Below are 43,049 nucleotides of genomic sequence, written 5' to 3' on the forward strand. Positions count from 1 at the left end.
GGCTGAGCCTGACCGTGGGCGCGGATGTGATACAGGCCGAAATCGGCTATGGACGCAGTCTCGTCAGCCTCATGGCCGAGGACCTAGATGCCATTCTGTCCGCCGATGGCGTGATTGCCCGGCGTCAAAGCGCCCTTGAGAACGGAATCTTGAACGACCAGAGCGGGCTGAGCGATCTTGAGGACCGCGCAACGACGCTTGAGGCGCGCTATCTCAAGCAGTTCACCGCAATGGAACAGATCGTATCCGAAATGAACTCGACCGCTGAATACCTCGACAACCTGGTGGCGGCATGGAATGCGGATAGCTGACGCGCACCGCGCGCATTCACGACATCGAAAGGTGCCGTCAGCCCTGCCGACAGCCCGTCGCTAGGCGGTGAGGCTCGCCGCCACCCCGCGCGCCATTTCCTCCATCAGCGTCTCGACCGGTTCAATCCCGACCGAGACGCGGAAAAACCCCTCTCCGATTCCCATCGCCGCCCGCCCCTCGGCCCCAAGCGCCCGGTGCGAGGACGAGGCCGGATGTGACAGCGTCGTGGAAATGTCCCCCAATGTCGGGGCAAAGGCGATATTCGGACAGGCGCGGGTAAAGGCGTTGGCCGCCGCGCGCCCTCCCTTAATCTCGAAACTCAGCATGTTGCCGAACCGGCACCCGAACAGCTCCCCCGCCCGCGCGTGATCGGGGTGGTCGGCCCGTCCGGGATAGAGAACCCGCGCCACACCGGCCTGCCCCGCCAGGTGATCGGCCAGCCGCGCGGCATTTTCAGAGGCCCGGTCGTGGCGTAATTCAAACGATAACAGGCCGCGCTCGGCCAGCCAGCAATCGAAGGGGCTGGGCGTCAGGCCCCAGGTCGTCGCGGCGGTACGCATCGCCGCCCCCAACAGCGGATCGCGTGCCACGACATAACCCAGCGTGGCATCCGCGTGACCCGCCAGAAGCTTTGTAACCGACTGGATCACGATATCCGCGCCATGCGCAAGCGGACGGATCGCCCGCGGCGTGGTAAAGGTATTGTCGACCGCCAGCAGGATGCCGCGTTCTTTCGCCAGCTCCGCAATGCCCGCGATATCGGCAACGCGCAGCGTCGGATTAGAGACCGTCTCGACAAGGATCATACGCGTTTCAGGACGCAGCGCGGCGGCAAAGCGTTCGGCATCGGTCGGATCGGCAAGGCTCGAGGCGATACCCAGCCGCGGCAAATCCTCGGCCAGCATCCGCAGGCTGCGCCCGTAAAGCTGATCTCCCCCGAGAACGTGATCCCCAGCCCGCAACGAGGCCAGAACCGCCGCCCCCAGCGCGGCCATGCCAGAGCCGGTCAAGACCCCGCCAGTGCCGCCCTCCAACCGGTCAAGCATCTGTGCAAGAACATCGGCATTCGGATGCCCCTCGCGAGCATAGGAATAGCCCGGGCTGCGGCCCTCGTACTGCGCATCCAGCGCGTCGGGATCGGGCGTGGCATAGACCACCGAGGGATTCAGCGGCGTGGCAACCGGGCGCGAACCGCCCTCGGGCCAGCGGCGCCGCCGGGCGGGGATATGGGGATCGTTGCTCATGCTGTCAAAGCGCTTTGAGGCCGTCGCGATAGCGGCGCATGTTGTCGCGATAGTTGCGTGCAGACCGGCGCAATCCCTCGATAGCTGCAGCATCAAGATCGCGCACGACGCGACCCGGTGCGCCCATCACGAGACTGCCATCGGGGATTTCCTTGCCCTCGGTGACCAGCGCCCCCGCCCCGATGAGGCAATTCTTGCCGATCTTGGCACCATTCAAGACTGTGGCCCCCATGCCGATCAAACTGTTCTCACCGATCACGCAGCCATGCAACATGGCCTTGTGCCCGATGGTGCAGCCTGCCCCGATCACCAGCGGAAAGCCCATATCGGTATGACAGACCACGTTTTCCTGCACGTTGCTGCCCGCGCCGACCGTGATCGGTTCATTGTCGCCGCGCAGAGTGCAGCCGAACCAGACCGAGGCACCGGGCTCCAGGATCACGTTGCCGATCAGGTTGGCGTCCGGCGCGACCCAGAAATCCCCGTCCACGGGAAGTGTCGGGGCGACACCGTCAAGCAGGTAAAGCGGCATGTCATTGTCCCTCGAATTCGGCCTGAAGCGCGCGCACATGGGCCGTCAGGCCGGGCTGCTGGCTGCGCCGCAGGCGGGTTGCGGTCAGGATGGTCTTCAGCTTTTCCTCGGTCGCGTCCAGATCGTCATTGACCAGTACGAAATCGTAGCCATCCCAGTGGCTGATCTCGTCCCAGCTTTTCTGCATCCGCCTTGCGATGGTGTCCTCGGCATCCTGCCCGCGCGAGACCAGCCGCCGGTGCAACTCGGCGATCGAGGGCGGCAGCAGAAAGATCGACAGCGTGTGCTGCCCAAGCGAGGAGTTGCGGATCTGCTGAGCACCCTGCCAATCAATGTCGAACAGCACGTCGCGTCCGGCCTCGATCGCGGCGCGCACCGGCCCCTCGGGCGAGCCGTAGAAATTGCCGAAGACATGGGCATGTTCCAGCATTGCGCCGCGGGCCACCTCGGCCTTGAAACCGGCCTCGGTCAGGAAATGATAATCCTGCCCGTCCACCTCGCCCGCGCGCGGCGCGCGCGTCGTGGCAGAAACGGAAAAGACGATGTCGTGATCCCAGTCGCGCAGACGCCGGGCCAGCGTGGATTTTCCAGCGCCCGAGGGCGAAGAGAGGATAATAAGAAGCCCCCGACGGTCGTCCATGCCCTACTCCACGTTCTGAACCTGTTCGCGCATCTGGTCGATGACGTGTTTGAGGTCAAGCCCGATCCGGGTAAGGGCGTTGGACTGTGCCTTGGAACACAGCGTGTTGGCCTCGCGGTTGAATTCCTGCATCAGAAAATCCAGCTTGCGGCCGACCGGCCCCTCGGCATTCAGCAACTGGCTCGCGGCTTCGACATGGGCGTGCAGCCGGTCGATTTCCTCTCGCACGTCCGACTTGACCGCGATCAGCGCCAGTTCCTGCGCCACCCGGTCGGGATCGGCGCCCTCGGAATTGTCCAGCACGCGGACGAGGTTGGCGCGCATGGCATCGGCCATCTGGTCGCGGCGGGCCTCGGCCTCGGCGGCGGCCAGTTCGGTCAGTTCGGAAATCGTGGCCAACTGGTCCGACAACGCCGCGCGCAGCGCCGCGCCCTCGCCCGCCCGCATGGCAACAAAAGCGTCAAGAAGCGGCGCCAGATCTGCCGTCAGAGCCGCAACCAGGGCCACGGTATCGGCCTCGGGCCCAGCCGCACCCGCAACCCCCGGCCGCGACAGGATGTCAAGCGCGCTCGGCCGGGTCAATTCAAGACCCTGCTCTTTTGCCGCCTTCTCGACATGCGCGATCTGGATCAGAACCGCCTCCAGCGCGTTTTCGTCCAGTTGCACACCAGCCGCCGAGGTCCCCGCCCGCGCGATCTTTAGGCCAAGTGTCAGGTTCCCGCGCGCCACGCGCGTCTGAACCACGGCACGCGCAGCCTGTTCCAGCCCTCCGCCGATCCAGTCGGGCAGGCGCAGCCGCAGGTCCAGCCCCTTGCCGTTGACCCCGCGCAGATCCCAGGTCCAGGCAAAGCCATGTGCCTCACCGCTTTGTGCCGCGAAGGCGGTCATCGAGTTAGTCATCGTGAACGTTAACCATTGGTAAATATTTCTCCCGTCCCACGCGACCGGTCATGGCATTCTGGTTCGGGCGCGGTTCGGACCCGCCTAGCACAGCGCGTTCCGGCGTCAAAGCCCGCCGGAGCACGGAGAAAAACCGGGAAAGACCATCATGAAACAGCACAGGAACCGCCCGAGGGCGGCGGTGATCTCTCTCGCGGCTGCCGATCAAAGCGGCGGCGGCGACGTGTTGACAGTCGTGGAACGTTATTGGGCCGGGCTGAAGGACCACACCACGAACAGGGGGGACAATCTGGACCCTGGCGGTTTCGTGCGGGCCCTATCGGACAGTTTCATTGCCGAACCAATGGCATCACAAGACCTGCGTCTGCGCGTGGCCGGACAGAATATCGAGGCGCTGGCGGGCGTGGCACTGCGGGGCTTGCCGCTATCGGTTCTGTTCCAGCCCGAGGCACGGACAGAACTGGGCGGCATGGTGGCGCGGGTGCGGGCCGGGATGCCCCTGCGGATCGCGCTGAGCGCACCGCGCGGTGCGTTCCGAACCGAGCTATGCGCCGCAATGGTATTGCTGCCGCTCGCTGGCGACGAGGGGCCAGCCAGCCGCGTACTGGGCGCGATCGCGTTCTGCGAACCGCCCGGCCGCCGGTTCTGCCGCTTTCGCATCGTCAAGCCGGCAGAGACGAGGCGCCCGGACGGGCGGCTCGCCTTGCGGATAATCGAGGGCGGCCGATCAGCGCGCGTTTAGGCCGGCGTCAGGCGGTTGCCGCGACCGCATCGACATGGCGGGCCGAAAGCTCCTCGGCGACGAGGAAGGCAAGTTCCAGCGCCTGGGAGGCATTGAGACGGGGATCGCAGGCGGTGTGATAGCGCGAACTCAGATCCTCGTCGGTCACCGCGCGCACGCCGCCGGTGCATTCGGTCACATCCTTGCCGGTCATCTCGAAATGCACGCCGGCGGGGATGGTTCCCTCGGCCTTGTGGACGGCAAAGAACTCTTGCACCTCGCGCAGCACCGATTCGAACGGGCGCGTCTTGAACCCGCTGGCCGACTTGATCGTGTTGCCATGCATCGGATCGCAGGACCAGACCACGTTCGCCCCCATCTCGCGCACCACCTTGACCAGGCGCGGCAGATGGTCCCCCACGGTCCCCGCACCGAAGCGCGCGATGAGGGTCAGGCGGCCCGGAACATTGCCGGGGTTCAAAGTTTCGATCAGGGTCTTGAGATCGTCATCGGTGATGGTCGGCCCGCATTTCAGTCCGATCGGGTTCATCACGCCGCGGCAGAATTCGACATGCGCCCCGCCGACCTGTCGGGTGCGATCACCGATCCACAGCATGTGTCCAGAGCCCGCCACCCAGTTACCCGAGGTCGAGTCGACCCGGCACAGCGCCTCTTCGTATTCCAGAAGCAGCGCCTCGTGCGATGTGAAGAAATCCACCACCGACAAGGAATTCATGGTGTCGCCATTGACCCCAGCCGCGGTCATGAAGGCCAGCGTGTCGCTGATGCGGCCCGCCATCTCTCGGTACTTCTCGGCCTCGTCGCGATCGGTGAACCCCAGCGTCCAGCTGTGCACGCGGTGGATATCGGCAAAACCGCCCTTTGAAAATGCACGTAGCAGGTTCAAAGAGGCCGCGGCCTGGGTGTAGGCCTGCAACATGCGCTGGGGATCGGGGATGCGGGCCTCGGGCGTGAAATCGAACCCGTTGATGATGTCACCGCGATAGCTGGGCAATTCCACCCCGCCAATCACCTCCGTCGGTGCCGAGCGTGGCTTGGCGAACTGACCTGCCATGCGACCGACCTTGATCACGGGCAGTTTCGCACCGAAGGTCAGAACCACGGCCATCTGCAACAACACCTTGAACGTGTCGCGAATGGAATCGGCGTTGAACTCGGCAAAGCTTTCGGCGCAATCCCCTCCCTGGAGCAGGAACGCCTCGCCACGCGCGGCCTGTCCAAGCTTGGCCGTCAGGTTGCGCGCCTCACCGGCAAAGACGAGCGGCGGGTACTTGGCAAGCTGGGCCTCGACACCGTTCAACGCCTCCTGGTCCGTATAATCGGGCATCTGAACTCGGGGCTTGCTGCGCCAGTCGGATTTTCGCCACTCGTTCATCGTTTCTGCTCCAGCACAATCGGTGTTGGCGGGGTTATAAGGACTGGGTGCCGCCACTGCCACCGTGAAATCCCGAAATCGCGCGGCCGGATGGCCTGGGCACTTGATCCCGGTCACCAAACCTGTTTCGGCTTGGCCGATAAACTCGCGGAGAAGCGCATGGCAGACCGGCTGCAAGATCAGTCCGTCATCGGGGTAGCCGGAACCGGGGCCCGGCCCCAGACACTTGTTTTCGTTTTGCTCGATCGTTTCACGATGATGAGTTTCGCCGGCGCGATCGAGCCGTTCCGGATCGCCAACCGCATCGCCGAGCGCACCCTTTACCGCTGGCGCCTGGTTGGCGAGGGTGCCACGCACGCCACCTGTTCCAACGGCGTCGAACTCAGGCTGGACAGCGCGCTTGATCCGGTGGATCGCGACGATATCGTGCTGGTCTGCGGCGGGATCGCGGTTCAGGCCGCGACCACGCGCAACCTGGTCAACTGGTTGCGACGTGAGGCGCGCAAGGGCTGCACCATGGGCGGGCTTTGCACCGGGTCTCATGCGCTGGCACGCGCAGGGCTGCTGGAAGGGCGGCGCGCCACGATCCACTGGGAAAACCAGGACGGTTTTGCCGAGGACTTTCCGGATGTGAACCTGTCGAAATCGGTCTTCGTGGTTGACGGAAACCGGATCAGCGCCGCGGGCGGCACCGCATCGATAGACCTGGCGCTGAACCTTATCGCACAGGCGCATGGGGCGGACTTGGCAAATGCGGTGGCCGACCAGATGATCTATTCATCGATCCGCACCGACCAGGATACGCAGCGACTGTCCATCCCGACCCGAATCGGGGTGCGCCATCCCAAGCTGAGCCAGGTCATCAAGGTAATGGAGCACAACCTGGAGGAACCGATCAGCCCCTCCGTCCTGGCGCGGGACGTGGGACTTTCGACGCGGCAGCTGGAACGCCTGTTCCGCCGCTATCTCAACCGAAGCCCCAAGCGCTATTACATGGAACTGCGCCTGCAAAAGGCGCGCAACCTGCTCATGCAGACCGACATGAGCGTGATCAACGTGGCCTTGGCCTGCGGATTTGCCTCGCCCAGCCATTTCTCGAAATGCTACCGGGCGCATTACAATACCACCCCCTACCGCGAGCGCGGCAGCCAGGGCGCGCGCGCCAAAAACTGATCAGGCGGGGGCCGGCATCCCGGCGGAGAACCGCCCCGCCGCCACAGCGCGCGCGCCCCGTCCTGCCGATGCGTGCGCCCTTTTCTTTTGCCATTGCCGCGCATAATCTTCGGCCCGGAAAACAATCCAACACGGGAGTTAGAGAATGAAAAAGCTTCTGATGGCAAGTGCCGCGCTGAGCCTCGTTGCCGGCGCCGCCGCGGCCGAAGAGGTCAAGATCGGGGTCGTCGCGGCCTTTACCGGCCCTCTTGAATCACTCGCACCGCCGATTGCCGACGGCCATGAACTGGCCCTCAAGGAAGCCAGCGACTCGGGCCTGTTCCTGGGCGGGAGCACGATCACGACCATTCGCGGCGATTCCACCTGCGTGGATGCCGCCGCCGCTACGGCAGTGGTCGAGCGCCTTGTCACCTCGGATCGTGTCTCGGGCGTGCTGGGCCCGATGTGCTCGGGCGCCACGGGTGCCGTCGTGACCAATGTCGCCGTGCCCAACGGCGTGGTGGCGATCTCTGCCTCGGCGACCTCGCCCGCGCTGTCGGACATCGCGGATAATGGACTGTTCTTCCGCACCGCGCCCTCGGACGCCCGCCAGGGCGACGTGATGGCCGACATCATCCTTGAAAAAGGCATCCAGAGCGTCGCGGTCACCTATACCAACAACGATTACGGCAAGGGCCTGAGCGATGCCTTCGTCTCGGCCTACTCGGCCAAGGGGGGCAAGGTCACGCTGACCGCCGCGCATGAGGACGGCAAGGCCGACTATTCTGCCGAAGTCGGTGCGCTGGCCTCTGCGGGGGGCGATGCGCTGGTCGTTGTGGGCTATGTCGACCAGGGCGGTGCAGGCGTGATCCAGGCCTCGCTGGATACCGGCGCCTTTGACACGTTCGTATTCCCTGACGGCATGGTCAGCGACACCCTGACGGAGCGGTTCGGCAGCGATATCGACGGATCGTTCGGGCAAAACCCCGCCTCGGCCGGCGAGGGCCGCGAAATATTCACCGCCATGGCCGAAGCAGCCGGTTTCGACGGCACCTCGGCCTTTTCGGCCGAGGCCTATGACGCTGGCGCACTGATGGTCCTGGCGATGCAGGCGGCCGGCTCGTCCGATCCGCAGGTCTACAAGACCAAGATGATGGAGGTGGCGAACGCCCCCGGCGAGCCCATCCTGCCCGGTGAACTGGCCAAAGCGCTGGAAATCCTCGCCGCGGGTGGCGATGTGGATTACGTAGGCGCCTCTTCGATTGAACTGATTGGCCCCGGCGAAAGCGCCGGTTCTTACCGCGAAGTCGCCTTTGAAGGCGGCGAAATGAAGGTCGTCGGCTACCGCTGAGGCCCTCGGCGCGGCCGATGTGAAAAAAATGACGGCCCGGGGCTTTTCCGGGCCGTTCGTTTAAGCTAAGCACGCCCGCCATGACGCAGGGGGCAGACGCGTGATCAGGGTAGACAGCCTTCACAAGCATTTCGGCGGCTTTCGCGCGGTCGACGGGGCCTCGATCGAGATCGAGACCGGGTCGATCACCGGGCTCATCGGTCCGAACGGCGCGGGAAAATCGACACTGTTCAACGTGATCGCGGGCGTCCTGCCGCCGACCAGCGGTACGGTCACCATGGATGGCGAGGACATCACCGGCCTGCCGCCGCATGAATTGTTCCACAAGGGGTTGCTCAGGACGTTCCAGATCGCCCACGAATTCTCGTCTATGACAGTGCGCGAGAATCTGATGATGGTACCCGCGCGCCAGACCGGCGAAAGGTTGTGGAATGCCTGGTTCAAGCGCGGGCGCGTGGCCGAGGAGGAACGCGCGCTGGCGCAGAAGGCCGACGAGGTTCTGGACTTTCTGACCATCGACCACCTGGCCGAGGAGAAGGCCGGCAACCTTTCGGGCGGGCAGAAAAAGCTGTTGGAGCTTGGCCGTACCATGATGGTCGATGCCAAGATCGTCTTTCTCGACGAGGTAGGTGCGGGCGTCAACCGTACGTTGCTGAACACCATAGGCGACGCGATCGTGCGGCTCAACCGCGAGCGTGGCTATACATTTTGCCTGATCGAGCATGACATGGATTTCATCGCGCGGCTATGTGATCCGGTCATCGTGATGGCCGAGGGCAAGGTGCTTGCCCAGGGGCCTGCCGATCACATCATGGAAAACGAGGCCGTAATCGAGGCCTACCTGGGCACCGGGCTGAAAAACAAGATCAAGGACGGCACCCAATGAGGGCGAATGAATTGGCGACGCTCTTTCCGAGAAACGCCCGGTCCGGTTTTTCTACGAAAAACCGCGCCTTCGGCGGGGGTATTTCGACCAAGAAGAAGCAGGAGATGCGCTGGCATGGCTGAGCCCTTCCTGATCGGGGACGGGATGACCGGGGGCTATGGTGCCGCCGATATCCTGCATGGTTGTAGCGTTGCCGTGGAACGGGGCGAGATCGCGGTGATCGTGGGCCCCAACGGGGCGGGCAAGTCTACAGCGATGAAGGCCGTATTCGGCATGCTGAACCTGCGTGGCGGCGCGGTTCGGCTGAATGGCGAGAATATTACCGCGCTGAGCCCGCAGGCACGTGTGGCCAAGGGGATGGCATTCGTGCCGCAAACCAACAACATCTTCACCTCTATGACGGTAGAGGAGAACCTGGAGATGGGGGCATTCTTGCGCCGCGACGATATCGCGGGCACGATCGAGGAGGTCTATCGTCTGTTCCCCATCCTGCGCGAGAAGCGCCGACAGGCGGCGGGCGAACTGTCGGGCGGCCAGCGCCAGCAGGTTGCCGTGGGCCGCGCGCTGATGACGCGTCCAAGCGTTCTGATGCTGGACGAGCCGACCGCAGGCGTCAGCCCGATCGTGATGGACGAGTTGTTCGACCGGATCATCGAGGTCGCGCGCACCGGGATCTCGATCCTCATGGTGGAACAGAACGCCCGGCAGGCGCTGGAAATCGCCGACAAGGGCTATGTCCTGGTGCAGGGGCGAAATGCCTACACCGATACCGGCAGGGCGCTGCTGGCCGATGCGGAGGTGCGTCGCACCTTCCTGGGGGGATGATATGCGCGTGGTATTGATGCTCTCGGTCTTGTGTGCCGGACCTGCCCAGGCAATGGAGCTGGATTGCGTGGCAAGGCTGGCTTGCGTAAGCAACCTGGAGGTCGGTGAGACCGAGTGCCAGAAGACGTCGATCGCCCATGGCCTGACAGTCGGGCGCGACACCGGTGACAAGGTCATCGTGAGTACGCCGGAGGGCGCGCAGTTTTACGAATTCCGCCGCCTGCCCGAGCGCGAAGGCCTGCGCGTGCAGGCCACTGGCGGCGGGCTTGAGGACGGTCAGGGTGCCGGAGCGCTGACAGTTTTCGACAGTCTCGATTTCATCGTGACGCGGCATAGCCAGGTAAGGCTGGACCCGGCTGACGACGCGGTGCGCACCATCGCCATCTCGATCCATGGCACCTGCGAGGAGACCCCCTGATGGAGCTGCTCAACGCTCTTGTGACACTCGCCAATTTCGTTCTGATCCCGGCCACGGCCTATGGCGCACAGCTCGCGCTCGGGGCGCTGGGCGTCACGCTGATCTATGGCATCCTGCGGTTTTCCAACTTCGCCCATGGCGACACGATGGCCTTTGGAACGATGGTGACCGTGCTGGGCACATGGTGGTTGCAGGCGCGCGGCATCGGGCTGGGCCCGTTGCCGACCGCGCTGTTGGCGCTGCCCCTCGGAATTGCGCTGACTGCCCTGTTGCTTTTGGGCACGGATCGGCTTGTCTACCGCTTCTACCGCGAACAGAGGGTCAAGCCGGTGATCCTGGTGATCGTGTCGATGGGGGTCATGTTCATTCTCAACGGCCTTGTCCGGTTCATCATCGGACCGGATGACCAGAGATTTGCCGATGGTGAGCGCTTCATCATCAGCGCGCGCGAGTTCAAGGCGATGACCGGGCTCGACGAGGGGCTTGCGATCCGTACCACGCAAGGATTGACGATCGTGACGGCGGTGATCGTGGTCGGGCTTTTATTCTGGTTCCTGTCACATACGCGCACCGGGAAATCCATGCGCGCCTTTTCCGACAACGAGGACCTCGCGCTGCTCTCGGGCATCAATCCAGAGAGGGTCGTCGCCATCACCTGGATCATCGTGGCCGCGCTTGCCACGATTGCGGGCGTTCTTTACGGGCTGGACAAGTCGTTCAAACCGTTCACGTATTTCCAACTTCTCTTGCCGATTTTTGCCGCTGCGATCGTGGGGGGCCTGGGCAATCCGCTGGGGGCGATCGCGGGCGGTTTCATCGTGGCCTATTCCGAGGTCACGATCACCTATGCCTGGAAGAAGGTTCTTGGCTATCTCGCGCCAGAAGGGCTTGCCCCCGACGGTCTGGTGCAACTGTTGTCGACCGATTACAAGTTCGCGGTCAGCTTCGTGATCCTTGTGATCGTGCTTCTGTTCCGCCCGACAGGCCTTTTCCGGGGGAAAGCGGTATGACGAAACGCGACGCGCTTTTGTTCCTTTTCGTGGGTGTGCTGATCCTTGGCACCGGCGTGGTGCAGAGCTGGAACTCGGCCTTGTTCATCCTGAATTACGGGCTGATTTCGGCGGTCATGGCGCTAGGGGTGAACATGCAGTGGGGCTATGCGGGCCTGTTCAACGTGGGCGTCATGGGCTTTACGGCATTGGGCGGCCTGGGCGCGGTTCTCGTGGCGATGCCGCCGGTGCGCGCGGCCTGGAGCGCGGGCGGCCTGGGGGTTCTGGGCGCACTGGCTCTTGGGCTTGCCGTCATCGTGGGGGCGATCTGGCTGTGGCGCACAATGCCGCGCGGGCGGCTGCGTGGGGTTGGACTCTTGGTCTGGCTTGTCGCGGGTTTTTTCCTTTACCGCGCGTTGTTCGATCCCGCCGTGCGGGCAATCGAAGCGGTTGATCCAGCCGCGACCGGCTATCTTGGCGGGCTGGGATTGCCGGTTCTGCTGGGCTGGCCCGTGGGCGCGGCGCTGGCCGCGGGCGCGGCCTGGATCATCGGCAAGACGGCACTGGGGCTGCGCTCTGATTACCTTGCCATCGCGACGCTGGGCATCGCGGAGATCGTGATCGCGATCCTCAAGAACGAGGACTGGCTGAGCCGGGGTGTGAAAAATGTCATCGGCGTGCCGCGCCCCGTTCCCTACGAGGTCGACCTGCAACAGAATGCCGACTTCCTGGCGCTTGCCGGACGGCTGGGCCTTGACCCGGTGACGGCTTCGACGATCGCGGTCAAGCTGGCATACGCCGGTCTCTTCGCCGCGATCCTGCTGATGCTCTTGTGGCTTGCGCAGAACGCGCTGCATTCACCCTGGGGCCGGATGATGCGCGCGATCCGCGATAACGAGACCGCAGCCGAAGCCATGGGCAAAGACGTGACGCGTCGGCATTTGCAGGTTTTCATCCTCGGCAGTGCGATCTGCGGCCTGGCCGGCGCGATGATGGTCACCTATGATAGCCAGCTTACGCCCTCTTCGTACCAGCCGCTGCGCTATACCTTTCTGATCTGGGTGATGGTGATCGTCGGCGGCTCGGGCAATAATTTCGGGGCTGTTCTGGGCGGTTTCCTGATCTGGTTCCTGTGGGTACAGGTCGAACCGATGGGCATGGCGCTAATGCAGGTGATCACCTCGGGCATGGCCGATGGGTCAGCGTTGAAGGCGCATCTTATGGATAGCGTGGCGCATATGCGGCTGTTGACCATGGGGGTAGTGCTGTTGCTGGTTCTGCGGTTCAATCCGCGCGGGCTGATCCCCGAACGCTGATAGACGCTGGAAGCAGGCATTACCCTGCGCTACGCTCGCGGCAATGGTTCAGTTCGTGATCCTCATGCCCGCGGCCGGGAGATCCTCCCGAATGGGGGGGCGCGACAAGCTGTTATTGGAGCTCGACGGCGTGCCCCTGCTGCACCGTCAGGCGGCCGCGGCGCTAAGCCTTGGCGCGCCGGTGCTGATCACCCTGCCGCGTGGCCGGGACCGGCGGCGAGGCAAGGCGCTTGGCGGGCTGAAGGGTCCGCTTTGGACCCGCGAAGTCGAGGGCGATGAAGGTATGGCAGCCTCGCTCCGCGCGGGTGCGTCATGGGCGCTGGGTCAAGGTGCGCGGGCGCTGATGGTCATGTTGCCCGATCTGCCGGGGATCGGTGCCCCCGAAATCGCCACACTGGCCCAGGCCTTTGCACAAGAGCCCGGCCGCTGTTTGCGGGCTACATCTCAAGACGGCGAGCCTGGCCATCCGGTGATCTTGCCGGCCCGACTGTTTACAGCTGTAGCGGACCTGCATGGGGATCAAGGGGCGCGAGCGCTTCTGGCCCGCGAATCCGTGCTCAGCCTGCCCCTGCCCGGCCGCGCCGCGGTAATGGACCTCGATACGCCCGATGCCTGGGCCGCATGGCAGACGCGCGACAACTCCACGCCGACGGTCTAGCCCAACGCACCCGCCACCCGCATCTGCCGCGCGTAAACATAAAAGCCTAACGAGACGGCACAGGCTGTCCCCATGAGAACCGGCCCGCCGATCCCGGTCAGTTCTGCCAATGAGGGCGCGGCAAAGCCGATCAGGTAGGTACCAAGCACGACCAACCCGAAGGCGGCAATCCCGAGAACCCAGGGTGCGATTCCCGAACGGAGGAACAATAGCACCGCTCCCAGGAGGCCGCCCCAGACCGCCGTGGCCCATGCGGCATCAGCCAGCGCGGGCAGCGCCGTGAAAAAGGCAGATTGCGGCTGGGTGAACAGCACCAGGTAAGGCGCGACATTGTATTGGGTCAGCAGGTAATCGGCCGCCCCGGCGAGGTGCCAGAGGGTGGCCAGGATTGCCACCGGCATCAGGTGCCAAGGTTCGCTGTTGTCGGGCATGGCCGATTCCTTCGCGGAGGACGGGAAACGGGGCCAACTTGCCGGGTCGCACCGCACCTGTCCAGCCGGTGCGACGTTATGGGCGGGGCCACGCATGCCCCCCGCGCGGCCCCGCGAGGGGATGCAGGGAGCCATCCCCCGCATCCGTGCTGCATTCGGTGTCAGAATTCGCTACCCAGAAGAACCGCCTCATGGCGTCTCAGCGTCCGGCGGGCGGCAACGTAATCGCGCAGCCCCTCTTCGGTCTGAAGTTCGGGGAACAATTCGAAGATCTCGCCGCGCTGCGCGTTGCCCATGCCTCCGAGCGTGTAATCGCCCGGCTGGAAACTTTCGGTCCATGCCCCGTCCGACAAAACCACCTCGTGCTGGTCGAACATGAAGTGAAGATAGCTCAGCGCCCTGGGCGCAACCCGCTGGATCGAACGGTTGTTGACCAGGTGCTTGGCCGCGACCAGAACCTCGCGTTCCTCGAAATAGAGCGCAGTGCGATCATTTGCGACCAGCACACGGTGCTGCGGGCTCACCAGCATATCGCGTTCCGGCAGGCCATGCCCCAGCGCCCCGGCCCGGATCAGAACCGGCATCAGGTGCTTGTCGTGCGCCAGCCTCTCGGACGAGACATTCGTGGTGCCGATCCAGCGGATTTCCTGGATGCCGTTGTCGCGGGTGATAACCTTGTCACCCTCGCGCAACTCTTCCACCGGCCGTTCCCCCTTGGGCGTCGCAATCAGCGTGCCGGGAGTGAAACAGGGAATGATTTCCTCGATATTGGTAAAGTTGATATTCGCATATTGCCCGCCCCCGTCCTGCAGGGTGATCTGGCCGTCCCAGCCCAACCCGTCAGGATCGCCATCGGGATTCTTGACAAGATGCGTGATTGTCCAGCCGCCAGATATGAGGGCGGAAAGGTTGAGGGTGTCCCAGTCCACCCCGGTATTGCCACCATGAACGGTCGTGTTGGTCGACCCTCCCGGCATCCCCACGGAATCGATGTAGAAGATGTCGCGATCCGCCCCGCCGGAAAGAACGTCGTTATCCCCCCCACCATGAATGGTGTCATCGCCATCGCCGCCTTCGATCGTGTCCGATCCGGCGCCCGAATAGATCACATCGGCACCTTCGCCGCCATCGACGTAATCGTCATCGATCCCCGCGTCGATGGTGTCATTGCCCGCACCACCATAGATCGTGTCGTCGTCATCCTGACCGTAGATCAGGTCATTCCCGTCGCCCCCGTCGATCAGGTCACGACCGTTATCCGGAACGAGGTCGGTGTTGTCGGGGATGTTCAGGCTATCTGGATAGGCAGGGTCGAGCCCGCCGTAAATCGTATCGTCACCTGCACCGCCCGCGATCGTGTCGGAACCTTCGCCGCCGATGATGCTGTCATCTCCCGCGCCGCCATGGATTTCATCGGCATCGACACCAGCATCGATCGTGTCATTGCCCGTGCCGCCGTAAATCGTGTCAGCATCGTCACCGGTGGTGATGAGGTCATTTCCATCACCACCATCGACGTAATCGCGGTCATCCTCGGGATCGGTGTCGGCATCGAACAAGCCGGGATAGCCCAAATCGGGGCTCTGTGAGGTCAGGCCCGAACCGGCGTGGATCGTGTCGTTTCCGCCACCGCCATAAATCACGTCCGCGCCGTCACCGCCGATCAGGCTGTCATCGCCCTCTGTCAAGATGTCGGCCGGGTTTTCCAGATCGAAATGGGCGTTGTTCAGGCTACCGCCTGCACCCTCGATCGCGACAGTGAAAACCGGATCGTCGTAATCCTGATCCCCCAGGCCGTTGATATCCTCGAAGCCAAGCGTGACCGATCCGTCCGGGTTCTCGCTATAGCCGGCGGTGTGCAACAAGCCGTCGGGGTTCAAACCGAGATTCGTGCCATGCGCGGCGGTGTGGAATATTTCGCCCGACAAGGCGGTTTGCGTGCCATCCTCGGCCACGAAGACCAGGCTAGGGTTCGGCGTGTCCAGCGTCGCCGGATTGCCGCTGGCATCCAGGAAAAGGAAACTCCCTTCGCCCAGCGCGGCGTAATCGTTCAGGTCATAGCCATCGGCGATGAGAAATACACCCACCTGCGCCCCCGGCCCGGTAACGTATGTATAGCTGTCGCCCTGGGTCAGGTTGCCGCCCGAACCGATCGCCGAGGTATTCTCGAAGGCGATCTCGACATTGGTAATCGCACCGGTATCAGGGTCGATGGTGTAGACCCCCATCGTGTTCAGATACCCGGCATCCTCACTCTCGAACGTGATCGTGGCTATGGTTGGTGCATTGCCGCCATCGCCGAAAATCGTGTCATTTCCGGCCTGACCGTCCAGGATGTCGGCGCCACTACCACCATAGATCAGGTCATCGCCGGTGCCGCCCTCGACCTCGTCGATGCCAGTGCCGGCATAGACCTCGTCGTCGCCTTCCCCCGCGAGAACCGTATCGTTACCGTCGCCGGCCAGCACGATGTCGTCATCAGGCGCTTCGCCGGGCAGGATCGCATCGCCCGCGTCGATCATGTCCTCTTCGGGATCGCCGGTATAGGCCGCATCGATCAGGTCATCGCCCGCGGTCCCCTCGACAAAGCCATCCCCGGCTGCAACCGGCTGATCGTAAACGGCGACGAATGCGATCTTGCCGTCGAAATGGTCGTCATACTTGCCGTCATCCACCTCGCGGGCGCCGAAGGTGAAATTCTCGTCGTCATTATCGCCGATATCGAGGGTCAGGCCGGTGACCGTGTCATCGCTCAGCATCGCGGTCTGGCCGGTGGTCGCGTTTAGCACGATCAGCGTCGCCCCGCCATCGGCGTCCCAGCTATAAGTGACGGTAACCTCGTCGCCCATCGCGTAGAAACCGTCTTGCGTGCTGAGCGTGACCGAGGCGCCTGCCGCGTAATGTTCGACCATCACCGCGCCCGACGCAGTGGTGGAAAGACCGAAATAGCCCTCGTCATACCGGTCGGCATATTCGCCGCGGTTGACCAGCGTGCCGCCCTCAAGCTGCGTGCCACCGCATTTGCTATAGCTTCCATCTGCGATGAAACGGGTCTGGATCGTCCCCGCGCTCAGGTCGAAGGGGGTATCCTTGCCATCGACATCGACCCTGTCGTTATAGCCGTCCAGCGTCAGCCAGCCGCCATAATCGTTCGCGCCATTTTCATAGGTGCCGTTCTGGGCCACCCCGTCGTCAAGCCCGGTATCCCTGGCGTAATACGAGCACCCGTCGTCGAATTCCCACAGCCCGATCACATTTCCCGCAAAGCTGGAGGTATCGGCCGTCGCGTTCGCCGTCTCGGTCGGCGTCGAGTCGTCGCAATCGTAGGTCATCGTTCCCTCCATCCGCATCATTGCCCCGGGCGGCAGGCACAACTGGCCGGGACTGGTCCGTTTCGTACCTCCCGAAAGGCGAAACGGCGCGGCATTGCCGGTCCGTCTGATCCCTTCCAGCCCCCGAGTGATGATGTGTTGGCACTGGATGGCGCGCACAGGGGCCCGGCAAACAGGCGTCAAACCCGTTTGCACCCCGATACCGGATTGCTTCCTCCGCAAGGGCGGCGAAGCTTCCGATTCGTGCGGCCACCCCCATGGCCAGCAGTCAGCACCCCCCAGTTGGGCAGGCTTAGTTCTATCCGCTGATTTACACCAAACAAAGCGAATTTTGGCTCCAATGGGCCCAATTTGTGTCGCGAACACGCCTCAAATAACCCATACGGGTAAATCATGCCCCGATCATTGTTTCCCGATCTGGGGCGTCGACCAATGCCAGCCTGCGCCAATACGCCTTTCAACATTGGGTTTCCGGCGCATCACCTTCATCAGGTGGCCAAAATCCAGATCGGATTGTGTCAGTTGAGAGAACAACAAATGTGGCGTGACTTGGGCAACCTGAGGGCGGGCAGAGGCGGGCTCTCAAGACGAGTTTCCGGGCATCAATTTGCCAATTTCGCACGAACTGGCAGCATTTGGGAAACGCTTTGGTTGAAGGGCACGCAACCTTGGCGAATCGTGCGCGGTCAAGAACACGAACGGTTTGCGGGAAAAAAGATGACCTGGTGCCCGAGGCGAGACTCGAACTCGCACGGCATTGCTACCGGCGGATTTTGAATCCGCTGGGGAATTCTGCAGATCATGGACTTAGCTGAATCCATTCACACAGACAAAGCGAGAACAGATGGTGAAAGAGTGAATCCACCTATTGGCAACTGTGAACCCCGCATTCGGAGATCAGGGAACTCACAGACCAGCGGACGGGACGGGCCATGACCGGCTCGGCGCGCGGCACTGCCGATGCCCCGGGCCGGAACGTCGCCGCCAAGGCCGGTCTTAACCGATCGATCCTTGATGCGGCCCCGACCGCATTCCTGAACATGCTCCGGTACAAAGCGGTGGTGGCTGGTGCAGAGTTCCTCGAGGCGCCGAGACGGTAGTTGAAGCCGTCGCAGCGCTGCCCGGCCTGCGGGCGGCTGCGGCAGAAAAAACTGTCGGAGCGTCGCCATGAGTGTGATTGCGGCTGCAGCTTGGGAAGAGACCTGGCCGCGGCGCGCGCGCTGTTGCAATGGGGGCTTGAGCAAGAGTGCCGATTGCAACAGCACGTGGTTGAAATGACAACTCCGGCCGGGACGGTCGGGGATCAGGCTGCCGCCTGCCCCCCCTCCAATCGACTGGATTGTTGGGCGAGGTTCATCTGTTTTGTCGCCATAGCTCAGGCTCCTTGCGTCCGCCACGCGGGCGTCTTACGTTTGGGGTATCGATGATATGAAAGTATGATCATGGCTGAGACAGCGACCTTGTCCTCAAAGTTCCAGATATCGATCCCCAAGGCGATCCGGGCTGCCCATCACTGGGAGGCCGGACTCACCTTCGCGTTCATCCCGAAGGGCACAGGCGTATTGCTGGTCCCGATCCCGGAGAAGCAGAGCCTCAGGGGGCTCGCGAAAGGCGCCAGCCCCGAAGACTTCCGGGATCGGTCGGATCGCGCCTGATGATCCTTGTCGACACCTCAGCCTGGGTCGAATGGCTGATCGACTCCAGAACTGGAGCCAAGGTTGCCGAGCATCTGCCGGAACAAGCCGAGTGGCTCGTGCCGACCATGGTCCAGCTTGAGCTTTCCAAATGGCTGACGCGCGAGGTCGGCGAGGAGAAGGCGGACCAGGTGATTGCCTTTACCCAGGTCTGCCATGTGTTGCCGCTCGACACCGAGATTGCGCTGGCGGCGGCAGAAGCCTGCCGCGCGCACAAGCTTGCCACCGCGGACGCCATCATCTTCGCAACCGCCCGCGCACAGGGCGCGATGCTTCTAACCTGTGACGCACATTTCGAGGGGCTGCCCGGCGTCACCCTGATCGAGAAGATCAAGAACTGAAAGGCAGCGTCGAGATGCGTCCTGCGGCGCGGGGCGCCTGTCTTGCGTTGCCGTTGTCCGCGATGCAGGCATGCGACACCCGGTCCGGAAAACGGGCGCACAGCTTGCCAGGGCCCGTTTTCGGCAGAAAATCCCATTGAAGGTTTTCGAAGGAGGATCCCATGGACCAGGCCGGGACCAACCTGATGATCCGCCAGGCGCTGGCGCGCCACCAGGCCGCGCTTGACGGCTGGGTGCGCCAGGTGCGCTTTGCCAGGACGGCGGGCGAGGCGTTCCGGGCCGCCGCCCGCCAGCCTATTCCGCCTTCGCTCATCGCGAGCCTGCGCGTGCTTCACGGAAATCCCGGCCGGCGCGCGCGTGCGGAGGTCGAGGCAGCCCTGGCTGGCTGGGTCGAGAAATTGCCGGCCGACGATCCGCATCTGCCCGAGCTGATGCGCGCGGTGCGCGGGCATTTCCCGGAGATCCACCGAAAGCTCGAGGCGCTTCGCCGGTGATGATCCCCGCGGATTGTGATTTTCGCTAAAGTCCTATATCTAGGACGGAGAGATTGTTGCAGTCCATCAAGAGGGACTTTATGAAGAGCTTGAACGTAGAGAGAGCACTCCACTCCCTGGGATCGGACCTGCGCACGGCTCGGATCCGGCGACGCATGTCGGTCGATGACCTGGCGCAGCGCGCAGGCATGAACCGGAAAACCCTCATGCGTCTCGAGAAGGGGGATGAAGGTGTCTCGATCGGCGCCCTGGGGCGGGTCCTGCTGATCCTGGGGGAGGAAAAGCGGCTGGCAGATCTCCTGGATCCCGCCAAGGACGAAACGGGCCTGCTGCTCGACCAGGAACGGCTTCCCTCCCGCGTGAGATCCCGGCGCGATCCGATCGCGCAGGAACAGCTGGTCGATGATTTTCCGGAAGACGACGACGGTTACGGGATGGGGTTCTGAGCCATGGCCAAGACATCCAGGATCGTGAACGTGACGATCGGCGCCCGGAACATGAAGGTCGGCACGCTTCGCTTCGAGTCCGACGGACGGCGCCAATCGAGCGCCTTCGAGTACGACCCCGCCTGGCTCTCGTTCGAGGGTGGTTTCGATATCTCGCCATCCTTGCCGCGGCAGCCGGGCCCCTTCTTCTCCTCCGGAACGCGCGACAACCCGCGCGCCGCCTTGCCCGGCGTGATCTCCGATGCCACTCCGGATAGCTGGGGGCGCAGCCTGATGCGCTCCGCGCTTGGCAATGGTCTCACGGAGTTCGACTACCTGACCCTGTCCGATGACCGTACCCGTCAGGGCGCCTTGCGCTACCTCGACGAGGACGGCCGCCAGATGGCGGATCCGGACCGGCCGCTTGCCCGCAGGACATTGCCCCTGGAGCGGCTGCGCGCGCTTGCGCTGGCCTATGACCGCGATCCGGCCCGGGCGGAAGCGGAGGCGACGGAGCTGACGGGGGCGGTCGGCTCCCTGGGCGGCGCGCGACCGAAGGCCAACGTGATTGCAGAGGACGGCCTCTTCATTGCGAAATTCACGTCGGAGCGGGACGGCAAGCCGATCGAGCAGATCGAGGTCGCCACCCTCAACCTGGCGCGAGATGCCGGCCTGCGCGCGTCGGCGGCGCAGCTGGCGCTCGGCAATACCCGGCATCCGGTGGCCCTGATCCGCCGCTTCGATCGCCGCGGCGATCGCCGGATCCCCTACATGTCGGCCCGGACCGCCCTGGGTGGCGCCGAGAGCGGGACCTATGACGAGATGGCCGAGGTCATCCGCCGGATATCGAAGGACCCGCGTGCCGACCTCGAGGAGCTTTTCGGACGGATCGCGTTCACCATCCTGGTGGCCAACACAGACGATCACCTGAAAAACCACGGCTTCCTCTACCTCGGGGACAACCGTTGGGGGCTTGCGCCCGCCTTCGACATCAACCCGCAGCCCGATCGCCAGCGCAGCCTGGAGACGCCGATTTCCGAGCTGAGCGGCCACGACGCTTCCATCGAGGCCCTGATCGAGGCAGCGCCCTTTTTCGATCTTGGCGAGACCGATGGCATTCGCATTGCCGGACGGATCGGCGCCGTGATCCGGGATCACTGGCGCGGACGACTGGAAGAGCAAAAGGTGAGCGGCGCCCAGGCGCGGCTCTACGAGCCCGCCTTCCTCAACCCCGAGATGAAGCTCCTGGAGAAGATCGTGGAGGGCCGCTTCAGGAAGGCCGAGGCACCGCCCCGATCCGACCAGTCGCCCGGTGGGCCGGGAATGCCTTGAGAGAGGGGGCAGTTATTCGCATCCGGCCTTGCGCGCGCCGCGGAGCGTGATACATAGTGTAACACATCTTCATGACCGCAGCCCGGAGGAACCCCCATGCCCCAGATCCGTAAAGTCGGCAATTCGCTCGGCGTGACGATGTCGCGTGAAACCCTGGCCAAGGCCAACCTGGGGGAAGGGGACGAGGTCATCCTGACGCCCGTCCAGGACGGGATCCTGGTTTCCGCGGCCAGTTCGGCACAGGCGCGCATGCTTGCGGCCGCCATGGCCGACATGGATGCGCGGCCCGACACTTACCGAAAGCTGGCCGAATGAACCTGCCCGACAAGGCCACGCTGCTCGTCTTGCACGATGCCCAGATCCGCCGCTTCGGCGGTGCGCCGGGCCTGCGCGACGAGGGGCTGCTCGACAGCGCGATCGGGCGCACGCAGACGGCGATCGGTTACACGGAGATGGACCCGATCGAGGCCGGCGCCATGCTGTGCCATGCGATCCTCAAGAACCACGCCTTCATCGATGGCAACAAGCGGACCGCCTACGGCTCGCTGGTCATGACCCTGGCCGGCAATGGCTACCGCCTGGAAGCCAGCGACATGGAAATTGCGGAGATGATCATCGCGGCCGCGGCCTCCTCGGAGGGGCATGAGGCGATCGATGCCTGGGTGCGTGCCCGGGTGACGCCGGATCAGACCTACGGAATCCTGCATGCAAGAGATTGCGAGGAAAGCGCGCCCGCGGACGATCTGCCGGAGCCTTGATGCCAAGGTAAGCGGGGCTTTGTCCTCACCTTCCTGTGATTTTCCGGTTCTGCGGGTCCGTTCCTGTTGGATGACAGGGATGGATTTTCTCCATGGAGACTGTGACGGAGTTTCTCAGGTCACTTGGCGTGGTGATCTACGAGGACGGTCGGCGGCGCTGCCCGGATGAGGTGAAGGCGCGGGTTGTGGCGGAGACGCTACTGCCGGGGGCCACGGTGAATGCCGTTGCCGCAAAGTATGAGCTTCGGGCGAACCACGTTTCGGAATGGCGGCGTCGCCACCCGGGCGTTTCGGCGTGAGCGCCATATCAGGCGCTTCTGTATCGCCTGTCTCCAACTCCACCGAGCCGGAAGCCACCGCCAAATTGACTCCTGCGTGCAATGTAGTTATATAACTACAACACGAACGCGCGCAGAAAGAGGTACGTGATGGGCATGACGACGATCAGCAGCCGGGAGTTCAACCAGGACGCCAGTGGCGCGAAGCGAGCGGCTCTGGAGGGGCCTGTCTTCATCACCGACCGAGGACGGCCTGCGCATGTGCTGCTGAGCATTGAAGCCTATCAGCGGCTCACGGGGCGGCAGGAAAGCATCCTGGACCTGTTGGCCGATCCAGAGGCTGCGGATGTCGAGTTCACGCCTGGTCGCGCCGAGATCCTCACGCGCCCAGTCGATCTGAGCTGATGCTCATTCTCGACACGAATGTCGTCTCCGAGTTGCGCAAGGCGAAGGCCGGGAAGGCAGATGCCAATGTGGTGGCTTGGGCAGCGGCGCAGGACCCTGCCGCGCTGTACCTCTCCGCCATCACGCTCCTTGAGTTGGAGATGGGCGTCAAGCTCGCGGAGCGGCGCGACAGCGCCCAGGGTGCGATCTTGAGGAACTGGGTGACCAGCAAGGTACTCCCGGCCTTTGAGGGTCGCGTGCTGCCCGTGGACGGCCCCGTCGCGCTCTGCTGCGCTGGCTTGCATGTCCCGGACCCCAGAAGCGACCGGGACGCCCTGATCGCCGCCACGGGGATTGTTCACGCCATGCCCATCGTCACCCGCAATGTCGCGGACTTCGAGGGAACCGGCGTGAAGGTCATCAATCCATGGGAAGGCTGACCACCCGGCTGGCCGGGCCGTGATCCGGGACAATTGGCGCGGAAGGCTGGAAGAGCAAAAGGTGAGCGGCGCCCAGGCGCGGCCTTATGAGCTCGCCTTCCTCAACCCCGAGATGGAGGTCCTGGAGATGATCATCGCGGCCGCGGCCTCCTCGGAGGGGTATGAGGCGATCGATGCCTGGGTGCGCGCCCGGGTGGCGCCGGACCAGACCTACGGAATCCTGCATGCAAGAGATTGCGAAGAAAGCCCGCCCGAGGACGGCCTGCCGGAGCCCTGATGCCAAGCCTTCCGCGCGGGGATCTTCATTGATCCACCGCCCTCAGGATCGCTTGCCAGTCCTGCCCTGCACCAAGGATACGCAAGATGACGAGGCGACCTTCCTCGATCCGGTAGATGATCAGATGCTCAGCGCTTGGTTGGATGCGGACAGGCGGATCGAACTCCGGACGTTCGCGCGCCATCTCCGGCATGAAGAGCAACCGGTCGAAGGTATCTTCCAGGATGTCGGTATAGCGGTCGGCCTGCACCATCGACCACCGCTTCGCCGTGTAAAGCCAGATGTCTTCCAGGTCGTTCCGGGCGGCCGGTGTCAGCCGGTAGGCGGTCAGACTACTTGCGGGCATGCTGCTCCCGCATCCGCGCCTTGAACGCCTTGAAATCGAAGGGCTCGGGCGCGCCGCTCTTCACACCCTCGTCAATCGCGCCCTGCAAAGCCTCGATCGCCTGTGCGCGCTCCTGGTCACGACGAATGAGGTGGCGCACATAATCGCTCGTATTGCTGAAGCTGCCGTCCTTCAGCCGCGTTTCAACCCAGGCCTTCATCGGATCGGGCAGAGACACATTCATCGTTGCCATGGGTCATCCTTCTTCATCCGAAAATCGTATCACACGCTGACAAGGAATGTCAAAATCACTGGCAAGATTTGCCATATTGTGGGTCGACAGGAAGCGTCGTGATTGCAGAATGCCGGGCCCCAAAGACGGGGGACGCGGAAGCCCACGGCCAGGGTGGCGTCGAGGTTGTCGCGCAGGGTTCTGCGGGACTTCCCGCCGGCGGCAGTTGTCAGGTATTCCTTGACAAGTGTCTCTTGATGTGAACATTTTGGATGTGTATTATTCGTGTGTTCCGCGAGGGTTCCATGCCGCAAGCCACGTCTGAAAAGCAGCGCACGAATGTCACTCTCACCGCGGCCAACTTGGTTGCCGCGCGAGAATTGGGCCTGAATGTCTCGGCCATCAGCGATGCCGCGCTTGCCGCGGCCGTTCGCAAGGCGAAAGCAGACGCCTGGGCCGAGGAAAATGCCGGCGCAATCGCAGAGCGGCGCGCCTGGATAGAGGCGAATGGGACGCCCTTGGCTGATCTTCGGGTATTGAAGATCGACTGATGGCGCAGTTCCAGGTTTTTCGCATTGCCGGCGGCAGGCTTGTGCTCGATTTTCAGACGGATCTGATCGAGACCGGCACGCGGGTTGTGGCGCCGCTCGTACCGTCGGAGACCGGCCCGACGGCCATCGGGCGCCTTGAGCCGGCCTTCAGGATCGATGGTTCGGCCTACGTCCTGCACACGGCCGAGATGGCCGCAATTCCATCGGCGCTACTCCAGGGGGAACCAATCGCAGACCTTTCCGAGTTCGATCGCGAGATCCGCGGCGCCCTCGATATGGTGTTTTCCGGCTTCTGATCGCTTCGTGCATCCGGTCGCGCCGAGGATCCGGAAAATGAGCGAGGAGCTGAATGCGAATGGTCGCCCGGGTATCAGGCTTTGCGCCGGGCAGGATCCCGCGGTCTGATCTACCCTTCGGTCCGGGCTCCGGCGCCATTCCGGAGACCTGCCCGGTCAGGCCAGGTCGTCCTTGCGGAATAGCGACGGAAAGCTATTCAAGTTTGGCGCCGCATGCCTTAATAATGGGTTATGGTTATTAAAGGCTCGAACGATGACGATGGCCCCGACCAATAATGATCGTTGACATGTACGGCGTTTTGCCGTACATGAAAAACTCTAAGGAGGCTGGCCATGTTCGCCATCGAGACTGTGAGCCCGACCCCGGGCAAGATGGAAGCGCGCAAGGAATTGCGCCTGCACCGCGCAGATGAAGAGCGCATCAAGGCCGCTGCTGCTGCAACCGGCCTGCAGGAAGCTGACTTCATTCGCCAAGCGGCCCTTCTGCGCGCACAGGAGGTGGAACAACGCATGTCCCTCTCTGTCTTGCCTGTCGAGGCATTCGATGCATTCAAGGCAGCCGTTGAGGCGCCCGGTCAGGTCGTGCCCGGGTTGGCTCGTGCCTCGGAAGCGTCGAAGGGCCTTCTGAAGGATGCCGGCTGAGACCGCGGCGGACGCGCCCGCTCTGACGATCGCGAAATTCGACAAGGCGCCGCACGACCGCAGCGCCTTCTCTTGTGGCTTTGGCCCCATCGACAACTTCCTGAAGTCGTCGCTCTCGGACCGGATCAAGACCGGAATGGTCGCTGCGTGGATTGCCACAGCCGGCGACGATCCTGCCGTGCTGGGCTTTTACACTCTCGGCGCAATGGCCGTCCGAGCGGATCTCGGCCCCAAGAAGTGGCAACGCGCCGGAATTCCAGACATCCCTGTCATCTACATTCGAGCGGTTGCGGTGCGTGAAGACATGCAGGGCAAAGGGCTCGGAACCGCCCTCGTCGTGGACGCCATGCGGCGCTGCCTCGGGATCGCCGATCAGATGGGCGCTGCGGCCATCGTCCTCGATGTGCTCAAGGACGATCATTTGAGACGTCGCTGGAAATTCTACGAAGAGCTCGGCTTCCGGCCGCTCGGCGACCCGGAGAACCCGCAGCGCGTCTTCATTCCGATGGCTGACGTGCGCGCGACGCTGGGCTGAAAAGCCGCTTCACATCAAATCCGCCCCTCCACCCAGTTCGCCACAATCAGCCCTGGAACGCTGTCGTGCGCCCGCTCAGCGTCCCGGTCGAGATCCAGCCGCTTCGGCAGCTTGACCTGGGGCACCAGCAGGAAGATCGGCGCGGTGAACTGGTTGCGGCCGGTCTTCGAGCGCGAGGCAACGGCCTGACCGCGTGTGTTGATGCGGGCACGGTCAGCGACCAGCAGGCTCGGGCCTCTCCGGCGGTAGACGAAGCGCAGGCGGAGCCCACGACGGCGCTCCCATTCGCCGGGGGTTAGCTTGGCACCTCGGAGGCCGCGGCCAGCGGCTTCGGTCGGGATCGCGAGCCACAAACCGATGCAGGTCCACTTCGTGCTCCTGCGGCGCGAGGGCGAGCCATCCGGGATCAACCGGGTCTATCGGCTCTACCGCGAAGAAGGGCTGACGGTGCGCAAGCGAAAGGCCCGGCGCAAGGCTGTCGGGACGCGAGCCCCGATCCTGGTCGAGGCGCGGCCCAATGCGCGCTGGTCGCTGGATTTCGTCCATGACCAGTTCGCCAAAGGCCAGCGTTTTCGGGTGCTCAATGTGGTCGACGACGTCACCCGGGAATGCCTCGCGGCGATCCCGGACACCTCGATCTCGGGGCGCCGAGTGGCGCGTGAACTAACGGCCCTGATCGAGCGCCGCGGCAAACCCGGCACGGTTCACATGGCCGCAGAGGTGAAGGCCGGCGAGAAGGCCGTCACCGCCGCCATGCGCGAGGCCGGAACCGGGCTGAAGTCCGCGTGGAGGCTGCAGATCACCGGCGCGGGGCTCGGCCGGCGGCTGGCGAACTCGATCCGGAGCCAGACCTACCCGAAGGCCGGCGAGAGCCTGAACGCCGCGGCGCTCGTCTGGTCCAAGGCCCCGGTCATCGTCGGCGCCCACGACACCGGCCCGCTGATCCGCTCCAAGGACGGGTTCGTTCCGATCTTTTGAGAGCGATACTCGCCATCGAGGAGACCGGATACATCAACGGCTTCTATAACCCACGCCGGAAACACTCAGCCCTCGGCTGGAAATCACCCGTGGCCTTCGAGCAGAGGGCCGCCTAACATGAGCACCTGACCGGAACAGAACCGGTGCAGGTCCACCATTGCGCTTGACGCAACGCCAGATGTAGCGTAAAGCTACACTATGAGACAGATCAGCTACACGAAGGCCGCGATACGGGCTTTGCGCCGGATGCCCGCCAACACGGCCATACTGATCCGGTCCAAGATTGAGGCCTACGCGAGGGACCCGGCTTCACAGAGCAACAACGTGAGGCCCCTCAAGGGGCGAGAGGGGGTCCGGCTGCGGGTCGGGGACTGGCGCGTAATCATGGATGATCAGGGCAATGTCCTGGCGGTTCTCGATATTGGTCCACGTGGTGGCTTTTATGACTGAAAGGGACTGACATGAACGAGATGGTGACGATCCCGCGCGAGGAATACGATCTCCTGCGGGCGGCGGCCGAAGACCTCGCCGATCTGCAGAGCTACGATCGGGCAAAGGGGGCCTTGGCCGAAGGGGCGGATGAACTGCTTCCTGCTGACTACGCAAACCGGCTGCTGGACGGTGAAAACCCTCTCCGCGTTTACCGGGATCTGCGTGGCCTGACCCAGGCCATGCTCGCCGAGAAAGCCGGGGTCAATCGCGTCACCGTGGCCGAGATCGAAACGGGCCGAAAACAGGGCTCGGTCGCCAGCTTGCGTGCCGTCGCGGACGCCCTCGATGTCACGCTGGACGATTTGACGGAGTAGTCCCGGTCCGGAGCAGACCTTGGCGCCAGGTGCAGATCAGAGCCGTTGCGCATCCGGCTACAATCCCATCTTCTCGCGAAGGGCGTCGGCGGTCCCCATCGGCATGAACATCCTCATCGGGTAGGCCGGGAGACTCTGAAACTGAAACCGCTCATAGATCGCCTTCCGGTTACCGGTCTTCCGCGCGTCCCCGCAGTCCAGCACGTCCAGCACGATCACGGCGGCGGCGTAACCGGACCGGGACGCGCGGGAGGCCCGGCACAACGCGTCCACCAGGAGATCCTCCCCGATCCCCTGCCCCTTGTATCGGACCTCCCGTCCGATCATCGAGATGTAAACGGCCGGGATCGAGCCGTGACCGGGGGCGGTGCGCTTATAGCGGTTCGGCAGATCCGTATAGTGGACCGCGTGCGCGTTCATCGCGTAGAACCCCGCGACGTCCCCCTCCGGGCCCACCATCACGTACACGGAGGTATTCCCCGCCTGCATGAGCTTGTTCGCGGTCCTTTTGAAGTAGTTGTCGACCTGCTCCACGCCGCAACTGAACCGGTCCCGGTTATGCCTATCCGGGTCGAAGGGTTCGATCTGAAAGCGAGGAGGCGTGTCATCAGGGGCCCCCGCGGATGCGGGCCCCTCCTCGGTCTGGGCCCCCGTCAACGCGACGCCACGCGGGCCTTGTAACGCTCCGCCGCCCTCAACAGCGCCTCCCCGGGCTCCGAGGGCGCGTCAAGCGCCGCAAAAAAGGCGGCGTGATCGACCGCCTGGAGGCGGGTGTGCTCATGCGCCTCGATGATCCGCTCCGCCTCCCGAAGGGCGGCGCTCATCGTGAAGGTGGAATCGTCCACGCCCGACAGCGCTGCGGCGCGCTGGATGGTCGCCTTGATCGGCGCTTTCGTGCGGAAATGCATCCGCTCCGTGCTGTTGCCGGAGAAGGCCCGGGTCTCGTCCGTGAAAGAAAGCATGGGGCGTCTCCCTGGGCTGAACAGTTTACAGGATGGTCATGTACGCCACTTGTGCGCACAAATCAATAGAGGTGTCGTTGCGCCCCCTCATCAGATCCGCTCCGCCTGGCTCGCGTTCCCGAGGATCCGGGCCGCGCTCGCCTCGTCCGGTTCCATGTGCTCCCGCTTCGCGGCCACGTAAGCCACGATCTGCCGGAGCGTGTCCCGCTTGCGCAGGTAGTCCGGGATCAGCTCCCGCAGCTCCTCGAGGACCTCGTCCACCTCGTCCTGGCGCCTGAAGATTCCCCGTTGTTTCCCACCATCAATATCTTGCTCAGGCGGCGTCGCCATCACCTCGTCGTGGTTGACCAGCGCGATCTGCTGGTTCCGCGGCGCCGAACCACTGCGCGCCTAAATCCACTCGCACCGTATGAATATCCTCCACCAATCCCCGTCGGTTGGAGGGGGGCGGAGCAGGCGGCAGCCTGATCCCCGACCATCCCGGCCGGAGTGATCGTTTCGACCACGTGCTGCGCGTTGAGCATGTCACGATACATGACATGCCCCCTTCGATGTCCAGTTGTTACCATATTGACAACTTCTGGTAATAACACCACGGTTGTTATCAGAAAAAAGAAATGTGGTAACAACCATGCGCAAACTTGCACACCCTTTTCAAGTGCTGTTCAGCGAGCTCGCGCAGCGATCCCTGGACGCCAGCTTCTCGTCCAGCTACGACCCGTATGGGCGTTTCATCTCGGCCGCGGTGAAGGGACGCAGATACTGGTATTTTGACACCCAGGATCACCAGGGGCGCCGCAAGCGTTCTTATGTCGGACCCATGGATGACACGGAGATCACCAAGCGGGTAGAAGCCTTCCGCGAACTCAAGGATGACATCCGCGCGCGCCGGAAGATGGTTTCTGCGCTCGTCAACCAGGCGGGACTTCCCAAGCCGGACAGAACCGCGGGCGACATTGTGGAGGCCCTGGCGCATGCCGGCTTTTTCCGGATGAGAGGGGTCTTGGTGGGGAGTGTCGCCTTTCAGACGTATTCCGCCCTTCTGGGGGCCTACCTTCCCGAAGCCTCCATGATGACGGGGGATGCGGACTTCGCTCAGTTTCACTCGATTTCGGTCGCGATAGGCGATGCAATGCCGCCTATCCTGGACATCCTGGAAAAGGTTGATCCTTCTTTCGAACCGATCCCTCATGTTTCCGGAAAACCGGCATCAACCCGGTTTGTGACCTCATCCGGGTTCAAGGTGGAGTTTCTGACCCCGAACCGCGGCCCTGAGGCGTATAATGATCGTCCGGCACGGATGCCGGCGCTCGGGGGGGCGGCCGCACAGCCCCTCAGATTTCTCGATTTTCTCATTTTCGATCCGCGCCGAACGGTTATGCTCCATCGCGCCGGGATACCGGTGAACGTCCCGGCCCCCGAGCGCTACGCGGTTCACAAGCTGATCGTTTCGACCCGCCGCAAGACGGGGGGTGACGACAGCGCGAAGTCGAGAAAGGACCTGTGGCAGGCTCAACAACTCATGGAGGCCATGATCGAGTTGAAGATGAACGACGATCTCGCCGACGTTTTCGCCGAGGCCATGGACAGGGGGCCGTCCTGGAGAGCTGCAATTTCATCCGCTCTTCGTCGGCTTCCTGCTGAGTCCGGGGACAAGATCATCGGCGGGATCGGCGAAGGACTGAAAAATCTGTCCATGGACCCGGAAAAGTACCTTCCGCGACTGCCAGGAACTGAACGGAAAGACATCGAGAAATCAACTGGCAATGGTGAGGATTATCGACCTTGATCTGGCCCTTGTCCAGGGTCCGGGTCTGGCAGATCGTCACGCGTGTGATGGAAGAGGCCGGGATCCCGGATGGGCCTAACCGCAGCCCGAAGGGTCTCCGGCATGGGTTCGGGATCAACGCAACGGTGAACGGGGTGCCGCTCCACATGGTCCAGAAATGGATGGGGCACGCGCAGCTCAGCACCACCGCGATCTATGCCGACGCGGTCGGAAAGGAAGAGCAGGATATCGCAGCCAGGATGTGGGGATAGAGATGGACCTGACGCGGATCGACGCGCCGAACAACGTGCACCGGTTTTACCGGCTGGAAATCATGCCCGGTCTCTTCGGCGACTGGTCCCTGGTCCGGGAATGGGGACGGATCGGCCAGCCCGGGCAGGTCCGGGTGGACTGGTTCGACACGGAGGCTGCCGCGAAAGACGCCCGGTTCGACATCCAGATGCAGAAGGCCAAGCGGGGATACGAATAGCCGGGCAAGGCAGGGTAGATACGGGCAGCCATTCGGGCTATATTAGTCAATCTGGACTGTCACAGGAGCGCTTCATGAAGACCATGACCGCCGTCGAGGCGAAAAACGCCTTCGGGCAGCTTCTCGAGGCCACGCTCCGCGCGCCGGTCGCCATCACGAAAAACCGCCGCGAAGTCGCGGCGATGTTCTCGATGGAGGATGTCCGGGTGCTCGCCGACAGCTTCCTGGCCGATCCCCTGAAGGCGGACGTGGCTGCCGGCAAGCTGGGGCTCCTCGATGCGCTGATGAGGCAGATCGACCTGAATCAGCGCCTGGAGGCTGGTCGCAAGGCGATTGCCGAGGGGGACGGAACCGTAGCGGATGCGACGTATTTCGCGAGCCTGCGGGACCGCGCCTTGCGCCGCGTCTCCTGAACGCAGGCCCCATGCAGCCGGTCACCGTTCTATTCGCCCCCGCGGTCGACGCCGCCCTGGTCGAGCTTGTCGACCATGTGGACGTGGACAGCATCCCGACCGTTCTGGACTTTCTGGAACGGATCTAGACGCGCCTGATCGAGACCCTCAGCACCTTCCCCGAGGCCGGCCCGGTCTTCCAGGGCGCGGTGCGGATGTTCCCGGTGGAGGGGTATGTCTTCCTCTACGAGCATCACACGGCCAAAGGGGATGTTCATGTCCTCGACATGATCGCCCCGGGCCGAAACTGGCGGTGATCGGCCCCGCGATCGACGATCTGCCGGTCCAGTCTGGGGTCCTGTTCTCGGTATGATCAGGCGGTTCCGAGGTTTTCCACGTGCAGGAGATCCCCGAGATGCCGCAAGCTGGTTAGGTCGCTGATCGCGGCCGAGTCCAGGTAGACGTCATCTGCGTCGAATCGGTGACTCTCTTCTATCAAGCGACGCTCCAACTCGGCGGTATAAGCGACGATCACCTCTCGAGAGAAGATCTGACGTACGCAGGCGACAAAGGCGGGAAGCTGCGCGGCGAATTCAGGCCGCGTTCTGGCTGCCGAGGTGAAGTGGAGGAGTTTCTCGCCATATTATTCGGGATCAACCATGCCGGTAATGCCCTGGAGCGGGGCGCCGCCAAGGCGCCCCAGGCGAATGCCTGACTCAGAAACAAGATCACGAGAAAGCGGATCACGAAAGGCGATTGATTGCCGGTCGCCTGTTCCGGGGGCCTGCATCTCGACATCGGCCAGCACCGCGGCGTGCTGGCCGATTGCTTTTTTGGACTGCTTATAATGAAAATGATCGTGGTCTTTTCGTGGAATCTTGCCTTGATCGGCGCAAATGCGCGCGATCGTTGCCATTTTATCGAAGAGCGGGTATTCTTGGCGAAAATGCAATAGATCGCGATCATTCGGAGCTGCGATATGTCCATTCCCACTGCGCCAGCCATCCCCGTTTGCGATCCGGCATCGTTGGGGCGTGCCATTCGGAAAACTCGCAAGGCGCTGAAGATCACGCAGGAGGACCTGTCCCTCCAGACCGGGATCTCGCGCACGACCATCCGCGCGATCGAGCATGGCAAGGAAAGCGCGCATGTGGGGCTGGTCATGCAGGTCTGCCGCGATCTCGGGATCACGATCAGCCTGACCCCGCCGGGTTCGGAGCAGATCCCATGACGGTTCTCGATGTCTACCTGGAGGCTGTGGCGCAGCCGATCGGCCAACTCTCGTCAGACCCTGAGGGCGAGATGTCCTTTGCCTATCATTCGGAGAACTCGCTGCACGCGATCTCGGCGTCCTTGCCAGTGCGCAAGGAACCCTACGGAGATGTCGCCGCGCGCGGATTCTTCTCTAACTTGCTGTTCGAGAACGAGATGCGTGACCAGGCGATGCAGCGCCACGGGCTTTCGGAGCGGGACATCGTGGGTCTGCTCTACCATCTCGGCGCCGATTGCCCGGGGGCGATCAGCTGCGTTCCGGAAGGGGCGAGGCCGGGCAAGCGCCCAGGAGTTCTCAAAAAAGACTATGCTCCGCTCGACGGTTCGCCGGTGGTGCCGGCCGATCTGCATACCGCGGCGGGTCCGCTTGCGGTGGCGGGCGAACTCGTCCGGCTCATGACCTCGCTGCGTGACAACCGGCGGCTGCCGCCCGATACCGACGATCCTTCTCCGCTTGCGGGGGTGCAGGGAAAGATTGCGCTGACCCGGCTCGCAGACGGGCGGCTGGCGCTTCCGGTCTCCGGGAGCGGCGCGCCGACAACGCATATCCTGAAGGTCCCGCGAGCCGGCCAGATGGGTGCGGTCCAGCGCGAGCACCAGGCTACGAGGGTGATGGCCGCCATTCAATCACACCCGGTGGCCCAGACCTGCATCCTGGGTGAGGGCGATCTTCAGGGACTTCTTGTTGCCCGGTTCGATCGGCGGGTCGATGGGGGAAAAGTGTACCGCATCCACCAGGAGGATTTCTGCCAGGCTCTCGGGCTCGGGGATCTGTTGAAGTATGAAAGAAACGGTGTCCCTCCGCGGATCTTCACAGCTGAGGCCGTCGGCCGTCTGCTCGACCAGACCCGGGTCCCGGGCCAGGCGCGAATTGCCTTCTTCGAGATCACGCTGGCCAACATGCTGCTTGGCAATTCCGACAACCACGCCAAGAACCACGCGCTGCTCTATACCGGGACCCGGCCTGAACTGGCGCCCGCCTATGATATCGATCCCGTGTTGCTCGACGATGTAAATCACGAGATGGCGTTCCGCGTCGGGACGGCACGGATGGCCGATGACGTCACGGAGGCGGATTTCGATCTTTTTCTGAAGGCAATCGGAGCCCGCGGGTTCGGACGCCCGCTGGCCAAGCGCGTGGCGGAGATCGTGACGGCTGCATTGGCGGCAACGGCGGATTTGGCGCGGCCCTCCCGCAAGCGATTGACCGACGTGATCTGCCAGCAGGCACATCACCTCTCGGAGAATGTGGGGCTCGATATCGCGGTGCCGGAATTCGACGCCGTGCCGGTCAACCGCCCTTGAGGGCCTTCTCCGAAAAAAGTCGCCGCGATGTTTCCATCGTAACCGCCCGATTGCCACCGCCTGCCGTGAGGCGGCCTGATAGCCTAAGACACGTGCATAGCGACGTCGTTTGCGACCTCTCTTATGCGCGGAGGGATCATGCGGGGCGAAATTCTGGGGGTCGAGCGGCGCCGTTATTGGGGTTCCGTTCCCGGCACCGACTCCATGGCCCATGCCCGCATCGCCCGCGCGCTGTTCCCGCTGACCCTGTCGCTGCAGGACGGCCCCGGCCCCTACCTGCGCTGGCACCTTGTCTGGTCCGGCTGGGCCGGCCTGATCGGCATCGTCCTGTCCCTGGCGGCGCTGGCCGCCCTGGCCCGCACTCGCCACCAGACCCTGCCCCAGGACCTGCCCGCCGCCGCGCTGGTCACGCTCACCGGCCCGGCCGGGTTCTTAGCCTTGATGGTGGTTCCGGTGACGCGACAGGCCTGATCCGATCCTCAAGACACGACCGTGGAATTACAAGGTGTTGTGCGTGGCAAAAAGGTGATCACGACCGATCCCGACGCGGCTCGGCCTTGCCCGCACGGCAAGGTGGATGGGGCCTTCGTTGCAGATATGGCGAACCAGTTGTGGGCCACCATGCTCCTGAATTTGCGGCATATGGAAGGGCACGGGACGGGCAGGTCTGTCAAGAATGGACCGGCCCTCGCCGGTCACGGTGCCGAGGCTGTCCGGGATGCCATCGCAGTAGCGATCAGCAGCCTGCCTGCCCACCTGCGGCGCTCGTTGACCTGAGACCGAGGCGCCGAGATGGCCCAATCCGCGGGCATCCGCTCAGACCCTCTAGTCAGGTGCCGACATCTCGCCCGAAATGCGTGATCCGCTGCATTCGCGCTTTCACGAGACGATCCTCACGAAGATTCGTGAGCGTTCCGCTCGGAAACCGCACCCGATAACCCTTTGTAAAAGAACCGTGCAGGAATCCCGGCGTGCATCTTGGCTGACCCTTTCAGTCCGTTGGTGCGAGACGGGCGCGCGCCCAGTCGCCCGCATCAGGATCTTGTTGACCAAGGCCATTGATCAAGAAGCCGGAACGCTCGGCGACGAATTTTTCAACTTCACGCACCCACGGCTCCGCCTCGGGCTCCATCGCGATAACATCCTCGGCGGCTCGGGGCAGTTGCGCCAGAACCGCCTGGCAGAGTCCTTCAACGCGGCGCAAGATGGCCGTGGGGTTGAGACCGCAAAGGGCCGCCTCGCGCTGCCAGTGTCGGCCTTTGAAGTAATCGCCATCCCGTGTGGTCGCGAGCGACATCGCCTGCTTCCTGGTAATCTCCGGCCAGAGCTTGGCGCACATCACGTCGTAGATCGGCGCCAGGCTGGCGCCCGAGGCCTTGATCATGATCGAGTAATTCTTGGCGTGGGCATCGGTGTTGCAGGCGATCGTGTTGAAGATCACGTAGTCGAAAACCGACAGCACCCCGCGCAGCGGATCGAGCGAACGCATCACCCCCACGATATCGCGGATCGTGGGGCCGCGCGTTCCGGTGTCGTTGTGTTCGTATTTCGCGCTGGGCAGGCGCCCGAGGGCCTGGCACATGTCTTCCTGGTGGAGGCGACGCCAAGTCTCTCCCTGCTGCCTGCGATCATAGCGCTTCACCAACAGATATCGACGCGCTCCGGCGCGCCCGACCCGCACCTCGGGCGCTTCGAGTCCCACGAGAGATGCCAGGCGCAAGCAGAGCGCCTCGTTGTAAACGCCGCCGGGAAGGTTGCGTGCATCGGGCTTCAAGATCCAGGTCGTCGGCGCCCCCTCGACCGGGATCGAGATCACGCCGTCGTCGTCGAGATGCACACCGATCTTCGATTGGACGCCGGCAAGCGACATCGAGACCCCATCCTCACCGACCAGGAATGGCTTTTTCGGCAACTCCTCGATAATGCGCTCGAGGGCAGCCTCGTCGGGTACCTCCCGTGCCGTCATGCGCGCCACCCCACGCCTGGCGAAGGACAGCGCGCCGGAGGTGTCCCGCCCGATGCTGGCAAGCAGCGCCAGGGGGTCAGCCTGCGAGGCGCCCGTGGCGCGCGCAACCATTTCCAGCTGCTGGCTCTCCGGAAGGAGGTTCGCAATCCAAGGCAGAACGTCCGCCGGGCCATAGCGATCGGTGTCGAGGGGCATCCTGGTCGAGATGGGGAACGCGCCGCGGGTCTCGCGCCATTCTCGGGCATAGGTCAGCGCCGGCCCGGTTTCGCCCGGCTCGATCTCGACCACGACCCGGCTTTCGTAGAAGACCTTCATCTCAGTCTTCCAGCGAAGGCAGATCGTCGGGGATCCCCTCCGGGAGGTCTTCGTCCAGTGGCGGGCTCTGGAGCACCGGCACGATCCCGAGATAGCGCGCAATCATCAGCGCCGGGCCGATCCGTAGGGTCGGCTTTCCGTTTTCCATGTCAACAACGTAGCGGCGACCGACACCGGTGGCGCTTGCCACGTCCTCCTGGCGGAGGCCTCGCGCCTTGCGCTGAGCACGCACCAATGCGCCGAAACGCCTCGCGTCCTCCGCCCCGGACGACTCCGGCTCCAACATTCTGGGCCCCTGACGGTCGCTGTTCATAGTGGTGTCTCGCTCGGCATGACTTGGAAAGCTCATGTTCCCGGTCGGGAACATATCAGGGCCCTGGCCAGATTCAAGAGCCAAAGTTCCCGACCGGGAACATTTCAAGGCGGCGCGCACCGCTTCGGCCTAAAGTTCCCGATCGGGATCACAATTGAGAAATGCCAGCCTTTCCGACAAATCATCTCGATCCACACCGCAATTATGTTGCCGCCCCTCGCCGGACCGTCACCTAACAGGCCATCGAGCCGGCGCAGAAAAGCCACAGTACATATCTGCCAAGGCACGGAGCCCGGAACCGACCTTACCATGCCGCCTCGTCCCCGGGTGGGCTCCACACTGGATCACGTATCGGATTTCCGTTGCATCGACCTTGACACCATATTCTTATGTATGTATATTTTTTGTTGTATATCGATTACTTAGCTGAAAATCCTACCACCCCAGCCAGTTTTTCTTCAACATGTTCAGAATGTTGACGTGCGGTGGACCTATAAGACCTTAGCGCAGTTCCCGGCGGTTTACAGCTGGTTTACAAACCGCGTCCGGACCTCTCCAGTAGGACCAACCTCGAATCCGGCAACGGGCCCGTCGACGATTGCCCTTTTCCGCGGACGGCTATACCCTGACGGAGAACAAGGAGTGGTGAGCCGGGTGCCCTGTACGCACAAACCTTATGATCACGACAACCAGGATGATCGTCGGCGGGCGGTCGCAGGCGCGATCGCGAGCAACCGGGCCGAGGGGTTGGAGCCGGACGCCGAAAGCCTCGCGGACCTCGAGGAGTACGTCGTGGGGGCGATCGACCTCGCGGACGTTAGGACGCGCGCAGCGGCCAGGTACTTCGGACAGGAGGCAACCTGCTCCGCTTCTCCCGATTTTAACTGACACCCGTGAAATACGACGGTGCCGACAAGTACGTTGATCCAGAAACGGGCGTCCTGCGAAATCGGCACGGCATCCGAACGCAGGAGGCCCTTGACCGATCTGAGGTCCTGTTTGTCATCTCAGCCATTGCCGAGAACACGGCGGCTCCGCTGGAAGAGCCGGACGCTGGCCCGGACTTCACATACCTGAAACGAATTTATAAGCGGCTGTTCGGAGAGATGTACGACTGGGCAGGCGAGGTTCGAGACGTCGACATCTCTAAGGGGTCAACGAGGTTCGCAAACTTCCGCTTTATCGAAGCGGAAGGGCAGCGGTTAACGTCCGAAATGGTGGAAACAAACTGGTTTTCGGGTCTGTCTCACGAGGAGTTTGCGGAGCAGGCTGTCAATCGGCATTGAATCGTGACCCCATATCGGCGTTCATGTTTGGATGTCCCCTTCGATGCAAGGACTTTCTGACCTTCTGAGCATGTGATCGGATGCGGTCATGTTTCAGGCCTCTGAGGTGCAGCAGTGACGTGCCGCGGGCCGGTATGGTGATGCGCGGACCGGGGTCCAGATCAAAATTGCGAGCTCGGGCTCGTTGGACGCCACTGGTTTTCCCGTTCCGGATCTTGTCGATCATTTGCCCATGCTGGTCGTCCTCCTCACATCGCCGACGCTCCGGCGGCCGCGGTCAGCAGACCGCGCCGATCGGATCCCGGTAGTCCTCGTTGCGCGAGAGCATGGCCCAGACCATCCGGGCCATCTTGTTGGCCAGGGCGATCGCAACCAGCATGCGCGGTTTCCGGGCCAGCATGCGGGAGAGCCACGACCCGGGCCTGCCGCCATCGCGCCCTCGCCAATGCACGACGGACATCGCCCCCACTATCAGCAGGCGCCGGATGTCGCGTTGGCCCATCTTGGAGGTGCGGCCGAGCTTCTGCTTGCCGCCGCTGGAATGTTGCCGGGGAACGAGCCCGAGCCAGGCCGAGAAATCGCGCGCCCGGCGGAATTCCCGCATGTCGGGCGCGAAGGTGGCGATCGCCATGGCACAGACCGGACCGACCCGAGCAGAGGCCGGCGGGGTGCTTCTTGACCACGATTTCGATGAAGCCGTCGCGGTGTCCGGAGGCAAGCGAGTAGAGCCTTGGGACCGCGCTGCCTTCGGGCAGGATCCCGATCAGGTCACCCGCCCGGAACCGGACCACCGGCACCACCGCAGATCCTCAAGTTCACGCCCTAGGGCGAGCGTGAGGCCGTCCAGGCCATGCTGCTGGATGATCTGGCAGACCGGTTCGCGGCAGAGGCGGCCGGAGGCGGGGTGGCCCGGTCGGATTCCGCTATGTTCTCAGTCGCAGGGTGATGCGAAAACCGAACCAGCCGGTTGTTGATCTTACGCCCCGGTCCCTCCAACACGCTTTCCTTGACGAAAGTCCATGCTCCAGAATACTACTGAGTGGCATTCAGGGGGTAAGTCATGTCCGTTAAGGCATCCGTATCATTGACTGATCAGCAGGATCAGTTCGCCCGCAGCCTGGTCGCCAAGGGCCACTATGCGAGCTTGAGCGCTGTGGTTCAGCGCGGCATTGAGCTGGTCCGATCCGAGGCGAAACGAGAAGAGATAGAACTGGCCGCCCTTCGGGCGTTTTTTGAGGGCCGAGCCCAAGGTCCCTTCATCTCAGCAGCCGAGGGGCATCACCGCACTGAGGACATGATCGACAGGAAACGCCGTGCCCTCGGGCTTTGAGGTCGTCCTTAGCGAGGACTGCGATCATGATCTTGAGCTGATCTTTGATCATTTGTTCGCTGCTTATAGCGAACTGGGTGATCCGGTCCGGGACGCGTTCGAAAGGGCCGAACAGCGTTTGTTTGAGATAGAGGGCGAGATCCAACGTCTCGGTCATGTTCCGTATCAGGGGTCGTTGGACACCAGGATCATGGACGGGCTGCGCCATGTGACCAAGAGCAGCGCCGTGTTGTATTTCGTGGTCGACGAGGATGAGCGGCGTGTTCGTATACTGGGGGTGTTCTTCGGGGGTCAGGATCATCGCACCCATATCTTGAGGCGCATCGTGGGGAGCTAAGTCCCGAATCCAGACGACCCCACCTTTAGGGCAGCCTCTCATCTGACCACGGGCAAGTCCGAGATCCGGGTGGTGTAGCGAAGGCTGCGGTGCTCCGCCCGCATCGTCCAGGCCCGGCTCATACCCTCTGAGGCGGTGACCAGCGTCTTCTGCCCGAACCGGGCGTTGGACGCGGTCAATGTCGCCATGACCGTATGCGCTGTCTCCGCCCCATTGGGATTTCGCTTGCGGGCGGGATTATCAGCGCGCTCGGCTGACGTTTTTGCCGTCGTGAGCGCTCAGAATGAGCTCAGTGGGGACTCCCGGATGAGCTCATTGTGAGGGGATGGGGGCCGCAGCGTAGGCCCATGGCATCAACGCGTCGATGTCCTTTTCGAGATGCCCATTGGCGAGGTTCGTGAACAGATCGCGCAGATAGGCATAGGGTTCGACGCTGTTCATCTTGCAGGTGCCGATCAGGCTGGCAAAGCGGGCCCAGTTGCGTCCCCCCTCGTCATGGCCGGCGAAGAGCGCATTGCGGCGGTTCATGGCAGGGCTGCGGATGGCGTTTTCCACAAGGTTGGAGTCGATGTCGACGCGGCCATCCTCGAGGAACAGCCTGAAGCCGTCCTGACGTTTCAGCATGTAGCCATTGCCTCACCGAGGTCGGACTTGCGCGACACGCGTGCGGCTTGGGCCGCCAGCCAGGTGAAGAACGCGTCGACTAAAGGGCGGGACAGGTCCTGCCGGACAGCCCGGCGATGATCCGGGTCTGACCCGCGGATCGCGTCCTCGATCTTGTAAAGGGCGGCGATGCGCAGCAGCGCTGCATCGACGATAGGTGATCCCTTTTTCGGTGCGGCCTTGATCAGTTTGCGCCGCCCGTGCGCCCAACAGAAGGCCAGCCGTAGCGGATCGCCGCCCGGGCGTTCCGGCGTGGCCAGATGGGTATAGGCGGCATAGGCATCAACCTGGATCGTGCCGTTGAAGCCGGTGAGGATTTCAGCGGCATATTCGCCTTTCCGGCCGGGCCTGTAGTGGAACACCACCCCAGGCGGCGCAGGACCGTTCCAGCCGCGATCATCGCGTAGCACCGCCCAGAGATATCCGGTTTTCGTCTTGCCGCGCCCCGGGTCCAACACCGGGGCGGTGGTCTCATCGACATATAGCCGGGTGCTGCCCGCCAGCAACTGTCTGGCCATGTGGTCGACCACGGGGGCGATCAGCGCACCGGTCCGGCCCATCCAGTCGGCCAGCACCGAGCGGTCGATCGGCACCCCATGCCGCGCCATCACCACGGCCTGCCGGTTCAGCGGCATGTGCTCGGAATGCTTGGACACGGCGATCTGGGCCAGCAGCGCCTCGGTGGGCCAACTGCCCTCCAGCAGATGCGCGGGCACCTTGGCCTGCACCACGCCGGTGCGCCCCTTGGGGCAGGCGTATCGGGGGCGAACGGTGACGATGACCTGATAGCGCGCGGGGATGTAATCCAGCCGCTCGCTGCGGTCCTCGCCGATCCGCACCATGTCGCCGCAGCCGCAGGGGCACAGGATGCTCTCCGGCTCGACAACCCGCTCGACGCGCGGCAGGCTTTCGGGCAGCGCCCGTGCCTTGCGGGGCGTACGCGGCTTGCGCTTCTCGGGGTCCGGTTCGCTGGCCGCGATCCTGTCCTCGACAGCGGCGATCTGTGCCTGCGTCTCGGCGATGGCCGTTTCCAGATCCTCAAGGGCCAGTTCCAGTTGCGCCGGGTCCAGCTTCTCGGATTTCGGCCCGAACTTCGTGCGCCGATACTCCTGAACCTGACCTTCCAGCTTCTCGATCAGTGCCTTCAACTCGGTGATGAAGGCCTCCTTCTCGGCCACCACCGCCTGTTCATGCTGGCGTGCCGCACGCTCGACCCTCGCCTCGAACTGTGCAGCTTCCAGCGCCGCCTTTTGGGCGGCAAAGGCCTTCACCACCTCGGGCGGCAGGTCAGGAAACTGGCTGAGATCGAGGGGGTGCGACATGCGCCTTCCTACCCGATCCGGGACAGAAAGCCCAATAAAACAACATAAAATAGACCCGTCGAGTCATCCTGCCGCAGCGGGCGGCAATACCCGCCGCGCCACCACCCGCCGCCAATCGAGCCCTTCGAACAGGGCTTCCGCCTGCGCCCGGGACAGCCGCATCGTGCCGTCCTGCACCTTCGGCCAGGCAAAGCTGCCCTGTTCCAGGACCTTGTAGATCAGCACCATCCCGGTCCCATCCCAGACCAGGATCTTCAACCTGTCCCCCCGCTTCGAGCGGAAGACCACCGTCACCCCGGAATATGGGTCGAGCTTCAGCTCGGTCTGCACGATCAGCGCCAGAGCGTTGTGCCCGCACCTGAAGTCGACCGGCTTCGTCGCAATCAGGATCGGCAGCCGTTGGCCGGCGACAATCACGACGCCCCTCGCAGCGCCCGGACCAGCGCCGCGGCGCGGTCCACCGCGACATCGCCGGGAATGCGCACGCGCAGATCGGGCCCAACGTCGATCGTCATCACCCCGGAACCATCCTGCGCAGCAACGGCGGTCGAAGAAGGCACGGGCTGATCCACAGGATCGGGCAAAATGGACAGCGGCACAAAGGCAGGCTCCGCCACCGCCGGGCTTGGGGGTGTGCTCAGCGCGTCCATCAGGTCACCGGGTAGAGCCAGCCGGCCCTGCCGGGCAAGGCGCCGCCAATCCGACAGATGATGGGGAAGAATATCATAGCGCGCTGCCACATCGGCGACCCGGACACCCGGTTGAAGGCTTTCGGCGACGATCCGTGCCTTGATTTCATCGGGCCACCGCCGCTTGCCACGCCGCCGCGGTTCGACAACCTCGCACCGGCCCACGAACCCATCACCACCATCCGCCATGCAACAACCTCCATCTGCTCACGAAGGCCTTCTCGCAGGCGCGTCACGCGTCAGGAACAAGCATAATCAATGGGCCCGAACGTAAACGGTGTTCTGTCCCCACCTTCCTGTGATTTTCCGGTTCTGCGAGTCCTTTCCTGTTGGATGACAGGGGTGGAGTTTCTCCATGGAGACTATGACGGAGTTTCTCAGGTCACTTGGCGTGGTGATCTACGAGGACGGGCGGCGGCGCTGGCCGGATGAGGTGAAGGCGCGGGTGGTGGCGGAGACGCTGCGGCCGGGGGCGACGGTGAATTCGGTTGCCCGGAAGTATGAGCTTCGGGCGAACCACGTTTCGGAATGGCGGCGCCTGGCCCGAGACGGGAAGCTTGTTCTGCCGGCCCTCGATGACGAACCGGCATTTGCCCCGCTGGTCCTGTGCGATGGCGGGATGTCGCCGGAAGGTCCGGCCAGCGCCACGGTGGCGGAGCGGATCGAGATTGTTTCCGGCGCGGTGGTGCTGCGGCTGGACGCGGCCACGCCGGCCGGCCGGGTCGCCGAGATCGTGCGGGCGCTCGGG

Annotated in this window: 58 protein-coding genes and 5 pseudogenes (1 of these 63 only partly in view); 42 read left to right on the plus strand and 21 right to left on the minus strand. The window is 63.4% G+C overall.

What is annotated here, in order from left to right; all coding sequences use genetic code 11:
- Window positions 1-311: the 3' portion of a flagellar filament capping protein FliD gene (gene fliD, locus EV663_RS07530; RefSeq protein WP_132951183.1), read on the plus strand. The gene continues 1,327 nt to the left of window position 1, outside the view; 311 of the gene's 1,638 nt are visible here — the last part of the coding sequence; its start codon lies beyond the left edge, outside the window; the stop codon is at window positions 309-311.
- A gap of 60 nt (window positions 312-371) precedes the next feature.
- On the opposite strand, the gene EV663_RS07535 is transcribed toward fliD, so the two are convergent.
- From EV663_RS07535 to EV663_RS07550, 4 genes are read right to left on the minus strand one after another with little or no spacing between them, the layout of a single operon-like run.
- Window positions 372-1,556 (minus strand): trans-sulfuration enzyme family protein, encoded by a 1,185-nt coding sequence (locus EV663_RS07535; protein ID WP_132951184.1) that lies wholly within the window; start codon window positions 1,554-1,556, stop codon window positions 372-374.
- 4 nt (window positions 1,557-1,560) lie between these two features.
- On the minus strand, window positions 1,561-2,088 hold the full coding sequence (locus EV663_RS07540; protein ID WP_132951185.1) for a gamma carbonic anhydrase family protein: 528 nt from the start codon (window positions 2,086-2,088) through the stop codon (window positions 1,561-1,563).
- Window position 2,089: 1 nt separating this feature from the next.
- Window positions 2,090-2,728 (minus strand): guanylate kinase, encoded by a 639-nt coding sequence (gene gmk, locus EV663_RS07545; protein WP_132951186.1) that lies wholly within the window; start codon window positions 2,726-2,728, stop codon window positions 2,090-2,092.
- A 3-nt stretch (window positions 2,729-2,731) separates the two neighbouring features.
- Window positions 2,732-3,616, minus strand: coding sequence for a YicC/YloC family endoribonuclease (locus tag EV663_RS07550; protein ID WP_243697901.1), 885 nt, complete (start codon window positions 3,614-3,616; stop codon window positions 2,732-2,734).
- Window positions 3,617-3,776: 160 nt separating this feature from the next.
- Between EV663_RS07550 and EV663_RS07555 the strand changes: the two genes are divergently transcribed.
- Window positions 3,777-4,370 (plus strand): PAS domain-containing protein, encoded by a 594-nt coding sequence (locus tag EV663_RS07555; RefSeq protein WP_132951188.1) that lies wholly within the window; start codon window positions 3,777-3,779, stop codon window positions 4,368-4,370.
- 7 nt (window positions 4,371-4,377) lie between these two features.
- On the opposite strand, the gene EV663_RS07560 is transcribed toward EV663_RS07555, so the two are convergent.
- Window positions 4,378-5,745, minus strand: a complete 1,368-nt coding sequence (locus EV663_RS07560) for a class II 3-deoxy-7-phosphoheptulonate synthase (RefSeq protein WP_132951189.1) — start codon at window positions 5,743-5,745, stop codon at window positions 4,378-4,380.
- Window positions 5,746-5,904: 159 nt separating this feature from the next.
- On the opposite strand from EV663_RS07560, the gene EV663_RS07565 reads away from it, so the two are divergent.
- From EV663_RS07565 to EV663_RS07600, 8 genes are all read left to right on the plus strand, one after another.
- Window positions 5,905-6,918 carry a GlxA family transcriptional regulator gene (locus EV663_RS07565; protein WP_132951190.1) on the plus strand — a complete coding sequence of 338 codons (1,014 nt, stop codon included), beginning with the start codon at window positions 5,905-5,907 and terminating at the stop codon, window positions 6,916-6,918.
- Window positions 6,919-7,063: 145 nt separating this feature from the next.
- Window positions 7,064-8,248, plus strand: a complete 1,185-nt coding sequence (locus EV663_RS07570; RefSeq protein ID WP_132951191.1) for an ABC transporter substrate-binding protein — start codon at window positions 7,064-7,066, stop codon at window positions 8,246-8,248.
- 100 nt (window positions 8,249-8,348) lie between these two features.
- Window positions 8,349-9,134, plus strand: a complete 786-nt coding sequence (locus EV663_RS07575) for an ABC transporter ATP-binding protein (protein ID WP_132951192.1) — start codon at window positions 8,349-8,351, stop codon at window positions 9,132-9,134.
- A 114-nt stretch (window positions 9,135-9,248) separates the two neighbouring features.
- Window positions 9,249-9,959 (plus strand): ABC transporter ATP-binding protein, encoded by a 711-nt coding sequence (locus EV663_RS07580; RefSeq protein ID WP_132951193.1) that lies wholly within the window; start codon window positions 9,249-9,251, stop codon window positions 9,957-9,959.
- Window position 9,960: 1 nt separating this feature from the next.
- Window positions 9,961-10,377 carry a hypothetical protein gene (locus EV663_RS07585; RefSeq protein WP_132951194.1) on the plus strand — a complete coding sequence of 139 codons (417 nt, stop codon included), beginning with the start codon at window positions 9,961-9,963 and terminating at the stop codon, window positions 10,375-10,377.
- The gene (locus EV663_RS07590) at window positions 10,377-11,387 is read left to right on the plus strand and encodes a branched-chain amino acid ABC transporter permease (RefSeq protein ID WP_132951195.1); all 1,011 of its coding nucleotides are present in this window, start codon (window positions 10,377-10,379) and stop codon (window positions 11,385-11,387) included. The genes EV663_RS07585 and EV663_RS07590 overlap by 1 nt, the downstream gene beginning before the upstream one ends.
- Window positions 11,384-12,682, plus strand: coding sequence for a branched-chain amino acid ABC transporter permease (locus EV663_RS07595; RefSeq protein WP_132951196.1), 1,299 nt, complete (start codon window positions 11,384-11,386; stop codon window positions 12,680-12,682). Before EV663_RS07590 ends, EV663_RS07595 begins: the two co-directional genes overlap by 4 nt.
- A gap of 64 nt (window positions 12,683-12,746) precedes the next feature.
- On the plus strand, window positions 12,747-13,340 hold the full coding sequence (locus tag EV663_RS07600; RefSeq protein WP_279432538.1) for a nucleotidyltransferase family protein: 594 nt from the start codon (window positions 12,747-12,749) through the stop codon (window positions 13,338-13,340).
- On the opposite strand, the gene EV663_RS07605 is transcribed toward EV663_RS07600, so the two are convergent.
- Together EV663_RS07605 and EV663_RS07610 are read right to left on the minus strand one after the other, a co-directional pair.
- The gene (locus tag EV663_RS07605) at window positions 13,337-13,771 is read right to left on the minus strand and encodes a hypothetical protein (RefSeq protein WP_132951198.1); all 435 of its coding nucleotides are present in this window, start codon (window positions 13,769-13,771) and stop codon (window positions 13,337-13,339) included. The genes EV663_RS07600 and EV663_RS07605 overlap by 4 nt on opposite strands.
- Window positions 13,772-13,932: 161 nt before the next feature.
- Complete coding sequence (locus EV663_RS07610; protein ID WP_132951199.1) at window positions 13,933-17,103, minus strand: Hint domain-containing protein; 3,171 nt, start codon at window positions 17,101-17,103, stop codon at window positions 13,933-13,935.
- A gap of 1,100 nt (window positions 17,104-18,203) precedes the next feature.
- On the opposite strand from EV663_RS07610, the gene EV663_RS16045 reads away from it, so the two are divergent.
- From EV663_RS16045 to EV663_RS07670, 12 genes are all read left to right on the plus strand, one after another.
- Window positions 18,204-18,530 carry a zinc ribbon domain-containing protein gene (locus tag EV663_RS16045; protein ID WP_132951200.1) on the plus strand — a complete coding sequence of 109 codons (327 nt, stop codon included), beginning with the start codon at window positions 18,204-18,206 and terminating at the stop codon, window positions 18,528-18,530.
- Window positions 18,531-18,545: 15 nt separating this feature from the next.
- Window positions 18,546-18,758, plus strand: coding sequence for an AbrB/MazE/SpoVT family DNA-binding domain-containing protein (locus EV663_RS07620; RefSeq protein WP_132951201.1), 213 nt, complete (start codon window positions 18,546-18,548; stop codon window positions 18,756-18,758).
- Window positions 18,758-19,138: a type II toxin-antitoxin system VapC family toxin gene (locus tag EV663_RS07625; RefSeq protein ID WP_132951202.1), complete on the plus strand. Its 381-nt coding sequence runs from the start codon at window positions 18,758-18,760 to the stop codon at window positions 19,136-19,138. The genes EV663_RS07620 and EV663_RS07625 overlap by 1 nt, the downstream gene beginning before the upstream one ends.
- A gap of 161 nt (window positions 19,139-19,299) precedes the next feature.
- A complete protein-coding gene (locus tag EV663_RS07630) occupies window positions 19,300-19,632 on the plus strand; it encodes a hypothetical protein (RefSeq protein ID WP_132951203.1) in 333 nt (110 codons plus the stop codon).
- Between the two features lie 80 nt (window positions 19,633-19,712).
- Entirely contained in the window at window positions 19,713-20,078 is a 366-nt protein-coding gene (locus EV663_RS07635; protein WP_132951204.1) for a helix-turn-helix domain-containing protein, read from the plus strand.
- A 3-nt stretch (window positions 20,079-20,081) separates the two neighbouring features.
- Window positions 20,082-21,389, plus strand: a complete 1,308-nt coding sequence (locus EV663_RS07640; protein WP_207904407.1) for a type II toxin-antitoxin system HipA family toxin — start codon at window positions 20,082-20,084, stop codon at window positions 21,387-21,389.
- Between the two features lie 96 nt (window positions 21,390-21,485).
- Window positions 21,486-21,704, plus strand: a complete 219-nt coding sequence (locus EV663_RS07645; RefSeq protein ID WP_132951205.1) for an AbrB/MazE/SpoVT family DNA-binding domain-containing protein — start codon at window positions 21,486-21,488, stop codon at window positions 21,702-21,704.
- Window positions 21,701-22,147 carry a type II toxin-antitoxin system death-on-curing family toxin gene (locus EV663_RS07650; protein WP_132951206.1) on the plus strand — a complete coding sequence of 149 codons (447 nt, stop codon included), beginning with the start codon at window positions 21,701-21,703 and terminating at the stop codon, window positions 22,145-22,147. Before EV663_RS07645 ends, EV663_RS07650 begins: the two co-directional genes overlap by 4 nt.
- Window positions 22,148-22,239: 92 nt before the next feature.
- The gene (locus EV663_RS07655; protein ID WP_132951207.1) at window positions 22,240-22,446 is read left to right on the plus strand and encodes a transposase; all 207 of its coding nucleotides are present in this window, start codon (window positions 22,240-22,242) and stop codon (window positions 22,444-22,446) included.
- A 129-nt stretch (window positions 22,447-22,575) separates the two neighbouring features.
- Entirely contained in the window at window positions 22,576-22,830 is a 255-nt protein-coding gene (locus EV663_RS07660) for a type II toxin-antitoxin system Phd/YefM family antitoxin (RefSeq protein ID WP_132951208.1), read from the plus strand.
- Window positions 22,830-23,249: a type II toxin-antitoxin system VapC family toxin gene (locus EV663_RS07665; RefSeq protein ID WP_132951209.1), complete on the plus strand. Its 420-nt coding sequence runs from the start codon at window positions 22,830-22,832 to the stop codon at window positions 23,247-23,249. Before EV663_RS07660 ends, EV663_RS07665 begins: the two co-directional genes overlap by 1 nt.
- Window positions 23,250-23,310: 61 nt before the next feature.
- Window positions 23,311-23,526 (plus strand): hypothetical protein, encoded by a 216-nt coding sequence (locus EV663_RS07670; protein ID WP_132951210.1) that lies wholly within the window; start codon window positions 23,311-23,313, stop codon window positions 23,524-23,526.
- 25 nt (window positions 23,527-23,551) lie between these two features.
- Here EV663_RS07670 and EV663_RS07675 read toward each other — a convergent pair whose 3' ends face one another.
- Together EV663_RS07675 and EV663_RS07680 are read right to left on the minus strand one after the other, a co-directional pair.
- Window positions 23,552-23,872 (minus strand): type II toxin-antitoxin system RelE/ParE family toxin, encoded by a 321-nt coding sequence (locus EV663_RS07675; protein ID WP_132951211.1) that lies wholly within the window; start codon window positions 23,870-23,872, stop codon window positions 23,552-23,554.
- On the minus strand, window positions 23,859-24,104 hold the full coding sequence (locus EV663_RS07680; RefSeq protein WP_132951212.1) for a type II toxin-antitoxin system ParD family antitoxin: 246 nt from the start codon (window positions 24,102-24,104) through the stop codon (window positions 23,859-23,861). Before EV663_RS07680 ends, EV663_RS07675 begins: the two co-directional genes overlap by 14 nt.
- A 284-nt stretch (window positions 24,105-24,388) precedes the next feature.
- Between EV663_RS07680 and EV663_RS07685 the strand changes: the two genes are divergently transcribed.
- From EV663_RS07685 to EV663_RS07700, 4 genes are all read left to right on the plus strand, one after another.
- The gene (locus EV663_RS07685; protein ID WP_132951213.1) at window positions 24,389-24,634 is read left to right on the plus strand and encodes a type II toxin-antitoxin system CcdA family antitoxin; all 246 of its coding nucleotides are present in this window, start codon (window positions 24,389-24,391) and stop codon (window positions 24,632-24,634) included.
- Entirely contained in the window at window positions 24,634-24,930 is a 297-nt protein-coding gene (locus tag EV663_RS07690; RefSeq protein ID WP_132951214.1) for a CcdB family protein, read from the plus strand. Before EV663_RS07685 ends, EV663_RS07690 begins: the two co-directional genes overlap by 1 nt.
- 333 nt (window positions 24,931-25,263) lie before the next feature.
- Complete coding sequence (locus EV663_RS07695; RefSeq protein WP_132951215.1) at window positions 25,264-25,572, plus strand: type II toxin -antitoxin system TacA 1-like antitoxin; 309 nt, start codon at window positions 25,264-25,266, stop codon at window positions 25,570-25,572.
- Entirely contained in the window at window positions 25,562-26,107 is a 546-nt protein-coding gene (locus EV663_RS07700; protein WP_132951216.1) for a GNAT family N-acetyltransferase, read from the plus strand. Before EV663_RS07695 ends, EV663_RS07700 begins: the two co-directional genes overlap by 11 nt.
- Before the next feature lie 14 nt (window positions 26,108-26,121).
- Here EV663_RS07700 and EV663_RS07705 read toward each other — a convergent pair.
- Window positions 26,122-26,463 (minus strand): annotated as a pseudogene (locus EV663_RS07705) (DUF6441 family protein); the annotation flags it as partial.
- A gap of 13 nt (window positions 26,464-26,476) precedes the next feature.
- Between EV663_RS07705 and EV663_RS16050 the strand changes: the two are divergent.
- The 3 genes and pseudogenes from EV663_RS16050 to EV663_RS07725 all read left to right on the plus strand — a co-directional run.
- Window positions 26,477-27,085: pseudogene (locus EV663_RS16050) on the plus strand (DUF6441 family protein); the annotation flags it as partial.
- A 198-nt stretch (window positions 27,086-27,283) separates the two neighbouring features.
- Window positions 27,284-27,535 carry a type II toxin-antitoxin system RelE family toxin gene (locus tag EV663_RS07720; RefSeq protein ID WP_132951217.1) on the plus strand — a complete coding sequence of 84 codons (252 nt, stop codon included), beginning with the start codon at window positions 27,284-27,286 and terminating at the stop codon, window positions 27,533-27,535.
- An 11-nt stretch (window positions 27,536-27,546) separates the two neighbouring features.
- A complete protein-coding gene (locus EV663_RS07725; RefSeq protein WP_132951218.1) occupies window positions 27,547-27,891 on the plus strand; it encodes a helix-turn-helix transcriptional regulator in 345 nt (114 codons plus the stop codon).
- A gap of 57 nt (window positions 27,892-27,948) precedes the next feature.
- Here the strand turns inward: EV663_RS07725 and EV663_RS07730 are convergent, their stop codons facing one another.
- The 3 genes from EV663_RS07730 to EV663_RS07740 form a co-directional block, all read right to left on the minus strand.
- Entirely contained in the window at window positions 27,949-28,425 is a 477-nt protein-coding gene (locus EV663_RS07730; protein WP_243697903.1) for a GNAT family N-acetyltransferase, read from the minus strand.
- Between the two features lie 119 nt (window positions 28,426-28,544).
- Entirely contained in the window at window positions 28,545-28,853 is a 309-nt protein-coding gene (locus tag EV663_RS07735) for a type II toxin-antitoxin system TacA family antitoxin (protein ID WP_132951219.1), read from the minus strand.
- 90 nt (window positions 28,854-28,943) lie between these two features.
- Window positions 28,944-29,183: a hypothetical protein gene (locus tag EV663_RS07740; protein ID WP_207904408.1), complete on the minus strand. Its 240-nt coding sequence runs from the start codon at window positions 29,181-29,183 to the stop codon at window positions 28,944-28,946.
- A 301-nt stretch (window positions 29,184-29,484) separates the two neighbouring features.
- On the opposite strand from EV663_RS07740, the gene EV663_RS07745 reads away from it, so the two are divergent.
- The 4 genes from EV663_RS07745 to EV663_RS07760 all read left to right on the plus strand — a co-directional run bounded on the left by EV663_RS07745 (window position 29,485) and on the right by EV663_RS07760 (window position 31,524).
- A complete protein-coding gene (locus EV663_RS07745; protein ID WP_132951220.1) occupies window positions 29,485-30,642 on the plus strand; it encodes a nucleotidyltransferase family protein in 1,158 nt (385 codons plus the stop codon).
- A complete protein-coding gene (locus EV663_RS07750) occupies window positions 30,639-30,893 on the plus strand; it encodes a tyrosine-type recombinase/integrase (protein WP_243697904.1) in 255 nt (84 codons plus the stop codon). The genes EV663_RS07745 and EV663_RS07750 overlap by 4 nt, the downstream gene beginning before the upstream one ends.
- A 2-nt stretch (window positions 30,894-30,895) precedes the next feature.
- Complete coding sequence (locus tag EV663_RS07755; RefSeq protein ID WP_132951221.1) at window positions 30,896-31,111, plus strand: WGR domain-containing protein; 216 nt, start codon at window positions 30,896-30,898, stop codon at window positions 31,109-31,111.
- A 74-nt stretch (window positions 31,112-31,185) separates the two neighbouring features.
- The gene (locus tag EV663_RS07760; protein WP_132951222.1) at window positions 31,186-31,524 is read left to right on the plus strand and encodes a type II toxin-antitoxin system Phd/YefM family antitoxin; all 339 of its coding nucleotides are present in this window, start codon (window positions 31,186-31,188) and stop codon (window positions 31,522-31,524) included.
- Between the two features lie 622 nt (window positions 31,525-32,146).
- On the opposite strand, the gene EV663_RS07765 is transcribed toward EV663_RS07760, so the two are convergent.
- Entirely contained in the window at window positions 32,147-32,455 is a 309-nt protein-coding gene (locus tag EV663_RS07765) for a hypothetical protein (RefSeq protein ID WP_132951223.1), read from the minus strand.
- 27 nt (window positions 32,456-32,482) lie between these two features.
- Between EV663_RS07765 and EV663_RS07770 the strand changes: the two genes are divergently transcribed.
- The 4 genes and pseudogenes from EV663_RS07770 to EV663_RS15825 all read left to right on the plus strand — a co-directional run.
- Entirely contained in the window at window positions 32,483-32,734 is a 252-nt protein-coding gene (locus EV663_RS07770; protein ID WP_132951224.1) for a helix-turn-helix domain-containing protein, read from the plus strand.
- Complete coding sequence (locus EV663_RS07775; protein WP_132951225.1) at window positions 32,731-34,080, plus strand: HipA domain-containing protein; 1,350 nt, start codon at window positions 32,731-32,733, stop codon at window positions 34,078-34,080. Before EV663_RS07770 ends, EV663_RS07775 begins: the two co-directional genes overlap by 4 nt.
- A gap of 138 nt (window positions 34,081-34,218) precedes the next feature.
- Complete coding sequence (locus EV663_RS07780) at window positions 34,219-34,551, plus strand: hypothetical protein (RefSeq protein WP_132951226.1); 333 nt, start codon at window positions 34,219-34,221, stop codon at window positions 34,549-34,551.
- A 147-nt stretch (window positions 34,552-34,698) separates the two neighbouring features.
- Window positions 34,699-34,854 (plus strand): annotated as a pseudogene (locus EV663_RS15825) (IS30 family transposase); the annotation flags it as partial.
- 217 nt (window positions 34,855-35,071) lie between these two features.
- Here EV663_RS15825 and EV663_RS07790 read toward each other — a convergent pair.
- Together EV663_RS07790 and EV663_RS07795 are read right to left on the minus strand one after the other, a co-directional pair.
- On the minus strand, window positions 35,072-36,361 hold the full coding sequence (locus tag EV663_RS07790) for a HipA domain-containing protein (RefSeq protein ID WP_132951227.1): 1,290 nt from the start codon (window positions 36,359-36,361) through the stop codon (window positions 35,072-35,074).
- Window position 36,362: 1 nt separating this feature from the next.
- Window positions 36,363-36,647, minus strand: coding sequence for a helix-turn-helix domain-containing protein (locus tag EV663_RS07795; protein WP_132951228.1), 285 nt, complete (start codon window positions 36,645-36,647; stop codon window positions 36,363-36,365).
- 681 nt (window positions 36,648-37,328) lie between these two features.
- Here EV663_RS07795 and EV663_RS16055 point away from each other — a divergent pair.
- Both EV663_RS16055 and EV663_RS07800 read left to right on the plus strand, forming a co-directional pair.
- Complete coding sequence (locus EV663_RS16055) at window positions 37,329-37,562, plus strand: antitoxin VbhA family protein (RefSeq protein WP_425057131.1); 234 nt, start codon at window positions 37,329-37,331, stop codon at window positions 37,560-37,562.
- A gap of 5 nt (window positions 37,563-37,567) precedes the next feature.
- Entirely contained in the window at window positions 37,568-37,960 is a 393-nt protein-coding gene (locus EV663_RS07800; protein WP_132951229.1) for a Fic/DOC family protein, read from the plus strand.
- 277 nt (window positions 37,961-38,237) lie between these two features.
- Here EV663_RS07800 and EV663_RS07805 read toward each other — a convergent pair.
- Window positions 38,238-38,609: pseudogene (locus tag EV663_RS07805) on the minus strand (transposase); the annotation flags it as partial.
- A 411-nt stretch (window positions 38,610-39,020) separates the two neighbouring features.
- Here EV663_RS07805 and EV663_RS07810 point away from each other — a divergent pair.
- Both EV663_RS07810 and EV663_RS07815 read left to right on the plus strand, forming a co-directional pair.
- Complete coding sequence (locus tag EV663_RS07810) at window positions 39,021-39,290, plus strand: ribbon-helix-helix domain-containing protein (protein ID WP_132951230.1); 270 nt, start codon at window positions 39,021-39,023, stop codon at window positions 39,288-39,290.
- Window positions 39,274-39,627, plus strand: a complete 354-nt coding sequence (locus EV663_RS07815; protein ID WP_132951231.1) for a type II toxin-antitoxin system RelE/ParE family toxin — start codon at window positions 39,274-39,276, stop codon at window positions 39,625-39,627. The genes EV663_RS07810 and EV663_RS07815 overlap by 17 nt, the downstream gene beginning before the upstream one ends.
- Before the next feature lie 38 nt (window positions 39,628-39,665).
- Here the strand turns inward: EV663_RS07815 and EV663_RS07820 are convergent, their stop codons facing one another.
- The 4 genes and pseudogenes from EV663_RS07820 to tnpA (EV663_RS07835) form a co-directional block, all read right to left on the minus strand.
- Window positions 39,666-39,815, minus strand: a complete 150-nt coding sequence (locus EV663_RS07820) for a DUF4113 domain-containing protein (RefSeq protein WP_132951232.1) — start codon at window positions 39,813-39,815, stop codon at window positions 39,666-39,668.
- Window positions 39,816-39,939: 124 nt separating this feature from the next.
- Window positions 39,940-41,612, minus strand: a pseudogene (tnpC, locus tag EV663_RS07825) (IS66 family transposase).
- Window positions 41,613-41,675: 63 nt separating this feature from the next.
- Window positions 41,676-42,029 carry an IS66 family insertion sequence element accessory protein TnpB gene (gene tnpB / locus EV663_RS07830; protein ID WP_132951233.1) on the minus strand — a complete coding sequence of 118 codons (354 nt, stop codon included), beginning with the start codon at window positions 42,027-42,029 and terminating at the stop codon, window positions 41,676-41,678.
- Window positions 42,026-42,490, minus strand: coding sequence for an IS66-like element accessory protein TnpA (gene tnpA / locus EV663_RS07835; protein ID WP_132951234.1), 465 nt, complete (start codon window positions 42,488-42,490; stop codon window positions 42,026-42,028). The genes tnpB and tnpA (EV663_RS07835) overlap by 4 nt, the downstream gene beginning before the upstream one ends.
- 166 nt (window positions 42,491-42,656) lie before the next feature.
- On the opposite strand from tnpA (EV663_RS07835), the gene tnpA (EV663_RS07840) reads away from it, so the two are divergent.
- A partial coding sequence (gene tnpA, locus EV663_RS07840; RefSeq protein ID WP_132951235.1) for an IS66-like element accessory protein TnpA occupies window positions 42,657-43,049 on the plus strand: 393 nt, incomplete at its 3' end.

It is taken from the genome of Rhodovulum bhavnagarense (assembly GCF_004343505.1).
Classification (GTDB): Bacteria; Pseudomonadota; Alphaproteobacteria; order Rhodobacterales; family Rhodobacteraceae; genus Rhodovulum; species Rhodovulum bhavnagarense.

Bases quoted from the DNA above. Each gene is read 5' to 3' on its own strand.
- EV663_RS07535 (WP_132951184.1), bottom strand. From the start codon at position 1,556: ATGAGCAACGATCCCCATATCCCCGCCCGGCGGCGCCGCTGGCCCGAG.
- EV663_RS07540 (WP_132951185.1), bottom strand. From the start codon at position 2,088: ATGCCGCTTTACCTGCTTGACGGTGTCGCCCCGACACTTCCCGTGGAC.
- gmk (WP_132951186.1), bottom strand. From the start codon at position 2,728: ATGGACGACCGTCGGGGGCTTCTTATTATCCTCTCTTCGCCCTCGGGC.
- EV663_RS07550 (WP_243697901.1), bottom strand. From the start codon at position 3,616: ATGACCGCCTTCGCGGCACAAAGCGGTGAGGCACATGGCTTTGCCTGG.
- EV663_RS07555 (WP_132951188.1), top strand. From the start codon at position 3,777: ATGAAACAGCACAGGAACCGCCCGAGGGCGGCGGTGATCTCTCTCGCG.
- EV663_RS07560 (WP_132951189.1), bottom strand. From the start codon at position 5,745: ATGAACGAGTGGCGAAAATCCGACTGGCGCAGCAAGCCCCGAGTTCAG.
- EV663_RS07565 (WP_132951190.1), top strand. From the start codon at position 5,905: ATGGCAGACCGGCTGCAAGATCAGTCCGTCATCGGGGTAGCCGGAACC.
- EV663_RS07570 (WP_132951191.1), top strand. From the start codon at position 7,064: ATGAAAAAGCTTCTGATGGCAAGTGCCGCGCTGAGCCTCGTTGCCGGC.
- EV663_RS07580 (WP_132951193.1), top strand. From the start codon at position 9,249: ATGGCTGAGCCCTTCCTGATCGGGGACGGGATGACCGGGGGCTATGGT.
- EV663_RS07585 (WP_132951194.1), top strand. From the start codon at position 9,961: ATGCGCGTGGTATTGATGCTCTCGGTCTTGTGTGCCGGACCTGCCCAG.
- EV663_RS07590 (WP_132951195.1), top strand. From the start codon at position 10,377: ATGGAGCTGCTCAACGCTCTTGTGACACTCGCCAATTTCGTTCTGATC.
- EV663_RS07595 (WP_132951196.1), top strand. From the start codon at position 11,384: ATGACGAAACGCGACGCGCTTTTGTTCCTTTTCGTGGGTGTGCTGATC.
- EV663_RS07600 (WP_279432538.1), top strand. From the start codon at position 12,747: ATGCCCGCGGCCGGGAGATCCTCCCGAATGGGGGGGCGCGACAAGCTG.
- EV663_RS07605 (WP_132951198.1), bottom strand. From the start codon at position 13,771: ATGCCCGACAACAGCGAACCTTGGCACCTGATGCCGGTGGCAATCCTG.
- EV663_RS07610 (WP_132951199.1), bottom strand. From the start codon at position 17,103: ATGACCTACGATTGCGACGACTCGACGCCGACCGAGACGGCGAACGCG.
- EV663_RS07620 (WP_132951201.1), top strand. From the start codon at position 18,546: ATGGCTGAGACAGCGACCTTGTCCTCAAAGTTCCAGATATCGATCCCC.
- EV663_RS07625 (WP_132951202.1), top strand. From the start codon at position 18,758: ATGATCCTTGTCGACACCTCAGCCTGGGTCGAATGGCTGATCGACTCC.
- EV663_RS07630 (WP_132951203.1), top strand. From the start codon at position 19,300: ATGGACCAGGCCGGGACCAACCTGATGATCCGCCAGGCGCTGGCGCGC.
- EV663_RS07635 (WP_132951204.1), top strand. From the start codon at position 19,713: ATGAAGAGCTTGAACGTAGAGAGAGCACTCCACTCCCTGGGATCGGAC.
- EV663_RS07640 (WP_207904407.1), top strand. From the start codon at position 20,082: ATGGCCAAGACATCCAGGATCGTGAACGTGACGATCGGCGCCCGGAAC.
- EV663_RS07645 (WP_132951205.1), top strand. From the start codon at position 21,486: ATGCCCCAGATCCGTAAAGTCGGCAATTCGCTCGGCGTGACGATGTCG.
- EV663_RS07650 (WP_132951206.1), top strand. From the start codon at position 21,701: ATGAACCTGCCCGACAAGGCCACGCTGCTCGTCTTGCACGATGCCCAG.
- EV663_RS07655 (WP_132951207.1), top strand. From the start codon at position 22,240: ATGGAGACTGTGACGGAGTTTCTCAGGTCACTTGGCGTGGTGATCTAC.
- EV663_RS07660 (WP_132951208.1), top strand. From the start codon at position 22,576: ATGGGCATGACGACGATCAGCAGCCGGGAGTTCAACCAGGACGCCAGT.
- EV663_RS07665 (WP_132951209.1), top strand. From the start codon at position 22,830: ATGCTCATTCTCGACACGAATGTCGTCTCCGAGTTGCGCAAGGCGAAG.
- EV663_RS07675 (WP_132951211.1), bottom strand. From the start codon at position 23,872: ATGCCCGCAAGTAGTCTGACCGCCTACCGGCTGACACCGGCCGCCCGG.
- EV663_RS07680 (WP_132951212.1), bottom strand. From the start codon at position 24,104: ATGGCAACGATGAATGTGTCTCTGCCCGATCCGATGAAGGCCTGGGTT.
- EV663_RS07685 (WP_132951213.1), top strand. From the start codon at position 24,389: ATGCCGCAAGCCACGTCTGAAAAGCAGCGCACGAATGTCACTCTCACC.
- EV663_RS07690 (WP_132951214.1), top strand. From the start codon at position 24,634: ATGGCGCAGTTCCAGGTTTTTCGCATTGCCGGCGGCAGGCTTGTGCTC.
- EV663_RS07695 (WP_132951215.1), top strand. From the start codon at position 25,264: ATGTTCGCCATCGAGACTGTGAGCCCGACCCCGGGCAAGATGGAAGCG.
- EV663_RS07700 (WP_132951216.1), top strand. From the start codon at position 25,562: ATGCCGGCTGAGACCGCGGCGGACGCGCCCGCTCTGACGATCGCGAAA.
- EV663_RS07720 (WP_132951217.1), top strand. From the start codon at position 27,284: ATGAGACAGATCAGCTACACGAAGGCCGCGATACGGGCTTTGCGCCGG.
- EV663_RS07725 (WP_132951218.1), top strand. From the start codon at position 27,547: ATGAACGAGATGGTGACGATCCCGCGCGAGGAATACGATCTCCTGCGG.
- EV663_RS07735 (WP_132951219.1), bottom strand. From the start codon at position 28,853: ATGCTTTCTTTCACGGACGAGACCCGGGCCTTCTCCGGCAACAGCACG.
- EV663_RS07740 (WP_207904408.1), bottom strand. From the start codon at position 29,183: ATGGCGACGCCGCCTGAGCAAGATATTGATGGTGGGAAACAACGGGGA.
- EV663_RS07745 (WP_132951220.1), top strand. From the start codon at position 29,485: ATGCGCAAACTTGCACACCCTTTTCAAGTGCTGTTCAGCGAGCTCGCG.
- EV663_RS07755 (WP_132951221.1), top strand. From the start codon at position 30,896: ATGGACCTGACGCGGATCGACGCGCCGAACAACGTGCACCGGTTTTAC.
- EV663_RS07760 (WP_132951222.1), top strand. From the start codon at position 31,186: ATGAAGACCATGACCGCCGTCGAGGCGAAAAACGCCTTCGGGCAGCTT.
- EV663_RS07770 (WP_132951224.1), top strand. From the start codon at position 32,483: ATGTCCATTCCCACTGCGCCAGCCATCCCCGTTTGCGATCCGGCATCG.
- EV663_RS07775 (WP_132951225.1), top strand. From the start codon at position 32,731: ATGACGGTTCTCGATGTCTACCTGGAGGCTGTGGCGCAGCCGATCGGC.
- EV663_RS07780 (WP_132951226.1), top strand. From the start codon at position 34,219: ATGCGGGGCGAAATTCTGGGGGTCGAGCGGCGCCGTTATTGGGGTTCC.
- EV663_RS07790 (WP_132951227.1), bottom strand. From the start codon at position 36,361: ATGAAGGTCTTCTACGAAAGCCGGGTCGTGGTCGAGATCGAGCCGGGC.
- EV663_RS07795 (WP_132951228.1), bottom strand. From the start codon at position 36,647: ATGTTGGAGCCGGAGTCGTCCGGGGCGGAGGACGCGAGGCGTTTCGGC.
- EV663_RS07810 (WP_132951230.1), top strand. From the start codon at position 39,021: ATGTCCGTTAAGGCATCCGTATCATTGACTGATCAGCAGGATCAGTTC.
- EV663_RS07820 (WP_132951232.1), bottom strand. From the start codon at position 39,815: ATGGCGACATTGACCGCGTCCAACGCCCGGTTCGGGCAGAAGACGCTG.
- tnpA (WP_132951234.1), bottom strand. From the start codon at position 42,490: ATGGCGGATGGTGGTGATGGGTTCGTGGGCCGGTGCGAGGTTGTCGAA.